Genomic DNA, 53,866 nt, shown 5'->3' with positions numbered 1-53,866 from the left:
GAGCACGAGCAGGTCCGCGCCGCGGGAGCGCAGGGTGTCCAGCAGCTCGATGCCGTCGGCGACGACGACGAGGTCCACGCCCTCCGCGGCGAGGTCCTGACGCAGCCCGCGGCCGAGCGCGGCCGTGCCCGCCGACGGCGGCAGCGCCAGCAGCACGCAGAGCGCGCGCATCTCGGAACGCGGTGCGGGGATCGGGAGGGACGGCGTGACGGGGGGAGCGTGATCGTTCACAGATCCTGCGGAGGTCGGGGAGCGGGGAGGTCTTGCGGGGAGCACCGGGGAGGCACGGCCACTGTTCCGCGACCGGTAGCCCGTCACAATCGGCTAACGGTGCGACGTACCGTGACCGTGTAGCCCGAATGGGTGCACCTGAGAGTGCGGTTGCTCTGTTCGGCCCAGCAATACTGCCGAAATGGCGGGATCTTGCTCTTCGGCGCTCTCCGACGACCTGTCGGCGCGGAGACGCAACCACCCTTCTCAGCGAGGGTGTTCACAGTCGGTCACCCTACCTAGAGTCCCCCCTCATGCGACGGAAGAGTTCCGCTGCGGCTGATCAGGTCGACCCCCGCGACCTGATCGCGCGACTCGCCGCCGAGCACAGCTCCCCCTCTGTGCCGTCTCCCCGGGGCAGGCATGCCGCGTCCTCCGCCCCGGCGGACGACACGGCCCGATCGGCCATACCCACGGCCACCCAGCTCATGGACCGGGTGAGCGCCTCCGGGCGGCACCGCGTCCTCGACGACGACGACCGCGACGCCCGCTCCGGCTCCGACCCCGACGACACCGGTGCCGCCGTCACGGCGGACTCCCCCACCGGTGCCGCGGCGACGGATGCCGGGCGGATCACCTGGGCCGACACGGCCGACCCCGGCCCGTGGGCACCACGCAGCCGCACGACCGGCACCGGGTCCCACGCGGTCACCGGAACCGGGGCGCACACCGTCACCGGGACCGGGGCGCACGGTGCCACCGGGGACACCGCGGTGGCCGGGGACGCGACGGTCACCGGGACGGGCGCGCACGCCGTGCCCGCCAGCCGGACGCCGGGCCGTCGCGCACGGCGGGTGGGGTCGTCGTCGGCGGCCGGGCTGTCCGGCGTGGAGCTGTTCGGCGGGGCTCCCTCCCCCTCGACCTCCCTCGTGCCCGACGGGCCCGAGACCCTGCAGACCCCGCAGGCCGATGTGCCCGCGCCGCGCACCGAGGTCGACGGCGGGGTCATCGCCGGGCTGCACGAGCCGGACGGCTCCGGTTCGCTGTCGGGGACGGGCTCGGTCGTCGCGATCGACCGCGGCCGTCCCGCCCGCTCCCGCATCCGCCGGTTCGCCCCGCTGGGCGTCGGGGCCGCCGCGGTGCTCGCCGCGACGATGGTGCTGACGCTGCTGCAGCCCGGTACCGAGGACCCGTCGCTGTCCGCGGCGATGGTCAACGACTCGTCGCGCCGGTCGGCATCGGACACCACGCTGTCGGCCGGGCCGGTGCTGGCCAACGGGGGCGGCTCCGCACTCGGCGACGCCGCGCAGGGCGCGTCCGGCCAGATCGGTCAGGCACTGGCCGCGCAGGAGGCTGCCGAGCGTCGTGCCGAACAGCGCCGTCGCGAGGCCGCCGAACGGGCACGGGCCGCCGCGAACTCCGGCGGGTCCGGTGGTGCCCCCGCCGGTCCGATCGGCGGCGCCGTCCAGGTCGCCGGCGACGGCATCCAGGCCGCGCTGAAGATGGGCTGGCAGGCCATCGGCGGCGACGAGTTCCTCGGGTCCACCCTCGGGAGCAACTGGTCGCCCTACAACGGCGAAGGCCACGACGGCCAGGGCAAGCGCACCTCCGACGCGATCTCGGTGGAGAACGGCAACCTGGTCATCCGCGGCGACTCGCAGGGCAACACCGGCGGCATGGCCTGGGGCACCCCGCAGAAGTACGGCAAGTGGGAGATGCGCGCCCAGTTCCCCAAGGGCGACAAGCAGTACCACCCCGTGCTGCTGCTGTGGCCGAGCGAGGTGTCCTGGCCGGAGGGCGGCGAGATCGACTTCGCCGAGACCACCAGCGCCAGCGACGACGTGTCCTTCTTCCTGCACTACGGCAGCTCGAACTCGCAGAAGGACGCCAAGAAGCAGATCGACATCACCCAGTGGCACAACTACGCCGTGGAGTGGACCCCGGACGCGATCGTCGGCTACATCGACGGCGTCGAGTGGTTCCGCTCCGAGGACCCGAGCACGTTCCCCCCGGGGCCGATGCACGCCACGATCCAGCTCGACTACTTCCCCGACGGCGGCTCGCCGGAGCCGTCGGAGATGCGCGTCGCCTGGATGCGTCAGTACAAGTAGCACTCCCCACACGACCGCCCGCCGCCCGGCGCTCCCCACCGGACGGCGGGCGGTCGTGTGTGCCGGGTCAGCCGGCCAGGCCACGGCGCGCCAGCAGCGGCGCGATCTCCGGGTCGCGGCCGCGGAACGCGCGGTAGGCCTCCATCGCGTCGACGGCGCCGCCACGCGACAGCACCTCACGACGGAACCGGTCGCCGTTCTCCCGGCGCAGGCCGCCGTGCTCGCCGAACCAGGCGACGGTGTCGGCGTCGAGCACCTCGGCCCAGATGTAGGAGTAGTACGCCGCCGCGTACCCGCTGCCGCCGAACACGTGGTTGAAGTACGTGCTGCGATAGCGCGGCGGGACCAGCGGGTGCGCGGCCCCGGCCGCCTCCAGCGCCTGCTGCTCGAACGCGAGCACGTCGGTGATCCCGGCGGCCTCGGCCGGGGACAGCCGGTGCCACGCCTGGTCCAGCAGCGACGCGGCCAGGTACTCCGTCGTCGCGAAGCCCTCGCCGTACCCGCGCGCGGCCTGCGACGCGGCCAGCAGCTCGTCGGGCAGCGGCTCGCCGGTCACGTGGTGACGGGCGAACGAGGTGAGGACCTGCGGGTCCTCCAGCCACATCTCGTTCACCTGGCTGGGGAACTCGACGAAGTCGCGCGGCACCGAGGTCCCGGAGAACGTCGGGTACTCCACCTCCGAGAACAGCCCGTGCAGGGCGTGCCCGAACTCGTGGAACAGGGTGCGCACCTCGTCGAGGGTGAGCAGCGCGGGCTCCCCGGCCGGGGGCTTGTTCAGGTTCAGCGTGTTCAGCACCACCGGCCGCGTCCCGAGCAGCGACGACTGGTCGACCAGCGAGTTCATCCACGCACCGCCCCGCTTCGACGGCCGCGCCCACAGATCGGCGCCGAACAGCCCGAGCGGCTCGCCGTCGCTGTCGGCGTCGAGGTTCGTTCCGCCTGCGCTGCTCTCACGGACCTCCCACCAGCGCACGTCCGGGTGGTAGGCGGGCAGGTCGGTGCGCTCGGTGAAGGAGATCCCGTACAGCTCGGACGCGGCGCGGAACACGCCGTCGGTGAGCACCCGGTCGAGCTCCAGGTACGGGCGCAGCGCCGCGTCATCGACGGCGTAGCGCTCGCGGCGCACCCGCTCCGCCTCGAACGCCCAGTCCCACGGCTCCAGGTCGCCCTCGACGCCGCCGGCCAGCTCCGCGGCCTCCCTGTCGGCGTTGGCGACCGCCGCGGGGACCAGCGACTCCAGCATCGCGACCGCGGCCTCCGCGGTCCCCGCGGTGGCGTCGTCGATCACGTACGACGCGTGGTCGGGGTACCCGAGCAACGCGGCCCGCTCGGCGCGCAGCCGCACGATCGCCAGCACGATGTCGCGGGTGTCGTGCTCCCCGGCCTGCCCGCGGGTCGTCGAGGCGCGGAACAGCTCCTCGCGCAGCGACCGGTCGGTCAGTACCGCGAGCGCGGGCTGCGCGGTCGGCAGGACCAGGGTGATCAGCCAGCCGTCGTCGTGGCCGCGTTCGGCCGCGGCGGACGCGGCGGCGGCGATCGCGTCCTCGGACAGGCCGTCGAGCCGGGACCGGTCGGTGACGTGCACGGCCGCGGCGTTCGCCCCCGCCAGCAGCGCAGCACCGAACCGGGTGGTCAGCCCGGACAGCTCCGCGTTCAGCTCCCGCAGCCGGGCCTGCTCGTCGGGGCCGAGCCGGGCCCCGGCGCGCACCATGTCACGGTGGTGGCGCTCCAGCAGCCGCAGCGACTCGGCGTCGAGACCGAGGTCGTGACGACGGGCGTGCAGCGCGTCGATCCGGGCGAACAGCCCCGGGTCCAGCGCGATCGCGTCGGCGTGCGCGGCCAGCATCGGCGCGACGTGGGCCTCGATCTCGCGCACCGCGGGCGAGGAGTCCGCCGAGACCCGCGTGTAGAACAGCCGCGCCACCCGGTCCAGGGTGGCGCCGGAGCGCTCCAGGGCGACGATCGTGTCGTCGAAGGTGGGCTCGCCCTCCCCCGCGACGATCGCCGCCACCTCCGCGCGCTGCTCGGCCGTCCCGGCCTCGAACGCGGGCAGGTAGTGCTCGTCGGTGATCCGGGAGGTGTCGGGCAGACCCCACGGCAGCGCGCTCGGGGCGAGGAACGGGTTGCTCATGGGCCCGACCCTACGGCCGGGGACCGTCAGGAACCGGCCAGTTCGCGACGCATCGCGAGCCGCGGCCACACGTCGAGACCGCGCGCGGCCTCGTGCTCCCGGATGGCCCGCAGCCCCGGGCCGGGCGCGATCAGCTCACGGAAGCCGAGCCGCGCCCAGTACGGGCCGTTCCACGGCACGTCCCGGTAGGTGGTCAGGGTCAGCGCGGGCAGCCCGCGGTCCCGGGCCCAGCCGGCGAGGTGCTCGACCAGCCCCTCCCCGATCCGCCGTCCGCGCTGCGACGGCAGCACCGACACCTGCTCGACGTGCGCGCAGCCGTCGACGAGATCGGCGATGAGGTAGCCGACCAGCGGCCCTGCGTCCCCGGTTCCGCCTGCGCTCCTCTGGGCCACCCAGGCCCGCCCCGCCACCACGTAGGCAGCCAGCACCGCGGCCGGTGGCGGGTCGTCGTCGGCGACGACGTCGAGCCCGATCGCCCGGAACGACTCCCCCGCCGCGCGCTCGATCTCACGCAGGGCGGGCACGTCGGCGACGCGGGCGGCACGGATCACGCCTGCGGATCCTCCACCACCGCGCGGATCCGTTCCAGGGTCGTCCGCATCCCCGCACGGTTGGTGCGCCCGCGGGCCCACCCCAGCAGCGCCCAGTAGACCCGGGTGGCGGCCGAGGGCTCCATCCGGAAGGACTCGGTGACCTCGGTTCCCTCGGCGCCGTCCGGAGCGGTGGCCGGGGTGAACCGGTAGTGCCAGTGGATGACCCGCCGGTCACCGGGCAGGAGCACGACGAAGCCGAACTCGCGGCCCGGCTCGCAGGCGGTGATCTCGCACGTCGACCAGTAGGTCGGTCCGCGGCCGTTGCGGACGACCTTGCCGCGGAACCGGACGCCGACGGCCGGGCCGGTCGCGCCGTCCAGCCACTGCGCGTCGACGGTCTCGGGTGAGAACCGGCCGGTGTTGCGGATGTCGGAGACCAGCTCCCAGATCCGCTCGGGCGGTGCCGTCATGTGGACGGTGACCTCGTCATGCACGGCGTTCCCCCTCGGTGCCGCACACCAGGTCGGCGGCGCGCTCCCCGATCATGATCGCGGTCGCGGCCGGCCCGCGCCGCGGCACGCGGGGCAGGACGGAGGTGTCCGCCACCCGGAGCCCGCCCAGGCCGTGCACCCGCAGGTCGGAGTCGACGACGGCGTCCGGTCCGGTACCCGCCGAAGCGCTGCCGGACAGGTGCACCGAGGTAGTCAGGTGGTCGTGGATCCAGCCGTCGAGCCGGGTGTCGTTGCCGAGCTCCCAGCCGGCGGGGCCGCCGTCGTCGGGGGCGGCTCGGTCCCAGCCCGCGGCGCGCAGGATGTCCGCGGCGATCCGCACCGCGGCCCGCATCCGGTGCCGGTCGGAGGTGGTGCGCAGGTAGCGGAAGTCCAGCCGGGGCGGGTCGTCGTGGTCCGGGGAGGTGATGGCGAGCATCCCGCGGCTGTCCGGGCGCTGCACCGCGCACATCAGGTGCGCGGGCCCGCCGGGTGCGAACGGGTGCGCGAACAGCAGGATCTCCAGGTCACCGGCCGGGTCGGTGCCGGAGTCGAGGTGGAGCGCGGCCTGCGCGGCGACGGCGTCGGCGGGCGGGTCGGGCAGGCCGCTGCGCAGTGGCAGGAACACCGCGGGGTGGTCCGACCAGCCGCGTCCGACCCCGGGCAGCTCGTGCGCCACGGCGACGCCCGCGGCCCGCAGTGTGTCCTCCGGGCCGATCCCGGAGCGCTGCAGCAGCGCCGGGGTGCCGACCGCGCCCGCGGTCACGACGGTCTCGGCCGCGTGCAGGGTGCGCCCGCCGACACGCACCCCGGTGACCCGGCCACCCTCGATCACCAGCGTCTCGGCGGGGGCTCCGCCGAACACGGTCAGCGCGTCGGTGCCGCCGCTCGCTGCGCCTGCGCTCCTCCCGGCCGACTCCGCGTTCCCCCACGGCGGGGGCAGGTAGGCGGTGGCGGCGCTGACCCGGCGCCCGTCGACGGCGTTGGTCGGGATCGGGCCCGCGCCGGGCGGGCCGCCGGCGTTCTTGTCCGGCTCCTCGGGGTGGCCGAGCGCGACGCAGGCGGCCAGGAACGGGTCGGTCGTCGCGGCCCGCAGCCGGCCCGAGGGGCGCGAGATGCGCAGCGGGCCCGCGTCGCCGTGCCGGTCGGAGGTGCAGAAGTCGAGGTCGCGCTCCAGCCGCCGGTAGTACGGCAGGACGTCGTCGTAGGACCAGCCGGGGACGCCCCAGTCCGCGAAGTCCGCCGGGACGGCGCGCACGAAGTAGCCGCCGTTGATCGCACCGGAGCCGCCCAGCACGCGTCCCCGCGGCACGGTGCACTCCCGCCCCTGGCACAGCGTCGCCCGGTAGGCCCAGTTGAGGACGTGGCCGGGTGCGGTCGCGGCGAGCGACGCGATCGGGATCGAGTCCGGCGGGACGACGACGGCACCCGCCTCGACCAGGGCCGTACGCACCCCGCGCTCGGCGAGCCGGCCCGCGAGGGTGCACCCCGCGGATCCCGCGCCCACCACCACCACGTCGAACCCGTTGGTCATTGCTGCCAGGATGCCCCACGTGACCGACGCTGCACGTGACCTCGCCTCGTTCCTCACCGCGAGCCCGTCGCCGTACCACGCGGTGGCCGAGGCCGTCCGCCGGCTGTCCACCGCGGGCTTCACCGAGCAGCGCGAGGACGAGCCGTGGGCCGACGGGCCGGGCGGGCGCTACCTCGTGCGCGACGGCACGATCCTGGCCTGGTGGCAGCCCGCGTCCGGGCCGGGCGCCCCGCTGCGGATCTTCGCCGCGCACACCGACTCGCCCGGGTTCAAGGTCAAGCCGAACCCCGACGTCGGCGTCGCCGGTTGGCGCCAGGTCGGGGTGGAGGTCTACGGCGGCGCGCTGTGGAACTCCTGGCTCGACCGCGACCTCGGCCTCGCCGGGCGCCTCGCGCTCTACGACGGCCGCGTCGTCCCGGTCCGGGTGGACCGGCCGCTGCTGCGCATCCCGCAGCTGGCGATCCACCTCGACCGCGGCGTGAACCAGGGCCTGACCCTGGACCCGCAGCGGCACCTGCTCCCGATCTGGGGTCTCGGCGACCCGGACGGCGGCGACCTGGTCGAGTTCCTCGCCGTGCGGGTCGGCGAGGACCCGGAGGACGTCGCGGCGCACGACCTGTTCACCTACGACCTCACCCCGCCCGCCACCCTGGGCCGCGACGACGAGCTGCTCGCCGCCCCGCGGCTGGACAACCTGGCCTCGGTGCACGCCGGGATCAGCGCGCTGCTCACCGCGGTCGAGCGGGACCCGGGCACCGTCCCGGTGTTCGTCGGGTTCGACCACGAGGAGATCGGCTCGGCCAGTGCGACCGGCGCCGCCGGACCGCTGCTGGAGACGGTGCTGACCCGGCTGGCCGGGGGTTTCGACGAGCGGCACGCGGTGTTCTCGCGGTCGCGCTGCCTGTCGGTGGACGTCACGCACGCCGCGCACCCCAACCACCTGGACAAGCACGACCCGGACCACCTGTCGGTGCCGAACCGGGGGCCGTCGCTGAAGGTGAACGCGGTGCAGCGCTACGCCACCGACGCGCCGGGCGCGGCCGCCTGGAAGCGGGCCTGCCGCACCGCGGACGTGCCGAGCCAGGTGTTCGTCTCCAAGAACACGGTGCCGTGCGGGTCGACCGTCGGGCCGATCATGGCAACCCGGCTGGGCATCCGGACGGTCGACGTCGGCATCCCGGTGCTGTCGATGCACTCCGCGCGCGAGCTGTGCGGGGTGCACGACCCCGGCCTGCTGGCCCGGGCCGGTGTGGAGTTCCTGACCGACGCCGGCTAGACCTGCGCGGCGACCCGGGAGCCGGACACGTAGACGTCGGTGTCGACGATCCGCGACCCGAGCGGCAGCAGCGACACCGGGATCAGCTTCAGGTTCGCCCAGGCCATCGGCAGGCCGATGATCGTGACGGCCAGCGCGATCGCGGTCACGACGTGGCCGACCACCAGCCACCAGCCGAACAGCAGGATCCACAGGACGTTCCCGATCGCCGACGCCGCACCGGCCCGCGGGTCGCGCACGACCTCACGGCCGAACGGCCACAGCGCGTAGAGCCCGATCCGGAACGAGGCGATGCCGAACGGGATCGTCACGATCAGCAGACAGGCGATGATCCCGGCGGCCGTGTAGGCGAGGAACAGCCAGAAGCCGGAGAGGACCAGCCAGACCACGTTCAGGATGAGGCGGAGCATGGGTCCAGCATGCCCGAGGTGTCCGGTTCCCCCTCCGGGATGTTCCGGAGGCCGACCCCGGTTTCCGGTGGGGCGGCATTCCTCACGTCCGACCCGTGACCTCCTCGACGACGCTCTCCCCCGTGCCCGGCCGGGACTCCCAGGCCCAGGTCTCGTGCGAGCGGAGCCGGCCGTCGTCGAGGACCTCGAGGCGGGCCTCGCACTGAGGTGTTCTCAGTAGCGGGGTGGCAGGTCGTGGCGACACGCCGAGGGTGGTGAGATGAGCGGGAACGGGGCAGGACCCCGGTAGATCGGTTCGGTCCAGCACAGATCGACACCGTCACCGAGGTCCTGCATGTCTGATCCTGTCACCTACACCGCTGTCCTCCCGATCGGGGAGCGCACCGTGGCCTATCTGGCGCGGCTCCTGGTCCTTCAACGCCGTCGACGTGGCACCCGGCGGCGGGCGTTGACCCCGTTCGCCCAGGCAGTGCTGGTGATCCGCTGGTTCTGTGATGCTACCCGGGTCCGATGTTTGGCCGGTGACAACGCGATCAGCACTGCAACGGCCTACCGTTACCTGCACGAAGGCATCGACGTCCTCGCCGCGGCCGCACCCGGCCTGCACGGAGCCCTGCTCGCCGCCCGCACAGCCGGGCACACCCACGTGAATCTCGACGGCACCCTGATCGCCACCGACCGGTGCCGCGCGCTCGGCCTCACCCCCCGGGGTCGACCTGTGGTGGTCGGGCAAGCACCGCCGCCACGGCGGGAACATCCAGGTCCTCACCGCACCTGATGGATGGCCGCTATGGACCAGCGACGTGCGGCCGGGCCGCGAGCACGACACCCGCTGCGCCCGTACCCACCCCGGGCTGCTCGAGGGCCTGGCCGCGTTCACCGACGACACCCACGCCGCGCTGGGCGACCTCGGCTACGAAGGCGAAGCCGACCGGCTCACCGTGCCCATCAAACCCGTCCCCGGCCGCGGGCAGACGGTCAACCAGCGCACCGTCAACACCCTGCACTCAGCCCTTCGTGCTCTGGCCGAACGCGGAAACGCCCTGCTCAAGACCACCTTCGCCGCGTTGCGGCGAGTCACGCTATGTCCCTGGCGCACCGGCGCGATCACCGCAGCTGCGCTCGTACTACTCCACACCGAGTACGACCGCACGACATGATCAACCCGCTACTGAGAACACCTCACTGCCCCGAGCTGGACGCGCCGTCGACGGACACGTGCACGTAGCGGAAGCTCAGCCGGTCGCCCTCGCGGGTGCCGGCCAGGCGGCCGAGCCGGACGTCGCCACCGGAGTACTCGGCCCACACCAGGCCGTCGGACTCGTGGTAGTCGAACACGGTGGCCCGGCCGACCTCGCCGTCGCCGGAGTTGCTGACGCCGGCGAACCGGCGGCCGTCGACGCTGGGTGCGGTGCTCATGTCCCGATCCGACCACGGGAGGATGGCGGGGTGGAGTTCCCCGTGACGTTCCTCCCGCCCCTGGTGCGGACCTGCACCGACTCGGGTGAGGGCCCCTGGAACGAGCTGCTCGGGATCATCGCGCCCCGGGATCCGGACGAGGAGACTTTCCTCGCCGCGTTCGACGTCGTCACCGAGGACCTCTTCGGCGGCTGGACCGCCGACCGCGTCGTCGTGTTCGCGCTCGACGACGGGCTCGCCGCCCACCATCCGCTGCTGTTCGTCGTCGACGAGCGGACCCTGCACGACGACGGCTTCCCGATCGTCGCGGCCGACCTGCGGCAGGATCCCGGCCGAACGCTCCGGATCGCCGCAGCCGATCTGTGGTCGGTGGAGAACAACGTGTCGACCGCGAACATGGAGTTCGCCGACTTCGCCGACCACGCGCAGCTGCAGCCCGACCGGGTGTTCCGCGGCTTCCGCTGACGATCGCCACCGTCGGACGGTGAACTCCACCGTCCGACGGCCCCGCCCTACGACGACCCGCGTTCCGCGGAACGCGGCCTCACACGCCGGTGCTGCCGTCGATCCGTTCCCGCAGCAGGTCGGCGTGCCCGACGTGGCGCGCGTACTCGGCGATCACGTGGGTCAGGATCCACACCACCGACACCGCGTTCCCACCGAGGGACCCGGTGCCGTCCGGCCCGGCCTCCTCGACGACCCGGCGGGCCCGGGCGACCTCGGCCTCCCAAGCCGCGCGGGCCTCGGTGAGGTCCGCGCTCCCGAGCTCGAAGCCGCCGTCATGGCCCGTTCCGGACTGCCGCGGGTACAACGACGGCACGTCCTCACCGCCCAGGAACTGGCGGAACCAGTTCCGCTCGACGGACGCCAGGTGCCGGACCAGCCCCAGCAGCGTGAGCGACGACGGCGGCACCGACGCCTCCCGCACCTGCTCGCCGGTCAGTCCCTCGACCTTGCCGATCAGGGTGGCGCGGTAGAAGTCGAGCCAGGCCGTGAGCGTGGTGAGGGCGTCGGCCTGCATCGGGGGACGGGCGCGGTCGGTCATGTCCGCGATCGTGACAGCGGGGTCCGACATCTTCCGATCCCGGCCGGGCGATGGTCCACTGCGGTCGTGACCGACACCCCGCCCACCGTGGTGCGCAGCAGCCGGACCGTCGCCGCCGACCCTGCGACGATCTTCGAGCTCATCGCCGACCCCGCCCGTCAGCCGTCCTGGGACGGCAACGACAACCTCGCCGAGGCAGCGGACGGGCAGCGGGTCCGCGCCGTCGGCGACGTCTTCTCCATGCTGCTCACCCAGGGCGCGGTGCGGGAGAACCGGATCGTGGAGTTCGTCGAGGGGCGGCTCGTCACGTGGCTGCCGTCGGAGCCGGGGAAGCCGCCGCCCGGACACCTGTGGCGCTGGGAGCTGGAGCCCGTCGGCGACGGCACGACCCGCGTGACCTGCACCTACGACTGGACCGAACTCGACCCGGACGACGCGTTCCGCCAGAAGCGCGCCCGCGCCACCACCGCGGACCGGCTGCGGGCGTCACTGGACCTGCTCGCCACCGTCGCCGAAAAAATGTGATCTGACACACTGTCGCCGGACGAACGATCATGGAAAGGTGCTGACCTGGCGGCATGGACGCCGAGCAGGTCATCGCCGTACTCGCCGGGTTCCCCGGCACCCGGATCGTGGAGGGGAACGGGGACGCGTTCGCGATCCACGACCCGGATCACGACTACGAGCAACGCCCCCGCCAGGGCTGGGCGACCGTCGTGCGGTCCGACGTGAACGACACCGCCTCCGACCTCGACCGGCCCGGCGCGTTCCGGCTCAACATCGGGCTGCCGACCGCCCGCTACCGGGAGCTGTTCCCGACCGACCCGGGCACCGACCCGACGTCCCGCGACGTGCTGTTCCCGCACCCGGTCTACGCCGCCCACCACTGGGTGGCGGTGGTGGAGCCGGAGACGACCTGGCCGCTGGTGCGGGAGCTGCTCGACGTGGCGCACGACTTCGCCGTCCGGAAACACGCCAATGCGGCCCGTCGACATTCCTAGGCTGCCCCGGTGAAACGTCGGCTGATCACGATGCGCGTCGCCCAGGACGATCTGGCGTTGTCCCCCGGGAAGGCCACCGAGGTGGAACTGGGGAGCCCGCTGGACTCGTTCGGGCAGGAGTGGCTGATCGCCTCGCACACCGTGACCCTGCTCGACGACGGGACGGCGCTGCTGACCTTCGTACTGGAGCGGCGGGGCTGGTATCGGAGACGGGATCCGAGAGCGTGGCCGGCGATCTCTCGTCCGTTCTCGGCGACGACGTTCTCGGCGGGATATTCGAATGGGATCCCCGCGTCCGCCACCGCAAGCCTGGGTTGACCACGTGCCGAGTTCCGTGCTCATCATCGGGAATGAAGGATCCGGCCGGGAAGCCGTCCACGTCCGACCTGCTCCTACGGCCTGCGAAACCCGACGACATCGAGACGTTGCATCGATTCGTGGTCAAGCTGGCCGACGAGGAGTCGTTTCCGGGGGACGTGATCGCGAAACCCGCCGACCTGGCGGCTGCGCTGTTCGGCCCATCTCCTCTTGCGGAGTCGGTCGTGGCAGCAATGGGCGACCAACTCGTCGGGTTCGCGTTATTCTATCCGACGTACAGCACGATTCTCGGACGGCCCGGTATCCATCTCGAGGACCTGTATGTCGATGGGGCTTTCCGCGGCCGGGGGATCGGCGAGGCCCTCCTCGGACACCTCGCCGATCTCGCGACCGAGCGTGGTTGCGGACGCCTGGAGTGGTGGGTACTCCGCACGAACGTCAGCGCGATCCGCTTCTACGAACGTCTGAATGCCCGGGGACTCGACGAAATCGAGGTCATGCGGCTCGACGACGGCAGTCTCTTCGAGTTCGGATCCCGGCGCACGGCATAGAGGACCGTGCCGCGAGTGCGCGGGAGCTGCTGCTCGACGTGCCGCCCCACAGGACCGGCCGCCGTCGCGCAGGGTCGTCATCGGCGGCGCCGTAGTGTGGGAGCGATCGGGGGGCGCCACACCCCGCGGACACCAGGAGGCGAGGCATGGTCGCGGACGTCGAGGGCACCTCGACATCTCTCGCCCAGTCCGCCTACGTCGCCATCCGCGAGGGGATCATCCACGGCGTCCATCCCCCGGGCAGCCGCCTGCGGGAGCGCAGCCTCTCCGAGGACCTGAACGTGTCCCGGGTACCGATCCGTGAGGCACTGCGACAGCTCGAGCTCGAGGGATACGTGACGACCTCGCCCCACCGCGGGGCACTGGTCCGGCAGCTGACGCTCCGGGACGTCGCCGAGCTGTTCGACGTCCGCCTGTCGCTGGAGGTCCTCGCCGCCCGCCAGGCCGCCAGGGCGGTCGCCGAGGGGCGCGCCGACGACGCCCTGCGCGACGTGCTCGCCGAGGCTGCCCGGGCCACCCGGGCCGGCGACGAGGACGCGATCCGGCAGGCCAACACGAACCTCCACGCCCAGATCATCGCCATGACCGGCAACTCGCTGCTCATCGCGACCATGACGCCCCTCCTGGGGCGGATCCGCTGGCTGTTCGCCCTCACCGCCGACCGCGACCCGCACGTCGAGTACGGCGAGCACGTCGCGCTCTGTGACGCCATCTACAGCGGCAACGCCGAATTGGCGGGCGCGCTCGCCTTCGCCCACATCGAGCACGGACGGGCGCCGTCACTGCGCGGCCTCGCCGCGATCCTGCCCGCGGACTGACACTCGGCGCGTTTCGTATACCAAGCTCCCTCAGCAGGGCCCAAAGTCACGCCATTGACACGGCAGGACACGTCCTGGAAACTCTTTTCGTATACCAATGAGGTCGTTCGTCGCTCGGCCCCCGCCCTCCTCGATCAGTCGGGAGGACCTGTCCATGCGGAGCTCAGACCCATGAACCCTCTCCAGACCCCTGCACCGTCCTTGTCCGGCACCGTGGCCGCGACGCTCGACCGGGCGGGCTTCACCCGCGCCCAGTTCTGGGTGCTCATGATCATTCTCGCCGGCATGTTCTTCGACACGCTCGAGCAGAACTCCGTCGGCGCGATGGGGACCAACCTCAAGCTCGCACTCGGGATCTCCGACGCCCAGCTGACACTCGTCAACACCGCGACGGTGCTGGGGGGCTTGGTCGGCCGGTTGCTCGGCGGCTGGCTCGCAGACCGCTACGGCCGTCGGCTGTCGCTGTCGTTCAACCTGCTGGTCTACAGCCTCGGCGGCCTCGTGAGTGCCGTCGCACTGAACTACGAGATGCTGCTGGCCAGCCGCTTCGTCGTCGGCATCGGACTCGGCGGCGAGTTCACCATCGGGATCGCGATGCTCTCGGAGATGGTCGCGACCCGGCGACGGGGCGCCCTCGTCGCGGTGCTGAACGTCGGCTCCGGCGGTGTCGGCAACTTCCTGTCCTACGGCCTGTTCTTCCTGCTCCTCGGCCCGCTGGCGCCCGCCCTCGGTGGCGACGGACTCGCCTGGCGCTGGACGTTCGTCCTGCTCGCCGCCCCCGCGCTGCTGGTCGTGGTCTACCGCCGCCGGCTGCCGGAGACCCCGCGGTTCCTGCTCTCCAAGGGCCGCGTCGACGACGCGAACAGGTCGCTGGCGATCCTGACCTCGTCGTCGTTGCGGCCGCCGGCGAGCACTCCGAGCGGTCCCCTCACCACCGATGACATCCCCGTGCGCCAGCTGCGTTCGTCCCCGGCCGCCGTGTTCGCCCGCAGCGTCCGGGCCCGCACCGCGGCGATCGGCACGGCGTCCTGGATGGCCTTCGGCGCACAGGTCACCCTCAACTTCCTGATGCCGACCCTGCTCGTGCAGCGCGGCTACTCCATCTCCGAGAGCCTGCTGTTCACCATGATCATGAACAGCGGCTCGCTGCTCGGGGCGTGTGCCGCCGCACTGCTCGCCGGCCGGGTCGGTCGTCGCGTCGCCGTGGGGGGCGCCGGGGTCCTCGGATGCCTCACCGCCGTCGCGTTCGCCGTGTTCGCCGACAGCACTCCGCTCATCCTCGTCCTGGGGGCGCTGTTCCAGTTCTTCACGATGATCACCAACACCACGCTCGCCGTGTGGTCGCCCGAGCTCTATCCGACGGCGATCCGCGGCAGCGGGACCTCCATCGTCAACGGCATCGGCAACATCGCGGGCGCGGTCATGCCGTTCCTCGCCGTCGCGCTGTTCGCCCGGTACGACATGGCGGGGGTCTTCGGCATGGTCGCGGTGATGTACGCCCTGCTCGTCGCGGCCTCCCGGTTCGCACCCGAGACCCGGGGCAGCTCGCTGGAGGAGATCAACGAGAACGTCGCGCCCGCCGCCGACACCGGCACCCCGTCCCGTCGCTGACGACGACGCACGACCAGAAGGAGCCCCGATGGACACCCTGACCATCTCCGCGACGGCCAACGGCCTCAACTACCTGCCGGAGTACCTCGCCGACACCACCGGCGTGTTCGCCGATGCGTGGCTGGAGGTCACCGCGGTCGCCTGCGACCCCTGGACCGGGGTGCTGGACGACCTCGAGTCGGGCGCCGCCGACATCGCGCTGGGCGGCTTGTGGGTGCCGGGCATGTACGCGGGCACCCCCCGCGACCTGACCGTCGTCTGCCAGCTCAACCACCAGGCCCCGAAAGCCGTCGTACATCGCGGCACGCCGCGCTCGTTCACCTTCGACGACCTGCGCGGCGAGGTCGTGCTCGCGCCGGGTATCGGCGGGAGCGCACCGTACGCCGTCACCGCCGGGCTGGCCCGCGAGTCCGGTGTGGACCCGACCGGGATCACCTTCCTGCGCGACCTGTCCACGGCGATGTTCGTCGAGCTCTTCCACGCGGGGCTCGGGGACGCCATCGTCCTCGACCTCGTCACGGCGCTGGAGGTCGAGGCGGCAGGCACCGGAACCATCGTGTTCCGCAACCTCGAGGGCGGCGGGATCATGCCCAACAGCGTCTACTACGCCCGCACCGACCGCGTCGACGAGCTCCGCGACCGGCTCACCCGGTTCACGGCCTGCATCGACGCCGCGATGACCGCCCTGCCCAGTACCCCCTCCGACGTCGTCGAGTCGATCCTCACCACCCGCTGGCCCACCCACGACCTCGCGATCCTGCGCGACGCCGTCGCCGCCATGACCGCGAGCGAGCTGTGGTCCACGGTCGCGATCGACCCCGCGGGCAGCGACCGGTGGATGCGGATGATCGCCGAGGCGTCGATGGTGTCCCGGGCACCGCGCTACGACGAGCTGACCGACGACTCGTTCATGAAGGCCTTCCGGTGACCCTGATCCCCGTGGAAGCGCCCCCGGAGGGCACGGTCGACCTGGGCGAGCTGATCGACGCCGTCCGGGCCCTGCACGTGGACCTGACACTCGGCGACGCCGAGCAGCCCGTCCCCGCGGTCGTGGAGACGGGCCCGTCGACGGTGCTCCTGCCGATGGTGGCGACGTCGCGTCGTCTCGGCCTCACCGTCGTCAAGGTCCTCACCGACGCGCAGGCCGACGGGCCGCTCCAGCAGTCCACGGTGCTGCTCCTCGACGCCACGACGGGAACCCGGCTGGCCGTGCTCGCAGGCGGACCGGGCACCAGGATGCGGACGGCGGCGGCCAGCGCTGTCGCCACCGATGCGCTGGCCCGTGGTGACAGCAGCGTCCTCGGACTGGTCGGCGCCGGGCCCCTGGCGGTCGAGCACGTCGCGGCGATCCGCCGGGTCCGGCCGATCGACCACGTCGTCGTGTGGTCGAGGACCGCACGACGTATCGAGGAGTTCCGGCACACCCTGCGGGCCCGGGAGCGGGCCGACGGCAGCCCCCCCCCGCTCGGGGTCACGGTGTCCCCGGACGTCCACGGCGTCGTCTCCGAGGTCGACGTGTTGTGCACGCTGTCCCCCGCACGGGAGCCACACGTGCACGGCGCCTGGTTCCGTCCCGGTCTGCACGTCAACGCCGTGGGAGCGCCGCCGCGCCCCGACCACCGCGAGATCGACGGCGCGGCCTTGGCGCGAGCGCGGGTGGTGGTCGACTCCCGGGAGGTGCAGCTGCGCAAGTCCGGCGAGGTGCTCCTGGCCCTCGACGAGGGCGCCGTCACCCTCGACGACGTGGGTCTGGAGCTGGGCGAGGTGCTCACCGGCGCGCACGGGCGACGTCGCCCCGACGACGTCACCCTGTTCGAGTCGGTCGGTCTCGCCATCCAGGATCTCGCCTACGCCGCGCTGGCCACGGGACGTCCGGTCGTTCCCCGCTGACCCGCGGGACGACACGACTGGCAGCGCTCTCCGTGGGACCTGTCCTCGCTCATGCGTCCATTGCGTAGGAGCTGTCCATCAGGTCGACCATGGCCTGCTGGAACTCGCGGCGCTTCGTGTCGCTCCATCCGGGTGTCAGCCGAACGAAGATCTCCTCCTGCCAACGATGCGCGTCGTCCACCATCGAGCGCCCCGCCGAGGTGACCGATGCTTCGCGTCGTCGAGCGTCGCCCGGCGCGACGACCATGGTCAGGTACCCGGCCTTCGCCGCGCTCCCGATCAACCGTGATGCACCACTTTGGTCGAGCCCGATCTCACGTGCGACGTCGTTCACGGTTGCGGGAAGACCTCGCTGACGGAGTGCATGGACTGCTTCGCAGACCAGCACCAACCGTCCCTGCTCCCCACCTGCGTCGGCCGGGGAGGACCGACGGGCCCAGTGCCGGACGAAGTGGAACAGGACCTGCCCCGGCCCCTGGCTCGTCACTCGGTCGCTGCCATCTCGCGGTCGTTGCAGGCCAGCGCCAGCGCACCCTCGAGATCCGGCAGTCTGAGCGCAGCGGTGACCTTTCCGTCGGACACGCGGAAGACCGTCGCCACCCGCGTGACCTCCTCGCTGCCGGGCCAGGTGGCGTCCTCCTCGACCACCATCAGCCGCTCGCTGACCGGGTGCCAGGACCGAGGGACCAGCGTGATCCCTGACCGCCCCACCCACTCGGCGAACTGCTCAGGCGTGATCGGACCCGCACCCTTCGGGCCCATGACGACGACCGGATCTCCTACGGCTCGCGCGGATCGCTGCAGGTCGCCGGCGTTGACGCTGGCATGCCACTCGTTCACGGCTGCTTCGAGGCTTGGCTCCACGCACCGCACTCTATGCGTTTCGCATATATTCGGCCAGGCGGCTATGACGAGCTCACGTGTGGGTTGCGGTCATGGTGGTGGTCAGGACCGCCTGTCGTCTCGCCGCGTCACGCGTCGACGAGAGGCCCGAGGAAGCCGCGCAGCGCCTCGGCGAGCTGCCCCGGTGCTTCTTCCGCCATGTGGTGTCCAGAATCGATCACGCCACCGGACAGATCGTTCGCCCACGTTCGCCACACCGTGAGGGGATCCCCGTAGAGCTTCTCCATGTCGTCGCGGCTGGACCACAACACGAGCGTGGGACAGGTGAGTCGGCGTCCCGCTGCCTGATCGGCGTCGTCGTGTGCGCGGTCGACACCGAGCCCGGCCCGGTAGTCCTCCACCATGGCGCCGACCGTCGCGGGGTCGTGGATGGCCCGGTGGAACTCGGCGTAGGCCTCCGGGCCCATCTGGTCGATGCTGCCGCGGTACCAGGCGTCGGGGTCAGCGAGGATCACACGCTCGGGGACCTCGGGCTGAGCGAAGAAGAACCAGTGCCACCACTCCGCCGCGAATCGCGCGTTGCAGCGGGCCAATGCCTCGCCAATCGGAACGCTGTCGAGAACGGCGAGCCGGGACACGAGGTGTGGGGTGTCCATCGCCATGCGGAACGCCACGTACGAGCCTCGGTCGTGGCCGACGACGGCGGCGTCCTCGTGGCCGAGCCGGCCGAGCAGCCGGCTCATGTCGGCTGCCATTGCTCGCTTGGAGTACGGGGCATGGTCATGGGTCGTGGGTGGCTTGGACGACGCGCCGTAGCCGCGCAGGTCAGGGCAGATCACGGTGTATCCGGCATCGACCAGCAGCGGGGCGACGCGGTGCCAGGTCGCCGCGGTACGGGGATGGCCGTGCAGCAGCAACACGGGAGGACCGTCTCCGCCGTAGCGCACTCTCAGGGTGACATCGCCGACCGCAATCCGCTCGTCGGTGAAGCCCCGAAAGAAGCTCCCCGACGTCTCGTACCTCATCCGCTCATCGTTGTCGATACTTCACCGCGCGGCTCGGTACCGCGGCAGGTCGCGCGGCGGTCCGCAGGCGGGAGGCAGGAGGCGGACGGCAGCGACGCCGCCCGGGCGAACCGGTCTTGGTCGTCGATCATGCCTCTGACCTGTGGCGGAAGCGGGGGGATTCGAACCCCCGGTCCTTTCGGACGCCCGCTTTCAAGGACGGCTCATGCAGGTTCAGGATACGTCGCGCACGTAGCAACGCACTGGCAGGACCAGGATTGCGCCGCCCCCTGACCGCCACAGGACGTTGCCGACTGCAACCACGACTGCAACCACGTGAGATCTCGACCCGCTCGATCTGGGGGCTAGCGCCTCCATAAGGGAAGAACTCGCACAGCGTCATACTCAATCCCCAGGGGATTTATCCCCTCTTCACTCTCATGAGGCCCAATCACGCATAAAGTATTCGGCGACCAACGCTTGTGGAACTCTTCCCAGCCGTCGGGCGGAGCAGCAGGGTCGAGAAGATTGTCATCGCGGTCGGAATTAGTTGGAGGGTCGACATCGAAGGGCATTCCAATCGGAGAGGCGTTATTCGAGTCTAAGACGTACTTTTGATAATATCCCGGATTTCCAAGATAGTACTTCTCGTAGTATCCGACATTCCTTGCTCCTACGAAGCTAGAGGTTTCTCCTGCTTCTCGGTAGAGGTCGAAATATCGGGAGCGTCCAAGCTTCACCTTCAACACCCCCTTACGCTTCAGTCCGTGCTGCCCCCAGGGAATCGGAAGGCGCGGAACAAAACGCCGTCCATGTACGGTTATTGCAAACGCCACCACCTCACTACTGCGAACGTACACAGTAATGAAGCAGTCCGCCATCAGGTAGACACGTCTTATCACGCCACTGTCGCCTACTGCCTCCATGGCCGGCTCACCGAGAATCTGGTCGACGTACGCCGGACGAACGCCGCACGCCAGTTTCCTAATCTTCTTCGCTTGCTCTCTGCGCAAGCCTACTGTCATTCGAAAAGCTGCCAAAATCCGTCGCCACACCCCTATCGCAATGCCGCCAATAGTCAACAGCGCTGCAACAAAGCCGGCAACCAGGAAAAGGAGCGGCGAGCCACTTGAGACCGGATCGAGGAGGCCCCACATGTTCGCTGCGGGAGGAGGTGGGGGCGGATCAGCCAACACAACTACACCGATTCCCCATCTAAACATTAGACACCTCTATCTGATGTGCAGGTATCCCAACAGATCCACACTGTAGTCGGACGCACATGACCCGTTAATCGCGGATCAAACGCGGGATTCTACGCCGTTCTCACGAAGATTGTGAGCTGTAGAGACTACACCCTAGCGCTGGTCTACCTGACTGGGATAGAGTCGGCGTTCGCTCACCTCAGGCAAGGAGACTCTCAATTCTATGAACTCTGGAACTGGCGGCGAGAATGCTCCACTACCTGACGAATCGCAGCACACTAAAGACGTACCATGCCCCACGCCAACCGCCCACAAACGACTCCACGAAGGACATAAGTGGTGGCATGGCTGCCTCGATTCCTACGACAGTCCGCGAGATTTCCAGGCGAACTTGAACGCTTGTATTCAGGCGCTCCGAAACGTTACTTTCGTGCTCCAGAAAGAGAAGCGGCTCATCTCGGGGTTCGATGAATGGTACCCAGCGTGGCAGGAGCTGATGCGCGCCGATCCACTAATGAAGTGGCTTGTAAACTCGCGAAACAGAATAGTCAAGATTGGCGATCTCGAAGTGCATTCGACTGCACATATCCGGATTGTTCATTCGTACTTCGATGTAGCTGACTCTCTCGAAGACAATCCGCAGCCGCCTACCACCCCAAAGGCTGAATCAGGGCCGGAGAAGGCGAAATCCGTTCCGCCGTGGACCCCACCGACCGAGTACCTCCAGTACCTACGATCCATCCCCCAAATCTACCTGGAGCAGTCAGCATTAGCTGTAGAACGCCGTTGGATCGACAAAGCACTACCCGGTAGCGAGCTGCTAAGCGCATTAGGTCATTGCTACGGAGTACTGACGCAGCTAGTCGCCGATGCACACGAACGAGAAGATGGTCGACTCATGACCGTCCGCTCGACTAGGACAGGCGGTGAGGTGATATCGAAAGCAGGTTCGCAGTATGGAGGGCGTCTCCCGTGCATGGTTGTTACTGCCGACGTTCGGACCACTCATTATCGGGTCCATGACGGCTCGCTCGTTAACGAGGACACCACGCGACATTTCTCCGGAAAGTTCGACCTCAAACGGTCGCTTAGGCGATACAAGGTTGATCTAGGAGAGTTGCTAAGCCGAACCCGCCCGAGAACAGCTCTTGACTACGTTGACCCCATGTTTACACAGGCAAAGTCAGTCCTAAGCAAAGACAAGCACCACTCGCACATCGTCATCCTGACCCGAGGTGAAAAAATCCTCGACGTATCGCAAGCGATATTGGCTGATCGGCAAGCGAAGTTCCTCTTTGCGCAGCAACTAGCCAAAGCCGTGCTGCTTGCAGGGGCAGACGGCGTGGTGACAATTAATGAAATGTGGCAGTCGGAACCAGTACTTGATGAGGAAGGGGCAATGATCCCTCCGGCACAAGCCCCTGACCGGAGGGAAGTTCTTCGAGTATACGCCGAGACATCTGACGGCCAGACTCGTCATAAGAGCGTCGAGTTTACTCGTCGATTTGGAAGGATCGTTTTCGGACGCGAGATTTTCTCTGAGAACGCTGGCTTAGAGAATAACATCATGAGCCCGACAAGAGTCGTCTGGAAGACGCGATCGAAAGAGCGAGAAAGAGAGGCGAACCGCAGCATAGCGCAGATTCTTGAAGCGGGCAGCGAAGAGTAGCGCGTCTGTAATGACCGACTTCGGTCACGCGACCGGAAATCAGTCCAGCAGCCTGGACGTCTACCGATCCGTATTAACCTAAGCCCGAGCCTCGTCTAAGCCCCGAAGCTGGGATGGAGTTCGGGCTGCCGTCGCACTAGCCATCCGCGTAATCGTCAGTTCTACTCGACCAGTTATCGGAGTAACAATTCTCGCCACTCGAACGCCCGCCAAAGGATGCAGGCGCCCGGCGACGCCACCGGCTCATTTTGAAGTAGCCGAGTCACGTTCTTCTCATCGAACCGCAGCCCGTCGGTCACATTGACGACCTTTGAGGAGCTGACGAGCGATCCCTCGGAATTGACCGAGACGGCGTCGCCGAACAGCTCATCGAACGCGTCGTCATCGAACACGACAACGGTCAGGATAGTTGCAGTTAATGTGAGAGTGTCTAGGCCGATCCCGAGAGAATACGGCGTGACTCGCCCGTCGGCTCGTGCGCGCTTCAGATCATTATATAGCTGCCACTCCTCGTATACTAATTGCTCGCCTGAGCTACCGTCTCGCTCAGGATCACCCAAGACCTCTTCGCTGTATTCGCGCACCATACTGCGCCACAGACTGAAGTCATTCTCGCGGTCGTGCGTGGCTACAGTCGACGGCTGAAACTCCCCCGCCGGTATGAGTCCATAGATGCCGGCCGAGGTGGCGACCTTGGCCGGGTCGCGCCAGTGCAGCAAGAACGTCGCGTCGCCGGTCTCTCGGTTCCGGCGCAGCGTGAGCGTCTCGATAGCCGGGATGATGTAGCGCCGTTCCATATCGAACGGGGCTCCGATGAGCGCCCGCAACGGCAGCTCGCTCCAGTCGAGCTTCTTCCCTGAACGCTCGGCAGCAAGAGCCATCTCGTGCGCGATCGCTTCCGCAAGGTCGAGCTTGTCGAAGTAGGCCGCGAGCCCGAACGTCATCCGCGGGTCGTCGCGTAGGTCGACGTCGAGCAGCCGGTAGCTGGTGCGGTTCTCGAAGAGCTTTGGCGGGTCGAGGTAGCGCACGGCCGAGGTGTAGCGCGGGAACGACTTCCCCGGTGCCCTCAGCGGCAGCGTGGCCGCTGCCTCCGGTTCGCTGCCGGTGATGCTGACCGGGGGCGGGTTGTCGCTCCACTCCAGGCGGATGTCGTCGAGCGGGATCGGCCGCTCCGGTGTCCACTGCGGCAGCGCCAGGAACGTGAGGTCCCCGACCCGGACGTCGGGTTGGTATAGGTCGGCTGCCCGCTGGGCCAGCTCCCGGCGGGACCGGTTGAGCGCTCGGCGCGTGCGGCGCCACTTCTCCTGGCTCACCGCGACCGGGTCGACGCCGCCGACCAACCGCGAGTCCGACGGCTCGGCCACGGGCCGCAGGAGCTCGTCCGACAGTCCGAGGCGGGCAGGCGAGATGTTGAGCTGCTGGGCGATGCGGAGCAGCATCTCGATGTCAGTCACCCGACGCTTGCCCGTCTCGATCTTGGAGACGTAGGACTGGTCCAGGTGCAGCAATTGGGCCAGATCAGCTTGGTTGATCTTGTTGGTGCGGCGGTACTCGCGCAGGACTTCGCCGAGCAGGTCGGTGTTCAGTTCCAGCTCCGATGACGCGGGGGACGACAGCCACGGCTCGTCTGGCACGAGAAATCTCCGCCTTCCTCTCGGGCGCCGGCCCCGCGGACGCGGGCTCCGACCAGTGCTTATGCCTGGTAGTCCTAGCAGGTCACGGGGTAGGTCAGAGGGTCCTTGGACTCATTTGTCCGAAAGCTCGATTCTCGGTTCATGGCACCGAGACGAGCACTACGAACCCGAGTCCGAACCCGACGCCGGCGCCCGGTCGAGCATCTCGCCGATGGCCCGTTCGACGTCGTTGAGCGTGGCCTTGGCCCGGCGGACCTGGTCGCGCAGCGCGGCGAGTTCCAGCCGGTCCGCCGCGGTGGTCCGGGTCGCGCCGGCCGGCTCGTCGGCGACGAACGCCCCGCGGCTGGGGCGCACGACGGCCCGGCCGGACGCGACGAGGAGCCGGACCGCCGCCTGTGCGGTGTTCACGGCGATGTCGTGGTCGGTCGCGATCTGGCGGTAGGAGGGCAACCGCTCCCCCGGCCCGTAGGTGCCGGCGTCGATGTCACGGGCGAGCAGCTCGGCGACGCGGTGGCTCGCGTGGCGCGGCTCGGCGTCGTCGGGCTCGGAGTCGGGCGCAGCCATGTCGGCGAGGCTACTCGCCGTCTCAAGACGGCGGTTGACGTTGCGACGGTCGAGCCTTACCGTCGCAACCACAGCAACCGTATTAAGACGGATCGGAGCATCATGCACACGGATCGACACGACACCGCCGGACTGGACGACTGCACCGCGCCCCTGGCCGACGAGCAGCGCGAGGCGCTGCACGAGTTCTGGGACAGCGTCATCGCCGAGGAGTGGGGTCCGGCCCCGATCCCGCGGCCGGCGCCGGTGGACGGGGCGTTGGTGGAGCTGGCCGAGCGTCGGCGCCGGCGCAGCACCCGCCGGGCCATGACCCGGATGACCCGGGCAGCGCAGGTCACCGCGCCCGCGCCGAGCTACGGGGGTGAGGCGGCGTGATCGCGCTGCGGATCACCGTCGGCTGCGACGACTGCGCGATGGCCCTGGCCGGTACCGATCAGGTGCGGACGACGACCGACGGACTGGCGGCGGCCCGCGCCGCCGGCTGGGTGGTCCGGCTGTCAGGCCGGCTGCTGTGCCCGGCGTGTGCCGACCCGGCGCTGTGCCGGCTGCTCGGTCACGACTTCGGCCCCGCCCCGGTGTGGAGGGCGTGCGCTTGCGACGGGTCGTTGTGGGAGCACTCGACCTGCGAGCCGTGGCAGGACCCGTCCTCGTGGGAGGGCTGCGGGTGGGAGTGGCGGACGTGCCGGCGCTGCGACCACGTCGACGACCGGCACGTGACCCAGGCGGACGCGGCATCGAGACGAGCCGACGAGCGCGCGGCCGATGCCTACATCGCCGCGCTCGAACGTGGCCAGCTGCGCCCGCAGCCGGCACGCCGCAACGGAGACCGCAGTGAGCACCAGCCCGGCGACGGGATCTTGGCGGATGTAGCCGCCGGGCTGGCTCTCCCCCACCAGCAGAACGCACGTGAGGAGACCGCGATGGTAGAGCCGAACGGGCCCCGGCCCGCCACCCCGGCCGGGGGTGAGCAGCGGTGAGCGGGCAGACGATCGCCGTCGCGCTCGGTGTCCTGGCCGGGCTGGTCCTGATGTGGGCGTGGGCGGCCGGTGCCCGCGCCGGACGCAAGGTGCAGAAGTCGATCCACCACGCCGGCCGTACCGGCAACAACGCCGCCCGGATCGTGATGACCGCGGCTGTGGTGGTCGGGGTGCAGTGGGCGGTCGTGAAGCTCTCGGCCGACCCGGTCGCGTGGGTCATCGTGCTCGGCGTCCCGGCGCTGATCGCCGGGGTGACCGTGGCGCGGATGCTCGCCGGCCCTGACGACGTCGTCCGCGTCTCGTCGCGGGGTGTCCGGTGAGCGCCGCGGTGGAGCGCCTCGCCGAGCAGGCCGCGGACGCGGCCCGGGTACGGGCGCTGACCACCGATCCGGACGTGATCGCGCTGCGGGTCGAACGGGTGCGTGCGCAGGTGGACGGGCTGCTGTGGGCCGGGATCGTACTCGGTCTGGCGTTCACGATGGTCAACGTCCAGAGCTTCGCCGCTGCCGGCGCTCCGACGTGGTCGGCCGCGTGGTGGGTGGCGTGGCTGCTGGATCCGATGGTGTCGCTGGTGCTGCTCGCGGTGCTGCGCGCCGAGCAGGTCACTGCCCGCTACCAGGTCGCGTTGCCGACCTGGGCGCGGCGGACGAAGTGGCTGACCTTCGCCGCCACCTACGTGATGAACACCTGGACCTCGTGGGGCCTGGGCGACGCGCCGTTCTCTGCGGCCGGGGTGGTGCTGCACTCGGTGCCGCCGCTGGTGGTGTTCGCGACCGCCGAGACCGGCCCGGTCCTGCGTGACCGCCTGACCGAGGCCGTGCACCGCGCGGTGACGGCCGGACCGGTCCCGACCGCCGAGCCGACTCCGGTGGTTCACGACTCGGCCGAGCCGGACGTTCACGAGCCGGGCGCCGAGCCCGCCCCGCGAATCGCGGCGGCACCGGTACGCGCGTCGCGCGGCGGTGGCAGGCGGAAGGCGGCGGCCCGGCCGCGTCGGCTGCTGGCCGACTACGTCCGTGCCGCGTCCGAAGCGCTCGACAGCGCCCGGGACGCCGGCGAGCAGGTCGACGTCACGCCGGTGTGGTGCCGGCAGGTGACGGGCTGTTCGGCCGGGACCAGCGTCAAGGTCGCCGCCGCTCTGCGCGCTGCGCCCGCCTCGATCGACTCCGCTCGTTCCCACGACCGCCGGCCGGTGGCCGGCGAGGAGGTGGCTGCGTGATGGCCGACCACCCGCACACACCGAACACCGATGAGCAGACACCGGCGACCGCGGCCGTTCACGAGCCCGCGCTCGACACCGTTCACGACGACGGCGGGACCGGCGCCCGGGTGCTGAACTTCCGCCCGCGTTCGGCCGACCCTGTCGAGCGCTCTGCCCGCCCGACGGTGGTCGACGGCGAGATCGTCGACGACACCGACGTCCAGCACGTCGCGGTGGACCCGCCCGCAGGAACGGACCTGGCGCTGCCGTGGCGACGTGAGGTGTCCCGCCGCCCGGTCGTGGAACCGTGGCTGCGCAGCCGGGAGGACATCGCGGCCGCCGCCCGCTGGGCCGCCGGGTGGGCGTGGCACTCCACCGGGTTCCACACCGTCCGCGCGCCCCTCTACGCCGCCCGCCTCACCGCTCGCGCCCCGCGCGGCGCGGTGACCGCGGTCGCCGGCGCCGCTCGGTGGGCCGGCGACGCCGAGTCCCGCCCGCTGCGGGAGCAGGCCATCCGGTCCGGTGAGCCGGACCAGTACCTGCGTCTGACCGCCGCGCGGTCCGAGCGGATCACGGTCCGGCGCCGGCTGCTCGCCGCCGCGGTGCTCGGCGGCGCCGGTGCCCTGGTGGCGCTGTGGACCTTCGCCCCGCCGTGGCTGCTCGCAGTCCTGCTGGTCGCCGGGGTGCTGGTGCTCGGCTGGGTCGGGTCGCCGGCCGACAAGCCGGTCACCGGGCGGTCGGTGGTCACCCACCGGCCGACGCGGCTCACCTCGGAGATGGTCGTTCGGGCCCTGGGCGCGCTCGGTCTGGGCGAGATGAACAAGGCGCTCGCGAAGGGGCCGAACGGGATCACGTTCCCCGCGCCGATCACCCGTGACGGGCCGGGCTGGCGCGCGGACGTCGACCTGCCGTTCGGGGTGACGGTGACCGACATCGTCGAGCGCCGCGACCGGCTCGCGTCCGGCCTGCGCCGCCCGCTGGGCTGCGTGTGGCCCGAGCCCGCGCACGACGCCCACGCCGGCCGTCTCGTGCTGTGGGTGGGAGACCAGGACATGAGCCAGGCCCGCCCGCGCCCGTGGCCGCTCGCCGCGCACGGCGAGGTCGACCTGTTCAAGCCGGTGCCGTTCGGGGCCGACCAGCGCGGCCGGTCGGTGTCGCTGCTGCTGATGTTTTCCAACGTCCTGATCGGGGCGATGCCGCGGGTGGGGAAGACGTTCGCGCTGCGGGTGCTGCTGCTGGCCTGTGCCCTGGACCCGACCGCACAGCTTCGGATCTTCGAGTTGAAGGGCACCGGGGACCTGTCGCCGATGGAGGGGTGCGCGCACCGCTACGCCTCCGGCGCCGACGACGCCACGCTGGAACTGGCGATGGAGTCGCTGCGCGAGCTGTACGCCGAGCTCAACACCCGGGCCAAGCGCATCCGAGAGCTGCCGCGGGAGCTGTGCCCGGAGAACAAGGTCACCCCGCAGATCTCCGGGCGCCGCGACCTGGGCCTGTTCCCGATCGTCCTGGCCGTCGACGAGTGCCAGGAGCTGTTCTCCCACCCCGATTTCAAGGACGAGGCCGACCGGCTCGCGACCGGCATCATCAAGCGCGGACCGGCGATGGGGATCATCCTCATCCTCGCCACGCAGCGCCCGGACGCGAAGTCGCTGCCCACCGGGGTCAGCGCGAACGTCGGGACCCGGTTCTGCCTGCGGGTGATGGGCCAGACCGAGAACGACATGGTGCTCGGCACGAGCGCCTACAAGAACGGCATCCGGGCGACCACGTTCACCGCGAAAGACAAGGGCATCGGCTACCTCGTCGGCGCTGCCGACGAGCCGCAGATCGTGCGCTCGGCCTACATCGACGCACCCGCTGCGGAGACCATCGCCGCGCGCGCCCGCGCGTTGCGGGAGGCCGCCGGCACCCTGTCCGGCCACGCCGTCGGCGAGACGACGGAGCAGACCGGCGGACCGTCGCGGTCGGTGCTCGGTGACGTCGCGGCGGTGTTCGCCCCGGGCGAGGACCGGCTGTGGTCCGACGTCATCGCTGCCCGGCTGGTCGAGCAGTGGCCGACCACCTACACCGGCACCACCCCGGCGACGCTCGCCGCCGCCCTGCGCCCGTACGGGGTCGAGCCCAAGCAGGTGTGGGGCACCGACCCGCAGACCGGCGACGGGCGCAACCGGCGCGGCTACCACCGCGACGCCATCACGACCGCGTGGGAGACCGCGGAACGGCGGCGCCGCACCGGCACCGATGGTGACACCGAGTAGCCAGACGGAACGGTGCGGCGGCGGGTGCGACTAGCAGTGAGCCCCGCTAGACCTAGCACCCGCCGCTAGCGCGCCACACCACATCTGATCAGCCCGCTAGCAACCTAGCGCCACCAGGGCGAACGCACCCGGAAACCCCTCAACACAGCATCCACGCGGGTGCTGCGGCGCTAGACCCATGCCGAAACCAGGAGTCCGAATGTCGACACAGAGTGACCGTTCCGGCAGTCCCGCAGCCCGTGCTCGTCTCGCCGGCTGGCTCGACCTCGCCGCCCGCGGCTGGCACCTCTTCCCGGTCCTGCCCGGCCGCAAGCAGCCCGCCATCCCGGCGTGGGAGTCCCGCGCCACCACTCACCCGGAGACCATCGTGGATTACTTCACCGCCAACCCCGACCACAACGCCGGCATCGCCTGCGGCCCCTCCCGGCTCCTGGTCATCGACTGCGACACCCCCAAGCCGACCGACCCCGACCAGACCCGCGACGGCACCGCCGTGCTCGCCGGCCTCGCCGCCGGCCGGGGCGGACTGCCCGACACCTGGACCGTCGCCACACCGTCCGGCGGCCGGCACCTGTACTTCCGGGCCCCCACGGTCCGGCTCGGCAACACCGCCCGCACGCTCGGACCGATGCTCGACAGTCGCGGGCACGGCGGGCAGGTCCTCGCCCCCGGCAGCCGACTGCCGAACGGCTCCTACGAGCTGCTCGACGACACCGACCCGCCTCCGCTGCCGGGGTGGTTGGTCTGGCACCTGTCCGTTCGCCCCGCCACGGCCATCTCAGCGCCGTCTGAGCGGCCCGCCACCACGCCGCGCGACGCCGGGGCCTACGTGTCGGCAGTCGTTCGGGCGGAGCTGCAGCGGGTCGCTACAGCCGGGCGCGGGGGCCACAACGCCGCGGTGTTCACCGCCGCCCGCGCCCTCGGACAGCTCGTCGGGGCCGGGGTGCTCAACCACGACCAGGCCGCCGCGGACCTGACCGCTGCGGCCGAGCACATCGTCGACGGTCCGTGCGACTGCACCGCCGCCGACATCGCCGCCACGATCGCGTCCGGACTCAGCTACGGCGCCCGCCGGCCCCGCCAATTGCCCACCCTGTTGAACACTCGCTCCCAAAGCGAGGGGCGGCGGTCGGCATGAGCACCACACCCGCCGGCCTGCGCGCCGTCCCGGACCTGCCCGCCATCGCGCCGGCCGAGCTGCTCGACCAGGTCGCCGCGTTCGTCTCCCGGTTCTCGGTGTTCCCCGACCGGCACACCGCCCCGATGCTGGCGCTCTGGTACGCCCACACCCACGCCGTCCAGCACTTCTACACAACGCCGCGTCTCATCCTCGACAGCGCCGAGCCCGGCTCCGGCAAGACCCGCGTCCTGGAAGTGGCGCAGTACCTCGTCCGCAAGCCCGAGATGACCATCTCGATCACCACCGCAGCCATCTTCCGGATGCTCTGCGACGGCCCGGTCACGCTGCTGTTCGACGAGATCGACGCCGTCTTCTCGCCCAAGGGCGGCGGGAACAACGAGGACCTGCGCGGGCTGCTCAACTCCGGCTACAAGCGCTCGGCCACCGTGTCCCGCTGCGTCGGCGACGCCTCGCGGATGAAGGTCGAGCGGTTCCCGGTGTTCGCCCCGGTCGCGCTGGCCGGGATCGCCGGCGCGATGCCCGCCACGATCACCACCCGAGCGATCACCGTGCACATGCGCCGCCGTGCACCGCACGAACGCGCCGAGGCGTTCCGCGAGCGCCGGGTCGAGAACGAGGCGACGCCGCTGCGCGAGCAGCTCGCCGCCTGGCTCGACAGGGTCGGCGAAGACCACCTCGTCGGAGCCGAGCCGCTCATGCCCGAACAGGTCACCGACCGCGCCGCCGAGGTCTGGGAACCCCTGCTCGCCATCGCCGACCTCGCCGGCGGGCACTGGCCCGACACCGCCCGGGCCGCCGCCGTGCACTTCGTCGGGCAGGCCACCGAGACCGGCACGTCGGTCGGGACGCGGCTGCTCGCCGACCTGCGGGCCCTGTTCACCGCCCACGAGGCCGAGCGGATGGCGACCAGCGACATCATCGGCCGGCTCTGCGCCGACGAGGAAGCCGGTTGGGCCGATCTCGACGGCCGCCCCCTCGACGCTCGACGCCTCGCCCGCGAGCTGGCCCGCTACGGCGTCCGGCCCGGCCCACTGCGCATCGGCGGGCACGTCACCAAGGGCTACCACGTCGACGGCGCACTCTCCGACGCGTTCGCCCGCTACCTGCCACCCGCCACCGAGCCCGACCCATCAGGTGCGGTTACCACGGTTACACCAGTTACATCGCAGGTCAGAGGCGTAACCGATCCCGACCGCGTAACTGCAGCGTCGGTTACGCCCCCTGTCGAGCCCCCACCCGACACCCCACCGGAGCGGGCCACCGTAACCGAGGCTGCGGTTACACCCCGCTCGTCGGTTACGCCCCTGGCCAGGCACGTAACCGCTGTAACCGACGTAACCGCTACCAGCGGGGGTGCCCGATGACCGACGACCGCGCCGCGAAGATCGGCCAGCTCCTCGCGCAGCTCGCCACCCTCATGGCCGACCAGCCGACGCCGCGCGAGCCCGAGCCCGCGCACCGACCGGCACGGGTCCTCTTCACCGTCGAGGAAGCCGCGGAACAGCTCGGCATCGGGAAGACGACCGCGTACGCCTACGTCCGCACCGGCGAGCTGGAATCCGTCCTCATCGGACGACTCCGACGCATCCACGCCGACGCCATCGCCGGTTTCGCCGCCCGGCTCGTCGCCAAGCACCGAGCTGCCTGAGAGGACCGGACATGACCCGCGAGAAGCGCACCCGCAACGCCAACGGCCGGTCCAGCATCTACCTCGGCAGCGACGGATCGTGGCACGGATACGTCACCGTCGGGACGAAGGACAACGGCCGCCCCGACCGCCGCCACGTGCGCGGGAAGACACAGGCTGCCGTCACGAAGAAGGTCCGTGCGCTGGAGAAGAACCGCGACGCCGGCACCGTCGCGCAGCCCGGGGCGAACTGGACCGTCGAGAAGTGGTTGAGGCACTGGCTGGACACCGTCGCAGCCCCGCCCGCAATCAGCCCGAACGCGCACGACGCGTACTCGACGGCGATCCGCGTTCACCTCATTCCCGGCGTCGGCGCACACAAGCTGGACAAGCTGCAGCCGGAGCACCTCGAACGGCTCTATCAGAAGATGATGCGGAACGGGGCCGCGCCCGGCACCGCTCACCAGGTGCACCGAACGATTCGTACGGCGCTGAACGAGGCCGTCCGGCGGCGGCACGCCACGACGAATCCCGCCCTTCTCGCGAAGGCCCCGCGAGTGCGCTCCACCGAGGTCGAGCCCTACACGGTCGACGAGGTCTCACGGATTCTCAAGGCCGCGGGGACCGAGAGGAACGGTGCCCGATGGGCCGTCGCTCTCGCGCTCGGTCTGCGCCAGGGTGAAGCCCTCGGTCTGCGCTGGCAGGACGTCGATCTCATGGGCGGATTCCTCGTCGTCCGCCGCAATCGCCTACGGCCGAAATGGGCTCACGGCTGCGACGGGACGTGCGGACGAATGCAGGCCGGCCGCTGTCCTCACCGACTCGCGCTCCGGCCCGAGACCGCAGAGACGAAGTCGGAGGCCGGCCGCCGGGGAATCGGCCTGCCCGATCCGCTCGTCAAGCTGCTCCGGGAACACGCCAACGAGCAGTACGACGACCGTGTGCGGGCCGCCGACCTGTGGGTGGACACTGACTACGTCTTCACGACCGAGTTCGGCACCGTCCTGCATCCTCGAACCGATAACAAGAGCTGGAAGCAGCTCCTCATCTCGGCGGAAGTCCCGGAACGGCGACTGCACGATGCTCGGCACACCGCCGCGACGGTCCTGCTGCTGCTCGGCGTGACCGAGCGGGCGGTCATGGGCGTGATGGGCTGGTCGAACACGGCGATGGCTGCGCGGTACCAACACCTCACGTCAGCGGTGCGACAGGACGTCGCCTCACGGGTCGGCGGGCTGCTCTGGCAGACGCCCGACGGGCCGCCGACGACCGTCTGAGAAGGCGGAATGCCGCCACAACTGCAACCGCCGCGGGTTCCCGGAGAGCCGGGAGCGCGCGGCGGTTGCGTCCTTGCAGGTCAGAGATGGCGGAAGCGGGGGGATTCGAACCCCCGGTCCTTTCGGACGCCCGCTTTCAAGGCGGGTGCATTCGGCCGCTCTGCCACGCTTCCGCTCGGGAGGGTAACGGGACCACTCAGCGCTCCGCGCGGTAGTAGGTGACCGGCCCCATCCTGGTCGCCCCGTGCCCGACCACCACCGCATCGGTGAACCCGGCGGCCGCGAGCAGCTCCGGCACCGGCTGCGCCCCGTGACCGTGCCCGCCGTGACCGTGGCCGTGCCCGCCGTGGGGGGACCGGCGGTGGGCCGGATCGAAGCGTGCCAGCAGCGACAGCACCCTGTTCACGACGCGCATCCGTCCGGCGGTGCGCGGGTCGTGATCGAGGTCGACCAGGTGCAGGCTCCCGCCCGGCGCCAGGACGCGGTGCGCCTCCCGCAGCGCCGCGACCCGGGCGTCGGCGGCGATGTGGTGCAGCATCAGCGAGGAGAGGACCCGGTCGACGCTGCCGTCGTCGAGAGGAAGGTCCTCGGCCACACCGATCTGCAGCTGCAGCTCGACACCGGCGTCTGCCGCCTTGCGGCGGGCCATCGCGATCGCCTCCGGGTCGGGGTCGACGCCGTGCACCGTGGCCGTCGGAACGGCCTCCGTGGCGCGCAGCAGGACGTTCCCGGTCCCGCAGCCGATCTCCAGCACGCGGTCCCGCGGGCCGATGCCCGCCTGCGCCAGCAGCCGCCAGTACATCGGGACGGCGCCGCTGAGCCGGGCCGCGGTGTCGTAGCCGGGGAGCAGCCACGAGCTGACGAGCGCGGGTGTGTGGGCGTGCGTGGTCATCGGTTCCCCTCGGACGAACTTCGTGTACGTCACCGACCCTTACTGGCCTGCGAGCTGCCTACAAGGCACTATCTGTGGCCGTGGTGGGACGAAGTTCGGGCGTTCCGCTGGTCGGCTTCGCACACTCCCCGGTGCCGATCGCGGTCCAGCACGTCGACGGGCCGGGAGCGTCGCTGCCCCGGGTACGGGGGCCGCACGCGCACGACTTCCTGCTGCTCGTCCACGTCGTCCGCGGCACCTGCACGTACCGGGTCGACGGGCGCGCCTGGGAGCTCGGCGAGGGCGACGCGTTCGTGATCGCCCCCGGCGCGGTGGTCGACCACGCCCGGGAGAGCGCGGAACCGCCCGGCGAGCTGTGGTCGGTGATCTTCCCGGCCGAGGCGGTCGCGCCCGCGTCCTGGCAGGACCATCCGCTGCTCGCGCCGTTCGTCGGACGCCACCGCGGTGGCGGGCAGCGGATCCGGGTCCCGCCCGAGGATCGGGCGACCTGGCGGGCCCGCTTCGCCGACCTCGACGACGAGCTGACCCGCCGCCGCGACGGTCACGCCGAGGCTGCTCGCGCGCACCTCACCCTGCTGCTGGTGGCCCTGGGTCGGCTCGTCGACGACGTGCCCGCCGAGTCCGGCGACCCGCTGCTCGCGGCGGTGTTCGCCGTCGTCGAGGAGCGGTTCGCCCAGCAGCTGTCGCTGCGCGAGGTCGCCGCCGCCGTCGGACTGACCCCCGGGCACCTGACCACCGTCGTCGGGCGCAGGACCGGGCGGACCGTGCAGCAGTGGATCACCGAGCGCCGTATGCGGGAGGCACGGCGGCTCCTCGCCTCCACCGACCTCCCGGTCGCCGATGTGGGTGCCCGGGTCGGCTACCCCGACCCCGGCTACTTCGCCCGCCGCTTCCGTGCCGCGCACGGCGTCGCGGCCGCGACGTGGCGGGCCGGACCCGGGATACCCTGACGGGTGGCGGGGGACGTCCGCGCCGGTGCGGTCCGACGCGGTGTGGTGGGATTCCCCCGGTCTCATCTCGGGAGGACGACGTGCGGTTCGACGAGAACGCCCAGCTCGACACGTCCGGCGTGGACGACCTGCGAGGCTCCGGCGGTGGCCGGGGCGGCGGGGTCGGCGGCCGGGTGGCAGGCGCGGGCGGCGGCCTGGGCCTCGTCGGCGTCATCCTGTACCTGCTGCTGTCGAACTTCGCGGGCGTCGACATGTCCGGGATGGGCGCGGGCGGCGGCTACCCAGGGCTCGACCAGGTCGGCGCCGGCCAGACGGCGGACAACTCGTCGCTGCAGCAGAACTGCGCCACCGGCGAGTCGGCGAACACCTCGACGGACTGCCGTGTCGTCGCCGTCGTCAACTCCCTCGACGACTACTGGGCCACCCAGTTCTCCTCCGGTTTCACCCCGCCGCGCACGAACTTCTTCTCCGGCGGGGTCAGCACCAACGGCTGCGGGTCGGCGACGTCGGACAGCGGGCCGTTCTACTGCCCCGCCGACTCCGAGATCTACATCGACCTCACCTTCTTCCAGGAGCTGCAGACCCGCTTCGGCGCGAAGGGCGGACCGTTCTCGCAGGCGTACGTCATCGCCCACGAGTACGGCCACCACATCCAGAACCTCACCGGCACCAACCGCCGCGCGGGCAACGACACCGGCCCGACCTCCGGCTCGGTGCGCCTGGAGCTGCAGGCCGACTGCTACGCGGGCATCTGGGCCAACCACGCGACGACGACGCCCGGCCCGTCCGGGAAGCCCCTGATCACCCAGCTGGACCAGTCCGACATCGACGCCGCCCTCGACACCGCGTCCCGGATCGGCGACGACTACATCCAGTCCAACCTCGGTGGCGGCCGGGTCGACGAGTCGCAGTTCTCGCACGGCAGCTCCGCGCAGCGCGAGAAGTGGTTCACCACCGGCCTGCAGAGCGGCAACCCCGACTCCTGCGACACCTTCGCCGCACGCAGCCTCGACTAGGGCCGTAGCCGCCCGAGCTGGTGGTCCAGCACGGCGAGCGCGCCGGCCTCGTCGGCGTCGCCGAGCAGGACGGACTCCGCGAGGCCACCGGCCAGCGCGAGGAGCACGGTCGCCTCCCGGTCCGGGTCGAGCGCGGCGAGCTCGCCGGCGTCGCGGGCCGCGGCGAGCCGGTCGGCGACGGCCGCACGGATCAGGCGGTCGCCCGTCCGGTAGGTCTCGCGCAGCCGGTCGTCGCCGAGTGCACGGATGAGGAAGGCGGAGCCGACGCGGGCGTCGGTGCGGGCGTCGTCGTCGAGCGGAAGCAGTGCGACCAGCAGGGCGCGGACCTCCCCCAACGGCGACGACGGCGCGGCCGCCGCCATCCGCGCGCGCACCCGCTCGTCGACCCGCAGCCGCAGGTGCTGGGCGGCGAAGTCCAGCAGCTCGTCACGCGAGGCGAAGTAGTGCTGGACCCGCCCCTTCGAGACCCCTGCCTCCTGCGCCACCCGGGCCAGGCTGACCGCCTCCAGCCCCTCGGCCGCAGCGATCCGCCAGAGCGCCTCCGCGATCTCCCCGCGGCGCTGCCCGTGGTCGACCACCTTCGGCATCTCCACCTCGTTCCGATCCGATCGGCTTGCGAAAAGCTCCGCCCGATTTTACAGTCCGATCGTATCGTGAAACGGGGGGGGACGATGCGCACCGGACACTTCACCAGCACCGCGGCCCGGGACCGGTTCCGCGCGCTGTACGACGACGTGGCCGCCGGACTGGGGCCGACGAGCAGCCGCGACATCCCCACCACGCACGGCGTCGTCCGCGTTCTGACCTGCGACGGACCTCCCGGGGACCCGTTCGTCCTGCTGCCCGGGGCGGGGTCGCCGGGGGTGAGCTGGGCGCCGAACGTGCCCACGCTGCGGCGCCGGGCGACCGTGCACCTCGTCGACCCGCTCGGCGGTCCCGGCGCGAGCACCCAGGACGTGCCGCTCCGGTCGGTCGCCGACCAGGTCCGCTGGCTCCGCGACGTCCTCGACACGCTCGGGCCGTGCCACCTCGTCGGGACCTCGATGGGCGGGCGCCTGGCGTTCGAGGTCGCCCGCCGCGCCCCGGCCGGGATCCGGACGCTCGGCCTGCTCGACCCGGCCCGCACCTTCACGGGCGTCCCGGCCGGCACGGTGGCCGCCTCGATCGGCGCGCAGCCCGGCGCCCCGTCGTGGCTGCGCCGGCGGTTCGTCACCCGCCTGGGAGGCGGCGCCGACGTCGCCGACGACCCGGTCGCCCGGCTCATCGAGGCGGGCCTGTCCGGCTACGCCTCCGCGATCCCGCTGCCACCGCTGCCCACGGCCCGCGACGTGGCCGCGGTCGGCGTCCGCACCCTGGTGCTGCTCGGCGGGCGCAGCACAATGCTCGACGCCGGCCGGGCGCGGGACCGGGCCGCGCTGCTGCCACGCGGCACCGTCGAGGTGTGGCCGGACGCCACGCACGCGCTGCCCGGGGAGTTCCCGGAGCGGGTCGCCGAGCGGCTGTCGTCGCTGGTGACGGCGTCGTGAAGCGCCGGGAGCTCGCGGCCACCGTGCTCGGCGACATCGCCGCGCCACTGGTGCTGTTCTACGTCCTGCGGGCGGTCGGCGTCGCAGCCGGGCCGGCGCTGCTCGCCGGGGCCGCGGTCCCGGCGGCGCGGGCGCTGTGGGTGCTCCTGCGGCACCGGCGCGTCGAGTGGTTCGCGGTGCTCGTGCTCGTCCTGTGCGTGGCGAGCGCGGCGACCGCGCTGCTCGGCGGCGACGACCGCGTCCTGCTCGCCCGCGAGGCCGTGGTCACCGCGGCGCTGGGCGTCGTACTGCTCGCGAGCGTCTTCTCGTCGCGCCCGGTGATGTTCGTGATCGGCAGGCTCACCCTCGCCGAGTCCGGCCACAGCCCCGACGAGTGGGACCGTCGCTGGGCCTCCTCCGCCCGGTTCCGCTCGATCTGGCGGTGGCTGACGGCGGGCTGGGCGGCGGGCCTGTTCCTCGACGCCGCCCTGCGGGTGACGTTCGCCTACACGCTGCCGGTCGACGTGGTGCCCGCGGTGCAGGGCGTGCAGTGGTTCGCCGTGCTGGCGGTGCTGCTCGTCGCCGGGCAGGTGTGGCTGCGACTGCCCCGGCACCGCGCGCTGATCTTCAGCTGACCGCGGCTCGTCAGCCGACCGGCGGCGCCGCGGCGAGGAACTCCGCCAGGTCCGCGGTGTAGCCCTCGACGACGAGCTCCCACCCGGGCCGCGCGAACGCCTCCCGGTCGAGGCGCACCCGGTACTCGGTGACGCGCTCGTCGTCGTGGACGATCGTGGCGGTGCCGTCGTCGCGATAGCCGAGCCGGGCCGACACCGCCGCGGACCGCGCGTTCCCCGCCAGGTACTCCGAGCGCGCCACCAGCGCGCCGAGGTGGTCGAAGGCGAACGCCAGTACCGCGGCCCGCATCTCGGTGCCGTGGCCGCGGCCCTGGGCGTGGCGCACCAGGTACGAGCCGGTCGAGACCTCGCGCCGCACGCCGAACCGGTCCCCCACCACGTCCTGCATGCCGACGACCCGGCCCTGCGCCCGCACGACGAACGTCAGCGTCCACCACTCCGGTGACGCCCTCGCCCGGTTCCCCCAGTAGTACTGCGCCATGCCACGCCCGAGGTACCGCGGGTCCGCCCGGGTCCACGGCGTGCGGAACGGCAGCTCCGACGACGGGTGGATCCCGCTGCCGTGCACGGCCTCCACCAGCTCGCGGAGCGACGCGTCGTCCTCGATGCGCAGCTCCAGGCGCGGGGTCCGCAGGGTCAGCCCGGCCAGCGGCCACGGGTCGGGCACCGGGTCGATCGGCGCGGGGAGCACGTCCATCGGTCGACCGTGCCGGATCGCCGGGATGCGCGCCACGGAATACGGTCGGCTCCCATGTGGGCGATCACCTTGACCGAGTACGGCGGACCCGAGCAGATGACGTGGGCCGAGGTGCCCGACCCCGAGCCCGGGCCGGGCGAGGTCGTGCTCGACGTCGTCTCCTCGGCCGTCAACCGGGCCGACCTCCTGCAGGTCCAGGGGAACTACCCGGTCCCGCCCGGCGCGTCGGAGATCCTCGGGCTGGAGTGCGCGGGCCGGATCGCCGCGCTCGGCGAGGGCGTGACCGGCTGGTCGGTCGGCGACGAGGTCTGCGCCCTGCTCGCCGGCGGCGGCTACGCGACGAAGGTCGCCGTCCCGGCCCCGCAGCTGCTGCCCGTCCCCGGGGGCGTGTCGCTGGAGGAGGCGGGCGGCCTGCCCGAGGTCGCCTGCACCGTCTGGTCGAACGTGTTCCTGGAGGGCCGGCTCGCCGAGGGCGAGACGTTCCTGGTCCAGGGCGGCTCGTCGGGCATCGGCACGCACGCGATCCAGGTCGCGAAGGCGTTCGGCGCACGCGTCGCGGCCACCGCGGGCCACGCCGACCGGATGCAGTTCTGCCGTGACCTGGGCGCCGACATCGTCATCGACTACCACGACGACATCGCCGAGGAGCTGAAGAAGGCCACCGACGGCCACGGCGCCGACGTCATCCTCGACAACATGGGTGCCAAGGGCCTGGCGAACAACCTCTCGGCGCTGGCCCGCGACGGGCGCCTGATGATCATCGGGATGCAGGGCGGGGTGAAGGCCGAGCTCAACATCGGCGCCCTGCTGGCCAAGCGCGGCCACGTCTCGGCGATGGGCCTGCGCGGCCGCCCGGTCGAGGGGCCGCACTCGAAGGCCGAGATCGTCGACGGGGTCCGGGAGAACGTGTGGCCGCTGTTCGCCGACGGCCGGGTGAAGCCGGTCGTCTTCGAGCGCTTCGCGATGTCCGACGCCGCCGACGCCCACCGCAGGCTCGCCGCCGGCGGGGTCACCGGCAAGCTCCTCCTCGTGAACTCCTGAGCGGGCGGGTCCAGAATGGGGCACATGAGCGACGAGCAGGAGACGTCCGGAGACCGGGTCGTGGTGGTCGGCGCCGACGGGCGGCCGGTGGGCATGGCGTCGGTCCCGCAGGACGACGACGGGTCCACGCAGAGTCCGGCCGGCCTGGTCGAGCAGCCCGCGAAGGTCATGCGGATCGGCACGATGATCAAGCAGCTGCTGGAGGAGGTGAAGGCGGCACCGCTGGACGAGGCGTCCCGCGAGCGGCTCAAGGAGATCCACGAGAACTCCGTCAAGGAGCTCGAGGAGGGTCTCGCGCCGGAGCTGCGCGAGGAGCTGCACCGGCTCAGCCTGCCGTTCACGGCGGACACGACCCCGTCGGAGGGCGAGCTGCGGATCGCCCAGGCCCAGCTGGTCGGCTGGCTGGAGGGCCTGTTCCACGGCATCCAGACCGCGCTGTTCGCCCAGCAGATGGCCGCCCGCGCCCAGTTGGAGCAGATGCGCCGCGGGCTGCCGCCGGGGATGGGCGGCGGGGCCCCCGAGCAGGGCGGCGTACCGGAGGGCATGGGTCGCGGGACCGGGCAGTACCTCTGACCCACGCCGACGACCTGCGGTTTCGCGGTGTCCCGGCGGGGGGCTCCCCTGCCGGGCCCGCGGACGGCGTCTGAGTACCCTCACCGGGTGGCCGTGACCGTGACCGACAACGAGCCGGGCGACGTCGTCGACCCGTCCGAGGTGTCGAGCCCGCGCAGCTGGCGCCGGGCGTTCGCGGACCTCGCCCAGGGCTGGCGGCAACGGCCGTTGTGGGGCTACCTCGGCTGGCAGGACATCAAGCAGCGCTACCGCCGCTCCGTCCTGGGGCCGCTGTGGATCTCGATCAGCATGGGCGTCATCGCCCTCGGCCTGGGCATCCTCTACTCGGCGCTGTTCGGGATGTCGCTGGCGACGTTCCTGCCGCACGTCGCCGTCGGGCTGCTGATCTGGAACTTCGTGTCCGGCTGCATCCTCGAGGGCAGCGAGGTCTTCATCGCCAACGAGGGCCTGATCAAGTTCCTGCCCGCCCCGCTGAGCCTGCACATCTACCGGCTCGTGTGGCGGCAGACGCTGTTCTTCCTGCACAACCTGGTCGTCTGGGTCGTGCTGATGATCGTGTTCCCGCATCCGCTGGGGCTGTCGACGCTGCTGGCCGTCCCGGCCTTCGCGCTGCTGGCGGTCAACGGCGCGTGGGTCGCGATCCTGTCCGGGATCCTCGCGACCCGCTTCCGGGACATCCCGCCGATCATCGCCAGCGTGACCCAGCTGATCTTCTACCTGACCCCGATCGTCTGGTCGGTCGACACGCTCAGCAAGAACGACGTGGCCCGCGAGCGCGCGCAGCTGGTCGAGCTGAACCCGGTCTTCCACTTCGTCGAGATCGTGCGTCAGCCGCTGCTCGGCCAGGAGATCGTCGGCCGGTACTGGCTGGTCACCGGCGTGATCACGCTGGTCGGCTGGGCCGCGGCGCTGATCTGCCTGCGCAACTACCGCTCCCGCGTCGCGTACTGGGTGTGAGCCGCTGTGACTGAACCCCGCATCCGGATCGACCGCGCCGCCGTCGACTTCCCGATCTTCGACGCCAAGACGCGCTCGCTGAAGAAGGCCGTCCTCGGCAGGGCGGGCGGCCGGATCGGCACCGACGCCAAGGTGCCGATCATCGAGGCGCTGCGCGACATCACCGTCAGCCTGGACAAGGGCGCGCGCGTCGCACTCGTCGGGCACAACGGCGCCGGCAAGTCCACGCTGCTGCGACTGATGGCCGGCATCTACGAGCCCACCCGTGGCCGCTCGATGGTCCGCGGCAAGGTCGCGCCCGTGTTCGACCTCGCCGTCGGGATGGACCCGGAGATCTCCGGCTACGAGAACATCCTGATCCGCGGCCTGTTCCTGGGCATGACGCGCAAGCAGATGGAGGCGCGGATCGACGACATCGCCGCCTTCACCGAGCTCGGCGACTACCTGGAGATGCCACTGCGGGCGTACTCGACGGGCATGCGGGTGCGGCTCGCGCTCGGTGTCGTCACCTCGATCGACCCCGAGATCCTGCTGCTCGACGAGGGCATCGGCGCCGTCGACGCGGAGTTCCTGAACAAGGCCCGCGACCGGCTGCACGAGCTCGTCGACCGCTCCGGGATCCTGGTCTTCGCCTCGCACTCCGACGAGTTCCTCGCCGACCTGTGCGACACCGCGCTGTGGATGGAGCACGGGACGATCAAGGAGTACGGCCCGCTGCACGAGGTCCTCGACCACTACAAGGGGCGGACCCCGTCGTGACCGGACCACTCCCGCCCGGCTCGGTCGTCGGCGTCATCGTGACGCGGCACCGCGCCGAGCTGCTCGTCGACTCGCTCGCGGCGATGGCGAAGCAGACCCACCCGCTGGCCCACCTGATCGTCGTCGACAACGGGCCGGACCGGCCCGCCCGCGACGCCGTCGAGGCGTGCCCGCTGCCGACGACCTGGCTGCCGTCGTGGTCCAACCTCGGCGGTGCCGGCGGCTTCGCCCTGGGAATGCTGCACGCCCTCGCGATGGGCGCCGAGTGGATCTTCCTGGCCGACGACGACGGCCACGCCGCCGACGAGTCCACGCTCGCCACGCTGCTCGAGGTCGCGCAGCGGCACCAGCTCGCCGCGGTGTCCCCGGTGGTCGCCGACAAGGCCGACCCGGACCGCCTCGCCTTCCCGCTGCGCCGCGGCGTCACCTGGCACCGGTCCCGCTCGGCGCTGGGCCCCGACGACCTGCTGCCCGGCATCGCCAGCTTCTTCAACGGCGCCCTGTTCCGGGCCTCCACCCTCGAGGTCGTCGGGGTCCCGGACCTGCGCCTGTTCGTCCGCGGCGACGAGGTGGAGATGCACCGGCGGATGGTCCGGTCCGGGCTGCCGTTCGGCACCGCGTTGCAGGCCACCTACCTGCACCCCTACGGCTCCGACGAGTTCAAGCCGATGCTCGGCGGGCGGCTGCACGCCCAGGACCCGGGCGACGAGGTCAAGCGCTACTACACCTACCGCAACCGCGGCTACCTGATGTCCCAGCCGGGGATGCGCAGGATCGGCCTCCTGGAGCTCCCGAGGTTCGCCTGGTACTTCCTGGTGACCAAGCGCGACCCGGGCGCCTTCCGCGACTGGCTCACCCTGCTCCGCCAGGGTCGCCGGGAACAGTTCCACCGCGCCCCCTGATCGGACACCCCTCCGGATCACCTCCCGCACCCCTCGTGAGGTCCTCGCACCCTCTACGGCAGGTGCGACGACCCCCGCAGGGGTGCGAGAGCTCAGCAGATGTGAGTTGTCCACAACAACGAGAGTTGTCCACAGGGTGGTGGGTTGGAGCGTCGTCCCGCGCCGGGTCGACTTGGGTGGGGGCATGGACCCCCTCGACTCGGTGCCGCTCGGTCCCGGTGGCCTGCTGCGGCGCAACACCCTCCTGACAGCCGGGTTCGAGCGGGACGAGATCGACCGGCTCGTGCGCGGCGGTCGGCTGCTCGGTATCCGGCCCGGTGTCTACAGGCTTCCCGGTGAGACGGAGCCGACCAGTGCCGAGCTCCACCGGGCCAGGGCGCAGGCCGCCGCCCCGGAGCTGGCCGACGATGCGGTCTACGGCGGTGTGACGGCAGCCGTGTTGCTCGGCCTGCCGCTGTGGCGGGTACCGCTGGGTCGACTGCACGTCTTCCGCGACCGCCCCGGCGGTGGCCGTATCCGACCGGGTACGCACGTGCACTCCGTACCCCTGCCCGACCAGGACGTCGTGGAGCTGGACGGGTTGCGGGTCACCTCCGCCGCCCGGACCACCGTCGACCTCGCCCGCACGCTGGGCACCGAGCAGGCGCTGATCACGCTCGACGCCGCGCTCCACCGGCACGTCCGCCGCGACCCGGCCCTGCCACCACCGCCCGGTGCCGTCGATGGCGCGCAGCTCGACGACGTCCTCAACCGGTTCGCCGGGCGACGGGGAATGCCGCGTGCGCGACGCACCCTGGCCCTCGCCGACGCGCTGACGGAGAGTCCGGGCGAGTCCCGCAGCCGCTTCCACCTGCACGCCGCCGGCATACCCGCACCGGTGACACAGTGGGAGGTCCCGGGGCTCGGCTACCGGACCGACTTCGCATGGCCCGAGCACGGGGTCGTCGGGGAGTTCGACGGACGGATGAAGTACGGGCGCACGCTGCACCCCGACGAGGATCTCGAGGACGTCCTGTGGCGGGAGAAGCAACGGGAGGACCGGATCCGGGCCATCGGGCTCACCGTGGTGCGCTGGACCTGGTACGACATCGACGGCCGGGGCCCGAACGGCATGGTGCCCCGCCTGCGGCGACTCCTCACCGTGTTGCCGCACCCCGCGTGACGTCGTCGCACCCTCCGCGGAGGGTGCGGTGACCGCAGCCGGGGTGCGAGAGCGGGTCAGTCCTTGAAGATGACCCAGCGCAGCATGACGAAGTTGATCGCGGTGGCGGTGCCCTGGGCGATCACCCACGCCAACGTCACGTCCCACTCCATCGGCGGCAGGACGTGGAGGACCAACGAGTTCACCGCGACGTTGACGGCCAGCGTGGTGCCGTAGAGCGCCACGAAGCCGGCGAACCTCGCGCGGCCGCCGGTGTTCGCGCCGGTGAAGGTGAAGCGCTTGTTGAGCAGGTACGCCGTCGTCGTACCGAGGATGAAGCTGATGCCCTTGGCGAACGGCACCCACAGGCCCGCGTTCAGGAGCAGGTGGTAGACGCCGAAGTCGACGATCGCGGAGAGCACGCCGATCGCGACGAAGCTGCCCAGCTGGCGGACGAGGCCGAGGCGCGGGGCCGGGGCGTCGGCCGGACCGGTGGCCGGGGGCTCGGCCCGGGTGGGCTCGGTGGCGGTCACCCATCGAGGGTAGCGGCGCGCGCCGCAACGACCGCGTCGACCCACCGAAGCGCAGGTCGCGCACCTCCGACCTGCCGATCCGTACGCGACCGTGGACAAGGCAATGCACTTTGCCGTACAAAGTTGGTGACAAGGCAAACCAGTTGGTAGTGGGGGAAGCATGCAGGATCGGACGGACACCGACGTCGACGACCAGCCGCCGCGCTCACCGGCCGACGCGCTCGCGATCATCGAGCGCGAGCAGGCCCGGCAGGTCCCGCCGTACTGGATCTTCTATCTGATCTGGGGCGCGGCCTGGGCGGTCATCGGGCTCGCCTGGTTCGCGAACGGGGCCGGGGCGGTCACCGCGCTCACCGCGGGCGTTCTCACGGGGCTGGCGATCGCCGGAGGGTCGATCAGCAGCGGCGTGGTCGGCGCCCGGATGGGACGCGGCGTCGCCGGGCCGAGCCAGCTCCACGGCGCCCTCTACGGCTGGGTCTGGCCGGTGGCGATGATCGGCGTCGTCGCGCTGACGGTCGGTCTGGGCCGGCTCGGGGCGCCGGTCGGGTTTGCCATGCCCGCACTGTTCGTGTTCGTCACCGGCGGCCTGTTCGCGGTCGGGGCCGCGGTCCGGCGGGACGTCCCCGACTACGCGCTCGGGCTCGGCCTGCTGGTGCTCGGCGCGGCGCTGCCGTTCGTCCCGGCGCCGTGGCACGCGCTGACGCTCGCCGTCGTCGGCGGTGGCGCGCTGGTCGCCACCGGGCTGTGGACGCGGGCGCGGGCGGTCCGGTGACCGAGCTCGACCCCGTCATCCACGCCCAGGCCCGGCTGCGGGTCACCGCCACCCTCGCCGCCCTCGACGACGGCGACCGCATGACCTTCCCGCGGCTGCAGGAGCTGCTCGGCATGACCGCGGGCAACCTGTCCACCCACCTGCGCAAGCTGGAGGACGCGGGCTACGTCGCGATCACCAAGGCGCACCAACGACGCACCCCGGTGACCTTCGTCGAACTGACGAGAACGGGCCGGCGGGCCTTCGAGGACTACACGACGGCCCTGCGAGCGCTGCTCGACCCGTCCTCGGACCCCTCGGAGGTGCCGTCGTGACCGCCCCGCTGGAGCTGCGCGGGGTGTCCCGCCGCTACGGCGACACCGTCGCCCTCGACGACGTCGACCTCGTCCTGGAGCCCGGCAGCCTGACCGGCCTGCTCGGACCGAACGGGGCGGGCAAGTCGACGCTGGTCAACCTCGTGTCCGGGCTGCGCCGACCGGACACCGGCACGGTGCGGCTGTTCGGCGGGGACCCACGCGACGCGGTGAACCGGGTCGCGCTGGGCACCACTCCGCAGCAGACCGGGCTGCCGGACACGCTGCGCGTCGGGGAGATCGTCCGGTTCGTCGGCGCCCACTTCCCCGACCCGGTCGGTGCCGGTGAGCTGCTGGGGCGCTTCGGCCTCGACGGGCTGGAACGACGCCAGGCGGGCGGGCTGTCCGGCGGCCAGAAGCGCCGCCTCGCGCTCGCGCTCGCGTTCATCGGCCGCCCTCGGCTGGTGCTGCTCGACGAGCCGACGACCGGCCTGGACGTCGAGGGGCGCCACGCGCTCTGGGACACCGTCCGCGAGTTCCACGCCGGCGGCGGGACCGTCCTGCTGACCACCCACTACCTGGACGAGATCGAGTCGCTGGCGGAGCGCGTCGTCGTCCTGGCCGGCGGTCGGATCCGCGCCGACGGCGACGTCGACGCCGTCCGTGGCGCCGTCCGGGGCGGCCGGGTCGCGTTCCGGATCACGACGGTGCCCGGGGGACCGGCGGTGCCCGAGGACCTGCCCGGTGTGGACCGGGCCGAGGTCGACGGCGACCGCGTCGTGCTGCACACCCCTGACGCCGACGAGCTCGTCCGCGCCCTGGTCCGACACGACGTCCCGTTCGCCGACCTCGCCGTCTCCCGCGCCTCGCTGGAGGACGCGTTCCTCACCCTGACCGGAGGACAGGCATGAGCATCGCCACGGCGCACGCCCGCTACCTGATCCTGGAGCAGCTGCGGATCCCGGTCGCGGTGCTGTCCACCGCGCTGTTCCCCGCCCTGACCCTGTGCTTCTTCGTGCTGCCGTTCGACTGGGGCGACGACCCGGTCGCGGCGACCCGCACGGTCGCCCAGCTCGCGCTGTTCGGCGTGCTCAGCGGGTTCCTGTTCACCTTCGGCGTGGGCGTCGCCGACGACCGCGAGAAGCCGTGGGACCCCTACCTGCGCACGCTGCCCGCGCCCGCGTCGGCCCGGGTGGTCGGCCGGCTCGCGGTCGGTGTGCTGTTCGCGCTGCTCGGGATGCTGCCGGTGGTCGTGCTCGGCGCGCTGCTCACACCCGCGTCCGTCGAGGCCGCCCGACTGCCGGGCGCGGTGCTGGCGCTGCTGGTGGCCGGGCTGCCGTTCCTGTTCGGCGGGCTCGCGATCGGCTACTCGCTGCCGACCAAGGTGGCGCTGCCGGTGACCCAGCTGGCGTTCTTCCCGATGGCCTTCGGCGGCGGGCTGCTGTTGCCGCCGGAGCTGTTCCCCGGCTGGCTGGCCCGCGCGACCGAGCTGCTGCCCACCCGCGGGGCCCGCGACCTGCTGCTCTGGTCGCTCGGCGGACCGGCCCCGAGCGGTCTGGCACTGGGCGCGTTCGCGGCGTGGACGGTCGGGCTGGCCCTGCTGGTGGGCTGGGCCTACCGGCGCGACGAGGGGCGCCGCTTCCGGTGAGCCGGGTCAGAAGTGACGGCCGGCGAAGGTGTAGCGGGGCCGCACCGTGACCGAGCCGGCGGCCGTCCGGCCGTAGACGCGGAAGTGCGGGCGGCCGTGGACGGCGCGGCTGGGCATCTTCGAGCGGACCGAGCCGTACTGGGAGACGAGGCCGTCGACGTCGGCGGTGGCGTTCTCCGGGACCAGCAGCCGGGCCGAACCGGCGCCGAGCTCCAGCTCCACCTCGACGACGGGCAGGGGCAGCTGCGCGTCGCAGAAGTCCAGCAGCACCGCGCCGAGCGAGGCCTGCACCCGCAGCCGGGCCGGGACCGCCCAGTCGCCGCGGCGCTTGACCCCGCTCATGCCGCCGCGCAGCACCGTGGGCGGGCCGACCGGCGTGGCGAGGACGTCCGCGGACAGGTTCAGCGGGTCCCCGGGCAGGTCGGACAGCACGGGGAGCAGCTCGGAGCCGAACCGGGCGCCGTAGACGACCGACAGCCGCTCCTGCAGCTCCTCGACCGAGATGCGGCCCTCGCCCAACGCGTGGTTGAGCCGCGCCGCGACGCGCTCGCGGTCGGCGTCGGAGATCCTGATCTCCCGACCCTCTCCGGGTAGCCGCGCGCCGGTCACCCCACCAGGGTAAACACCTAGCCGACGGGTGCGCCGTCCGGCAGCCGGAAGAGCCACACCCCGCCGTCGAACCGGCCGGGGTCGCCGGTCACCCGGCGGGTCCAGGCCAGCGCCCTGGCCTCGTCTCCCCCGGCGTACCCGGGAACGAACGCGACGGCGGTGATCCCCAGGTCGCGCAGCTCGCGGTGAGCGGCGGCGGCGTAGTCGTCGCTGGGCTCGTCCTTGCCGTCGGCGACCCACTGCGCCCCGATCTGGTAGCGGTTCCAGCGGGACTGGATCGCGACGTCGTCGTCGGGATCGGAGGCGATGAAGTAGCCGCCGCGGATGCGGAACGCCGGGCCGGAGGCCGCCTGCCACCGCAGGCCCTGTGCACCGTCGTCCCAGGCCGCGGTGATGCGTGGGTAGATCTCGACGACGTCGGCCGGGCCCAGCGGCGCCGCCCCGGCCGCGAAGAAGGCGGGCACCGGAGCGGGCCGGACCTCCTGGGCGTCGGCGGGCAGCCACGACACCACGGCCAGCCCGGTCAGGGCGACGGCGCCGACCGCCGTCGCCGGGGTGTCGAGCGGCATCCGGTCCACCCACAGCGCGACGACGACGGCCACGCACATCGCCGTCACCACCTCGATCCGGACCGGCTCGACCTCCGACAGCAGCGGCACCTCGGCGAACACCAGCCAGGGCAGCGGGATCCCGGTGTAGTCGCCCAGCAGCACCACGCTCGTGCCGAGCGAGGCGACCCAGGACAGGAACCCGACCGCCGCGACCACCCGCAGCGTCGTCGACCGGACGACCAGCACCGCGACGACGACCAGCGCCAGCGCGGCGAGGCCGACGTAGCCGCCCTGCTCACCGATGTGGCCGCCGAGCTCGGCGTCCGTGCCGTCAGGGACCGCACGAACGGCGGTCAGCCGGGTCGGGACCAGCAGGTTCGCCAGGTCCGCCCCCGTGGCGTGCACGTTGCGGATCGGGCCGCGCGGCCGGTTCGGCCCGGCCAGCACCAGGTACAGCGGGTACGCGCCTAGCACCACGAACACCCCGACGCAGGCCAGTCCGGCCCGGACCAGCCCCGGCAGGTGGGCCGGGACCCGGCGCGGGAACCGCAGCGCGAGCACGATCGCGGTGACGACCAGGAAGATCACGCCGATCGCGAGGGTCTGGGTGTAGAGGACGAGCTGCCCGACCAGGACGAGCCCGGCCACCGCCCCGACCGTCCACGGCCGGCGCAGCGGCCCCCGTGCGAACAGGTGGTGGGCCAGCAGCAGGAGCAGCGGCGGCAGCAGCGACCACGTGAGGTTGAGGTGCCCGGCGATCGCGTGCGCGAGGTGGAACGGGGAGAACGCGTACAGCGCTCCGGCGATCCCGCGGGCGGCCCAGCCGCGACCGGCCCGGCCCACGTACGGGCCGAGCGCGACGACCAGCACCAGCCCGGAGACGACCGGGCCGAGGATCAGGCCGACGTTGAACGCGGTCACCGAGCCCGCGACCAGGGTGACCGGGGCGAGCGCCAGCGCCAGCAGCGGCACCGCGGTGTTCCACAGTGCGTTGAGCCCGTACGGCCAGTGCATCCAGTCGGTGACCAGCGGGTTCTCCCCGTGCGTCACGGCGAACGGGAACCAGTGGATCCACCAGGAGAACATGTCGGCGTCGGCGGTGACGTGGCCGATCAGCAGACCGCCCGGGTCGGCGAGCACCCGGCGCTGCAGCCACAGCGAGACCAGCAGGTAGCCGACCCCGAGCAGCACGTACAGCCCCGCGGTCGTGCCCCGGCCCCGCGCCGGTGGCAGCGGGAGGCGGACCTGCCGCTCGTCGAGCACCCGCCCAGGGTCGCACCCGTCGCCGTCGGGGCCCCTCGCTACCCTGGCGACGATGACGGACACGACCGTTCCCCGCAGCACCAGGACCGACGCCCCGGCGCGACGGACCGCCTCCCTGCACGGCTGGGGGCGGACCGCGCCGACGATCGCCCAGCTCGTCACCCCACGCGACGCCGAGGACGTGGCCGAGGCCGTCCGCACGGCGGGCGAGCGCGGCGTGATCGCGCGCGGGCTCGGCCGGTCCTACGGCGACCCGGCACAGAACGCGGGCGGCGTCGTCCTCGACATGCCGGGGCTGAACCGGATCCACGCCATCGACCCGGACACCGGCGTCGCGGACGTCGACGCGGGCGTCAGCCTCGACCAGCTCATGCGCGCCGCGCTCCCGCTCGGGCTGTGGGTCCCGGTGCTGCCGGGCACCCGTCAGGTCACGATCGGCGGAGCGATCGGCGCCGACGTGCACGGCAAGAACCACCACACCAAGGGCAGCTTCGGCAACCACGTCGAGTGGCTGGCGCTGGTGACCGCGGACGGCTCGGTGCGCGAGCTGACCCCCTCCGGGCCGGACGCCGAGCTGTTCTGGGCGACCGTCGGCGGGATGGGCCTGACCGGGGTGATCGTGCGGGCCAGGGTGCGGCTGCACCGGACCGAGTCGGCGTACTTCGTGGTCGACACCGACCGCACCGACGACCTCGACGGCCTGCTCGAGCTGCTCACCGACGGCTCCGACGACACCTACGGCTACTCCGCGGCCTGGTTCGACACCACCGCGACCGGCGCCCGGATGGGCCGGTCGGTGCTGACCCGCGGCTCGCTCGCCACCGTCGACCAGCTCCCCGCGAAGCTGCGGTCCGAGCCGCTCAAGTTCGACGCGCCGCAGCTGCTGACCTTCCCGGACGTCTTCCCGAACGGGCTGGCCAACAAGCTGTCGCTGACCGCGTTCTCCGAGCTGTGGTTCCGCAAGGCACCGAAGCGCCAGCGTGGCTCGGTGCAGAACATCACGGCCTTCTACCAGGTGCTCGACGTGTTCGGGGACTGGAACCGGGTCTACGGCTCGAAGGGCTTCCTGCAGTACCAGTTCGTCGTCCCGATGGGAGCCGAGACCGAGCTGCGCCGCATCGTGTCGAAGATCGCGGCCTCGCCGCACAAGTCCGGGCTGAACGTGTTCAAGCGCTTCGGCGCGGGCAACGACGCACCGCTGTCGTTCCCGACGGAGGGCTGGACGATCACCGTCGACTTCCCGATCGCACGCGGCCTGTCCCGCTTCTGCACCGAGCTCGACGAGATGGTGCTGGCCGCCGGCGGGCGCCTGTACCTGGCGAAGGAGTCGCGCACGTCGCCGGAGGCCTTCGCCGCCGGCTACCCGCGGTTCGCCGAGTGGAAGGCGATCCGCGACGGCGTCGACCCCACCGGCGTCTTCGCCTCCGACATGTCCCGCCGCCTCGCACTGACCCTCTGACGTCCGGAGCCAGCACCATCATGATCGACGCAGTCGGCAACCCGCAGAGCATCCTGCTCCTCGGCGGCACCTCCGAGATCGGCCTGGCCACCGTGCGCGCGTTCGCCGCGGACCGCCCGTTGCGGGTCGTGCTCGCCGCCCGCCCCGGCCCCCGGCTCGACGCCGCCCGCACCGAGCTCGAGGCGCTCGGGTGCGGCGTGGAGACCGTCGAGTTCGACGCCCGGGACATCGAGACCCACCCCGAGGTCATCAAGAAGGCCTTCGCGGGCGGGGACATCGACGTCGCCGTCGTCGCGTTCGGGCTGCTCGGCGACAACGAGAAGGCCTGGACCGACGTCGACCACGCCGTCGAGCTGGCGCAGGTCAACTACACCGCGACCGTCTCCACCGGGGTCGCGCTGGCCGAGCGGTTCCGCGCGCAGGGCCACGGCTCGATCGTCGCGATCTCCTCGGTCGCCGGGGAGCGGGCCCGCCGCTCGAACTTCGTCTACGGCTCCACCAAGGCCGGGATGGACGCGTTCTACACCGGGCTGACCGAGGCGCTGCGCGAGTTCGGCGTGACCGTGACGATCGTCCGGCCCGGCTTCGTGCACTCGAAGATGACCGAGGGCCTCGACGCCGCACCGCTCGCGACCACCCCGCAGGCCGTCGCCGACGTCATCGTCGACGCGGTGCGGACGGGCAAGGAGCTGGTCTGGGCACCGGCGCCGATGCGCTTCGTGATGAGCGCCCTGCGCCACGTGCCGCGGCCGATCTTCCGGAAGCTCCCGATCTGAGCCCGGACGGGGCGGCCTACCAGCCGTCGACGTGCAGGACGGTGTCGAGCGGCTGGCGCTTCGCGGGCTTGAACGTGTCGCCGGTGTAGTACGCGACCGGCAGCAGGACTCCCTGCCGCACGTCGTCCGGGATGCCCAGCAGCTCGGCGATCTCCTTCTCGTACTGCAGGTGCAGCGTCGTCCAGGCGCTGCCCAGACCACGCGCGCGCAGGGCGAGCTGCAGGCTCCACGCGGCCGGCAGCAGCGAGCCCCACAGCCCGGCCTGGTTCGACGCCGGCAGCTCGGCCTTGGCGTTGATCGCGCCGATGACCAGCACCGGGACCTCGCCCATCCGGTCCGCGAGGTACTGCGCGCTGTCGGCGACGCGGAGCTGGGTGGCGTCGCGGTCGGCGTCGCCGTGGGAGCGGGTCGTCGGGTACTGCGCGGAGTTCCGGTAGGCGGTGAACGCCTTCCGGTAGTACTCGCCGACGGCCTTCCGCTTCTCGGCGTCGGTGAGCACCAGCCAGTGCCAGCCCTGCTGGTTCGAACCGCTCGGGGCCTGCAACGCGACCTCGAGACTGTCCCGGACCACCTCCAGCGGGACCGGACGCTCCAGGTCAAGGCGCTTGCGGACCGACCGGGTGGTGGTGAGCAGCTCGTCGGGGCCGATGGGCAGCACATCGCTCATGCCCTGCACGCTACGGCGCCGCCGGCCTCCTCGCGATGATCACCGCGCGCTCACCCGCGCCCGCCTCGCACGTGAGCCGCCCCGCGGACCGCTGCGCGCGGGTCGCGGCCAGACGCGGGTCGGCCCAGGTGGGGATGCCGCCGTAGGGGCCACGGGTCAGCCCGTCCGAGCCCTCCCGGACGATCTCGAACCCGGCCTCGACGAGGATCTCCCGGATCCGCAGGTGCCCGCGCGGGACGCGTGGCGGCACCCAGCGGGCACCGGCCAGCTCGCGGCCGCGGCCCTCGGCGTCGGCGGCGACGACGAGTGCGTGCCCGCCCGGTTCGAGCGCCCGGAACCAGCCTCCCGGGCCGAGGTCACCGGCGAGCGCGACGTCCGGCAGCCGGTCGAGCACTTCCACCGCGGTCACCGACGCGACCGGACCCGGCAGGGCGTCGAGGCTCAGGTGCACGGGGCAGCCCGGCGCACCGGCACGCATCCGCTCCGCCTCGGCCTCCGAGCCGGCCAGCCCCGAGGCCGGGCCGAGCCGCGCCAGCCCGGCGAGCAGCGCCCCGCCGGCACCCGCCACGTCGAGGTAGGGGCCACGGCCCAGGTGGTGACGGACCAGGCGCAGGTACCAGTGCAGTGCGGCCCGCTCCGGCGGTGCGGCACCGGTGGGCTCGGGCAGGTCGGCGAGGGGCGGGGTCGTGGGGATCATCGGTCCATCGCGTCGGTGGGCGGGACCCGTCCTGGGGCGCGACGGGCGGGCACGTCCATTGTCGCCGACGCGGCGCCGCGGTGTCCGGGCACCGGCGTCACGTCCCGGGCACCGGGATGCGGCGTCGCCGGACCGCTCGCGCGGTGCGCGGACCGCCGCCCGGCGGGCACCGCCCGGTCTCCCCGCCCCGCGGACCGGATCCGGCGCGGGTCGGCGGACGCGGCCGTGCCCCCGGACCACGGTGGTGGTCCGGGGGCACGGCCGTGTTACCCGCTCCCCAGCGGTGTCTCAGGCCCCGTGCGCCGGCTTCTTCCGGGGGCGACGGGATGCGGCCGCACCCGAGGCGGCGACGATCGGGGTCGCGGCGCTGGCGTGGGCGTCGTCGCGACGACGGCCGGCGCGGCCGCAGTTCTCGACGCCGGTCCGCGTGCCGGGCAGCGCCGAGGCGGAGCGGATCGCCCGCGGCGCCGGGACGACACCACGGTCGTCGGCGAGCTCACGGGCAGCGATGTGCAGCGACCGCAGCCGCTCCATCCGGTCGACGCCGGAGGTGGTGCCGGTGCCCTCGACTACCGGGGTGAACAGGTCCCCGCCGGTCCCGGCGCCGCCGCTGCGCATCCGGGCGACGGCCACCAGGTCCTCCGAGAGGTCGCTGTGCCCGGCGCCGGCGAAGTCGGCGGCCCGGGCCGCGGCCAGGCGCTCCAGCACCCAGCGGGCCGAACCGGCCGGGGCCGGGACGTCGATCTCGGCCGCGGCGGGCACGTCGGCGGGGTCGGCCTCG

Annotated in this window: 61 protein-coding genes, 1 tRNA gene and 1 pseudogene (2 of these 63 running past the window's edge); 38 read left to right on the top strand and 25 right to left on the bottom strand. The window is 71.9% G+C overall.

Annotated features, from left to right (window positions below):
* A protein-coding gene (locus tag Ae331Ps2_RS11185; RefSeq protein WP_020621680.1) for a response regulator transcription factor crosses the window boundary here: on the bottom strand, positions 1–171 show its beginning. The gene continues 504 nt to the left of window position 1, outside the view; the window shows 171 of its 675 coding nt (coding positions 1–171); its start codon is at positions 169–171; its stop codon lies off the left edge, out of view.
* 536 nt (positions 172–707) lie between these two features.
* Between Ae331Ps2_RS11185 and Ae331Ps2_RS30380 the strand changes: the two genes are divergently transcribed.
* Positions 708–2,321 (top strand): family 16 glycosylhydrolase, encoded by a 1,614-nt coding sequence (locus tag Ae331Ps2_RS30380; protein ID WP_170917019.1) that lies wholly within the window; start codon positions 708–710, stop codon positions 2,319–2,321.
* 67 nt (positions 2,322–2,388) lie between these two features.
* On the opposite strand, the gene Ae331Ps2_RS11175 is transcribed toward Ae331Ps2_RS30380, so the two are convergent.
* From Ae331Ps2_RS11175 to Ae331Ps2_RS11160, 4 genes are read right to left on the bottom strand one after another with little or no spacing between them, the layout of a single operon-like run.
* Positions 2,389–4,452: a M3 family metallopeptidase gene (locus tag Ae331Ps2_RS11175; RefSeq protein WP_075309062.1), complete on the bottom strand. Its 2,064-nt coding sequence runs from the start codon at positions 4,450–4,452 to the stop codon at positions 2,389–2,391.
* Positions 4,453–4,478: 26 nt separating this feature from the next.
* The gene (locus tag Ae331Ps2_RS11170) at positions 4,479–5,003 is read right to left on the bottom strand and encodes a GNAT family N-acetyltransferase (RefSeq protein WP_075309064.1); all 525 of its coding nucleotides are present in this window, start codon (positions 5,001–5,003) and stop codon (positions 4,479–4,481) included.
* A complete protein-coding gene (locus Ae331Ps2_RS11165; RefSeq protein ID WP_075309066.1) occupies positions 5,000–5,479 on the bottom strand; it encodes an SRPBCC family protein in 480 nt (159 codons plus the stop codon). The genes Ae331Ps2_RS11170 and Ae331Ps2_RS11165 overlap by 4 nt, the downstream gene beginning before the upstream one ends.
* Positions 5,472–7,007 carry a GMC family oxidoreductase gene (locus tag Ae331Ps2_RS11160; protein WP_075309068.1) on the bottom strand — a complete coding sequence of 512 codons (1,536 nt, stop codon included), beginning with the start codon at positions 7,005–7,007 and terminating at the stop codon, positions 5,472–5,474. Before Ae331Ps2_RS11160 ends, Ae331Ps2_RS11165 begins: the two co-directional genes overlap by 8 nt.
* 19 nt (positions 7,008–7,026) lie before the next feature.
* Between Ae331Ps2_RS11160 and Ae331Ps2_RS11155 the strand changes: the two genes are divergently transcribed.
* Complete coding sequence (locus tag Ae331Ps2_RS11155) at positions 7,027–8,283, top strand: M18 family aminopeptidase (RefSeq protein WP_198932243.1); 1,257 nt, start codon at positions 7,027–7,029, stop codon at positions 8,281–8,283.
* On the opposite strand, the gene Ae331Ps2_RS11150 is transcribed toward Ae331Ps2_RS11155, so the two are convergent.
* Together Ae331Ps2_RS11150 and Ae331Ps2_RS31935 are read right to left on the bottom strand one after the other, a co-directional pair.
* Complete coding sequence (locus Ae331Ps2_RS11150; RefSeq protein WP_075309072.1) at positions 8,280–8,693, bottom strand: YccF domain-containing protein; 414 nt, start codon at positions 8,691–8,693, stop codon at positions 8,280–8,282. The genes Ae331Ps2_RS11155 and Ae331Ps2_RS11150 overlap by 4 nt on opposite strands.
* A gap of 82 nt (positions 8,694–8,775) precedes the next feature.
* Positions 8,776–8,937: a hypothetical protein gene (locus tag Ae331Ps2_RS31935; protein WP_170918268.1), complete on the bottom strand. Its 162-nt coding sequence runs from the start codon at positions 8,935–8,937 to the stop codon at positions 8,776–8,778.
* Positions 8,938–9,027: 90 nt separating this feature from the next.
* Here Ae331Ps2_RS31935 and Ae331Ps2_RS30375 point away from each other — a divergent pair.
* Positions 9,028–9,853 (top strand): annotated as a pseudogene (locus Ae331Ps2_RS30375) (transposase family protein).
* A gap of 22 nt (positions 9,854–9,875) precedes the next feature.
* Here Ae331Ps2_RS30375 and Ae331Ps2_RS11140 read toward each other — a convergent pair.
* Complete coding sequence (locus tag Ae331Ps2_RS11140) at positions 9,876–10,112, bottom strand: hypothetical protein (protein WP_175581817.1); 237 nt, start codon at positions 10,110–10,112, stop codon at positions 9,876–9,878.
* 30 nt (positions 10,113–10,142) lie between these two features.
* On the opposite strand from Ae331Ps2_RS11140, the gene Ae331Ps2_RS11135 reads away from it, so the two are divergent.
* The gene (locus Ae331Ps2_RS11135) at positions 10,143–10,577 is read left to right on the top strand and encodes a hypothetical protein (protein WP_075309075.1); all 435 of its coding nucleotides are present in this window, start codon (positions 10,143–10,145) and stop codon (positions 10,575–10,577) included.
* Between the two features lie 79 nt (positions 10,578–10,656).
* On the opposite strand, the gene Ae331Ps2_RS11130 is transcribed toward Ae331Ps2_RS11135, so the two are convergent.
* Entirely contained in the window at positions 10,657–11,157 is a 501-nt protein-coding gene (locus Ae331Ps2_RS11130) for a DinB family protein (protein ID WP_075312545.1), read from the bottom strand.
* A gap of 66 nt (positions 11,158–11,223) precedes the next feature.
* Here Ae331Ps2_RS11130 and Ae331Ps2_RS11125 point away from each other — a divergent pair, with 66 nt between their 5' ends.
* The 8 genes from Ae331Ps2_RS11125 (at position 11,224) to Ae331Ps2_RS11090 (ending at position 17,346) form a co-directional block, all read left to right on the top strand.
* Complete coding sequence (locus Ae331Ps2_RS11125) at positions 11,224–11,682, top strand: SRPBCC family protein (RefSeq protein WP_075309076.1); 459 nt, start codon at positions 11,224–11,226, stop codon at positions 11,680–11,682.
* A 53-nt stretch (positions 11,683–11,735) separates the two neighbouring features.
* Positions 11,736–12,158 (top strand): DUF6194 family protein, encoded by a 423-nt coding sequence (locus tag Ae331Ps2_RS11120; RefSeq protein WP_020627944.1) that lies wholly within the window; start codon positions 11,736–11,738, stop codon positions 12,156–12,158.
* Positions 12,159–12,167: 9 nt separating this feature from the next.
* Positions 12,168–12,476, top strand: coding sequence for a hypothetical protein (locus Ae331Ps2_RS11115; protein WP_075309077.1), 309 nt, complete (start codon positions 12,168–12,170; stop codon positions 12,474–12,476).
* 32 nt (positions 12,477–12,508) lie between these two features.
* Positions 12,509–13,027, top strand: coding sequence for a GNAT family N-acetyltransferase (locus Ae331Ps2_RS11110; RefSeq protein ID WP_075309078.1), 519 nt, complete (start codon positions 12,509–12,511; stop codon positions 13,025–13,027).
* A 146-nt stretch (positions 13,028–13,173) separates the two neighbouring features.
* Complete coding sequence (locus tag Ae331Ps2_RS11105) at positions 13,174–13,845, top strand: GntR family transcriptional regulator (RefSeq protein WP_020627941.1); 672 nt, start codon at positions 13,174–13,176, stop codon at positions 13,843–13,845.
* 171 nt (positions 13,846–14,016) lie between these two features.
* The gene (locus tag Ae331Ps2_RS11100) at positions 14,017–15,456 is read left to right on the top strand and encodes an MFS transporter (RefSeq protein ID WP_212567616.1); all 1,440 of its coding nucleotides are present in this window, start codon (positions 14,017–14,019) and stop codon (positions 15,454–15,456) included.
* Positions 15,457–15,484: 28 nt separating this feature from the next.
* Positions 15,485–16,384 (top strand): ABC transporter substrate-binding protein, encoded by a 900-nt coding sequence (locus Ae331Ps2_RS11095; RefSeq protein ID WP_075309079.1) that lies wholly within the window; start codon positions 15,485–15,487, stop codon positions 16,382–16,384.
* A gap of 11 nt (positions 16,385–16,395) precedes the next feature.
* Entirely contained in the window at positions 16,396–17,346 is a 951-nt protein-coding gene (locus tag Ae331Ps2_RS11090; protein WP_217695642.1) for an ornithine cyclodeaminase family protein, read from the top strand.
* 49 nt (positions 17,347–17,395) lie between these two features.
* On the opposite strand, the gene Ae331Ps2_RS11085 is transcribed toward Ae331Ps2_RS11090, so the two are convergent.
* The 4 genes from Ae331Ps2_RS11085 to Ae331Ps2_RS31155 all read right to left on the bottom strand — a co-directional run bounded on the left by Ae331Ps2_RS11085 (position 17,396) and on the right by Ae331Ps2_RS31155 (position 20,350).
* Positions 17,396–17,734, bottom strand: coding sequence for a MarR family winged helix-turn-helix transcriptional regulator (locus Ae331Ps2_RS11085; protein ID WP_255407977.1), 339 nt, complete (start codon positions 17,732–17,734; stop codon positions 17,396–17,398).
* 95 nt (positions 17,735–17,829) lie between these two features.
* Positions 17,830–18,210 (bottom strand): hypothetical protein, encoded by a 381-nt coding sequence (locus Ae331Ps2_RS11080; protein ID WP_075309082.1) that lies wholly within the window; start codon positions 18,208–18,210, stop codon positions 17,830–17,832.
* A 107-nt stretch (positions 18,211–18,317) separates the two neighbouring features.
* On the bottom strand, positions 18,318–19,214 hold the full coding sequence (locus tag Ae331Ps2_RS11075; protein WP_075309084.1) for an alpha/beta fold hydrolase: 897 nt from the start codon (positions 19,212–19,214) through the stop codon (positions 18,318–18,320).
* A 344-nt stretch (positions 19,215–19,558) separates the two neighbouring features.
* Positions 19,559–20,350 (bottom strand): ETEC_3214 domain-containing protein, encoded by a 792-nt coding sequence (locus Ae331Ps2_RS31155; protein WP_139318870.1) that lies wholly within the window; start codon positions 20,348–20,350, stop codon positions 19,559–19,561.
* 478 nt (positions 20,351–20,828) lie between these two features.
* Here Ae331Ps2_RS31155 and Ae331Ps2_RS31150 point away from each other — a divergent pair, with 478 nt between their 5' ends.
* On the top strand, positions 20,829–22,067 hold the full coding sequence (locus Ae331Ps2_RS31150) for a hypothetical protein (protein ID WP_139318871.1): 1,239 nt from the start codon (positions 20,829–20,831) through the stop codon (positions 22,065–22,067).
* A gap of 173 nt (positions 22,068–22,240) precedes the next feature.
* On the opposite strand, the gene Ae331Ps2_RS11070 is transcribed toward Ae331Ps2_RS31150, so the two are convergent.
* Complete coding sequence (locus Ae331Ps2_RS11070) at positions 22,241–23,701, bottom strand: helix-turn-helix domain-containing protein (protein ID WP_075329719.1); 1,461 nt, start codon at positions 23,699–23,701, stop codon at positions 22,241–22,243.
* Positions 23,702–23,860: 159 nt separating this feature from the next.
* Complete coding sequence (locus tag Ae331Ps2_RS11065; protein ID WP_075309088.1) at positions 23,861–24,265, bottom strand: GntR family transcriptional regulator; 405 nt, start codon at positions 24,263–24,265, stop codon at positions 23,861–23,863.
* 102 nt (positions 24,266–24,367) lie between these two features.
* On the opposite strand from Ae331Ps2_RS11065, the gene Ae331Ps2_RS11060 reads away from it, so the two are divergent.
* The 9 genes from Ae331Ps2_RS11060 to Ae331Ps2_RS11020 all read left to right on the top strand — a co-directional run bounded on the left by Ae331Ps2_RS11060 (position 24,368) and on the right by Ae331Ps2_RS11020 (position 32,749).
* Positions 24,368–24,640: a hypothetical protein gene (locus tag Ae331Ps2_RS11060; RefSeq protein WP_075309090.1), complete on the top strand. Its 273-nt coding sequence runs from the start codon at positions 24,368–24,370 to the stop codon at positions 24,638–24,640.
* Positions 24,637–25,242, top strand: a complete 606-nt coding sequence (locus Ae331Ps2_RS11055; protein WP_075309092.1) for a hypothetical protein — start codon at positions 24,637–24,639, stop codon at positions 25,240–25,242. Before Ae331Ps2_RS11060 ends, Ae331Ps2_RS11055 begins: the two co-directional genes overlap by 4 nt.
* The gene (locus Ae331Ps2_RS11050; RefSeq protein ID WP_083695451.1) at positions 25,239–25,562 is read left to right on the top strand and encodes a hypothetical protein; all 324 of its coding nucleotides are present in this window, start codon (positions 25,239–25,241) and stop codon (positions 25,560–25,562) included. The genes Ae331Ps2_RS11055 and Ae331Ps2_RS11050 overlap by 4 nt, the downstream gene beginning before the upstream one ends.
* Complete coding sequence (locus Ae331Ps2_RS11045; RefSeq protein WP_075309094.1) at positions 25,559–26,461, top strand: hypothetical protein; 903 nt, start codon at positions 25,559–25,561, stop codon at positions 26,459–26,461. The genes Ae331Ps2_RS11050 and Ae331Ps2_RS11045 overlap by 4 nt, the downstream gene beginning before the upstream one ends.
* On the top strand, positions 26,461–28,704 hold the full coding sequence (locus Ae331Ps2_RS11040; RefSeq protein ID WP_075309096.1) for an FtsK/SpoIIIE domain-containing protein: 2,244 nt from the start codon (positions 26,461–26,463) through the stop codon (positions 28,702–28,704). The genes Ae331Ps2_RS11045 and Ae331Ps2_RS11040 overlap by 1 nt, the downstream gene beginning before the upstream one ends.
* Before the next feature lie 199 nt (positions 28,705–28,903).
* Positions 28,904–29,842 carry a bifunctional DNA primase/polymerase gene (locus Ae331Ps2_RS11035; protein WP_075309098.1) on the top strand — a complete coding sequence of 313 codons (939 nt, stop codon included), beginning with the start codon at positions 28,904–28,906 and terminating at the stop codon, positions 29,840–29,842.
* Positions 29,839–31,209 carry a DUF3631 domain-containing protein gene (locus Ae331Ps2_RS11030; protein WP_075309100.1) on the top strand — a complete coding sequence of 457 codons (1,371 nt, stop codon included), beginning with the start codon at positions 29,839–29,841 and terminating at the stop codon, positions 31,207–31,209. The genes Ae331Ps2_RS11035 and Ae331Ps2_RS11030 overlap by 4 nt, the downstream gene beginning before the upstream one ends.
* Complete coding sequence (locus Ae331Ps2_RS11025; RefSeq protein ID WP_075309102.1) at positions 31,206–31,493, top strand: helix-turn-helix domain-containing protein; 288 nt, start codon at positions 31,206–31,208, stop codon at positions 31,491–31,493. The genes Ae331Ps2_RS11030 and Ae331Ps2_RS11025 overlap by 4 nt, the downstream gene beginning before the upstream one ends.
* An 11-nt stretch (positions 31,494–31,504) precedes the next feature.
* Positions 31,505–32,749 (top strand): tyrosine-type recombinase/integrase, encoded by a 1,245-nt coding sequence (locus Ae331Ps2_RS11020; RefSeq protein WP_075309104.1) that lies wholly within the window; start codon positions 31,505–31,507, stop codon positions 32,747–32,749.
* Positions 32,750–32,836: 87 nt separating this feature from the next.
* Here Ae331Ps2_RS11020 and Ae331Ps2_RS11015 read toward each other — a convergent pair.
* Both Ae331Ps2_RS11015 and Ae331Ps2_RS11010 read right to left on the bottom strand, forming a co-directional pair.
* Positions 32,837–32,922: transfer RNA gene (locus Ae331Ps2_RS11015), tRNA-Ser, on the bottom strand.
* Between the two features lie 23 nt (positions 32,923–32,945).
* Positions 32,946–33,641, bottom strand: coding sequence for a class I SAM-dependent methyltransferase (locus Ae331Ps2_RS11010; RefSeq protein WP_075309106.1), 696 nt, complete (start codon positions 33,639–33,641; stop codon positions 32,946–32,948).
* Between the two features lie 131 nt (positions 33,642–33,772).
* On the opposite strand from Ae331Ps2_RS11010, the gene Ae331Ps2_RS11005 reads away from it, so the two are divergent.
* Together Ae331Ps2_RS11005 and Ae331Ps2_RS11000 are read left to right on the top strand one after the other, a co-directional pair.
* Complete coding sequence (locus Ae331Ps2_RS11005; RefSeq protein WP_249265617.1) at positions 33,773–34,591, top strand: AraC family transcriptional regulator; 819 nt, start codon at positions 33,773–33,775, stop codon at positions 34,589–34,591.
* Between the two features lie 80 nt (positions 34,592–34,671).
* Positions 34,672–35,607, top strand: coding sequence for a neutral zinc metallopeptidase (locus tag Ae331Ps2_RS11000; RefSeq protein WP_020627932.1), 936 nt, complete (start codon positions 34,672–34,674; stop codon positions 35,605–35,607).
* On the opposite strand, the gene Ae331Ps2_RS10995 is transcribed toward Ae331Ps2_RS11000, so the two are convergent.
* On the bottom strand, positions 35,604–36,194 hold the full coding sequence (locus tag Ae331Ps2_RS10995; RefSeq protein WP_075312551.1) for a TetR/AcrR family transcriptional regulator: 591 nt from the start codon (positions 36,192–36,194) through the stop codon (positions 35,604–35,606). The genes Ae331Ps2_RS11000 and Ae331Ps2_RS10995 overlap by 4 nt on opposite strands.
* A gap of 84 nt (positions 36,195–36,278) precedes the next feature.
* On the opposite strand from Ae331Ps2_RS10995, the gene Ae331Ps2_RS10990 reads away from it, so the two are divergent.
* Entirely contained in the window at positions 36,279–37,133 is an 855-nt protein-coding gene (locus Ae331Ps2_RS10990; RefSeq protein WP_075309110.1) for an alpha/beta fold hydrolase, read from the top strand.
* Complete coding sequence (locus Ae331Ps2_RS10985) at positions 37,130–37,747, top strand: VC0807 family protein (RefSeq protein WP_075309112.1); 618 nt, start codon at positions 37,130–37,132, stop codon at positions 37,745–37,747. Before Ae331Ps2_RS10990 ends, Ae331Ps2_RS10985 begins: the two co-directional genes overlap by 4 nt.
* A gap of 10 nt (positions 37,748–37,757) precedes the next feature.
* Here Ae331Ps2_RS10985 and Ae331Ps2_RS10980 read toward each other — a convergent pair whose 3' ends face one another.
* A complete protein-coding gene (locus Ae331Ps2_RS10980; protein ID WP_075312553.1) occupies positions 37,758–38,444 on the bottom strand; it encodes a GNAT family N-acetyltransferase in 687 nt (228 codons plus the stop codon).
* A gap of 54 nt (positions 38,445–38,498) precedes the next feature.
* On the opposite strand from Ae331Ps2_RS10980, the gene Ae331Ps2_RS10975 reads away from it, so the two are divergent.
* The 6 genes from Ae331Ps2_RS10975 (at position 38,499) to Ae331Ps2_RS10950 (ending at position 43,838) form a co-directional block, all read left to right on the top strand.
* On the top strand, positions 38,499–39,485 hold the full coding sequence (locus Ae331Ps2_RS10975) for an NAD(P)H-quinone oxidoreductase (protein ID WP_075309115.1): 987 nt from the start codon (positions 38,499–38,501) through the stop codon (positions 39,483–39,485).
* Between the two features lie 15 nt (positions 39,486–39,500).
* A complete protein-coding gene (locus Ae331Ps2_RS10970; RefSeq protein ID WP_051050488.1) occupies positions 39,501–40,058 on the top strand; it encodes a bacterial proteasome activator family protein in 558 nt (185 codons plus the stop codon).
* 87 nt (positions 40,059–40,145) lie between these two features.
* Positions 40,146–41,015, top strand: coding sequence for an ABC transporter permease (locus Ae331Ps2_RS10965; protein ID WP_020627925.1), 870 nt, complete (start codon positions 40,146–40,148; stop codon positions 41,013–41,015).
* A gap of 6 nt (positions 41,016–41,021) precedes the next feature.
* On the top strand, positions 41,022–41,774 hold the full coding sequence (locus Ae331Ps2_RS10960) for an ABC transporter ATP-binding protein (RefSeq protein ID WP_020627924.1): 753 nt from the start codon (positions 41,022–41,024) through the stop codon (positions 41,772–41,774).
* The gene (locus Ae331Ps2_RS10955; protein ID WP_075309116.1) at positions 41,771–42,676 is read left to right on the top strand and encodes a glycosyltransferase family 2 protein; all 906 of its coding nucleotides are present in this window, start codon (positions 41,771–41,773) and stop codon (positions 42,674–42,676) included. Before Ae331Ps2_RS10960 ends, Ae331Ps2_RS10955 begins: the two co-directional genes overlap by 4 nt.
* 184 nt (positions 42,677–42,860) lie before the next feature.
* On the top strand, positions 42,861–43,838 hold the full coding sequence (locus Ae331Ps2_RS10950; protein WP_020627922.1) for a type IV toxin-antitoxin system AbiEi family antitoxin domain-containing protein: 978 nt from the start codon (positions 42,861–42,863) through the stop codon (positions 43,836–43,838).
* 56 nt (positions 43,839–43,894) lie between these two features.
* Here the strand turns inward: Ae331Ps2_RS10950 and Ae331Ps2_RS10945 are convergent, their stop codons facing one another.
* Positions 43,895–44,350, bottom strand: a complete 456-nt coding sequence (locus tag Ae331Ps2_RS10945; RefSeq protein ID WP_075309117.1) for a GtrA family protein — start codon at positions 44,348–44,350, stop codon at positions 43,895–43,897.
* 160 nt (positions 44,351–44,510) lie between these two features.
* On the opposite strand from Ae331Ps2_RS10945, the gene Ae331Ps2_RS10940 reads away from it, so the two are divergent.
* From Ae331Ps2_RS10940 to Ae331Ps2_RS10925, 4 genes are read left to right on the top strand one after another with little or no spacing between them, the layout of a single operon-like run.
* Positions 44,511–45,122: a hypothetical protein gene (locus tag Ae331Ps2_RS10940; RefSeq protein WP_075309118.1), complete on the top strand. Its 612-nt coding sequence runs from the start codon at positions 44,511–44,513 to the stop codon at positions 45,120–45,122.
* Positions 45,119–45,436 (top strand): transcriptional regulator, encoded by a 318-nt coding sequence (locus Ae331Ps2_RS10935; RefSeq protein ID WP_075312557.1) that lies wholly within the window; start codon positions 45,119–45,121, stop codon positions 45,434–45,436. Before Ae331Ps2_RS10940 ends, Ae331Ps2_RS10935 begins: the two co-directional genes overlap by 4 nt.
* A complete protein-coding gene (locus tag Ae331Ps2_RS10930; RefSeq protein ID WP_075309119.1) occupies positions 45,433–46,326 on the top strand; it encodes an ABC transporter ATP-binding protein in 894 nt (297 codons plus the stop codon). Before Ae331Ps2_RS10935 ends, Ae331Ps2_RS10930 begins: the two co-directional genes overlap by 4 nt.
* Positions 46,323–47,063, top strand: a complete 741-nt coding sequence (locus Ae331Ps2_RS10925; RefSeq protein ID WP_075309120.1) for an ABC transporter permease — start codon at positions 46,323–46,325, stop codon at positions 47,061–47,063. The genes Ae331Ps2_RS10930 and Ae331Ps2_RS10925 overlap by 4 nt, the downstream gene beginning before the upstream one ends.
* Positions 47,064–47,069: 6 nt before the next feature.
* On the opposite strand, the gene Ae331Ps2_RS10920 is transcribed toward Ae331Ps2_RS10925, so the two are convergent.
* On the bottom strand, positions 47,070–47,672 hold the full coding sequence (locus Ae331Ps2_RS10920) for a DUF1707 domain-containing protein (RefSeq protein ID WP_083695448.1): 603 nt from the start codon (positions 47,670–47,672) through the stop codon (positions 47,070–47,072).
* 17 nt (positions 47,673–47,689) lie between these two features.
* Positions 47,690–49,486 (bottom strand): hypothetical protein, encoded by a 1,797-nt coding sequence (locus Ae331Ps2_RS10915; RefSeq protein WP_075309121.1) that lies wholly within the window; start codon positions 49,484–49,486, stop codon positions 47,690–47,692.
* Between the two features lie 52 nt (positions 49,487–49,538).
* Between Ae331Ps2_RS10915 and Ae331Ps2_RS10910 the strand changes: the two genes are divergently transcribed.
* Complete coding sequence (locus Ae331Ps2_RS10910; RefSeq protein WP_075309122.1) at positions 49,539–50,945, top strand: FAD-binding oxidoreductase; 1,407 nt, start codon at positions 49,539–49,541, stop codon at positions 50,943–50,945.
* Positions 50,946–50,965: 20 nt separating this feature from the next.
* Positions 50,966–51,721, top strand: a complete 756-nt coding sequence (locus Ae331Ps2_RS10905) for a decaprenylphospho-beta-D-erythro-pentofuranosid-2-ulose 2-reductase (RefSeq protein ID WP_075309123.1) — start codon at positions 50,966–50,968, stop codon at positions 51,719–51,721.
* A gap of 16 nt (positions 51,722–51,737) precedes the next feature.
* Here the strand turns inward: Ae331Ps2_RS10905 and Ae331Ps2_RS10900 are convergent, their stop codons facing one another.
* From Ae331Ps2_RS10900 to Ae331Ps2_RS10890, 3 genes are all read right to left on the bottom strand, one after another.
* Entirely contained in the window at positions 51,738–52,388 is a 651-nt protein-coding gene (locus Ae331Ps2_RS10900; protein ID WP_075312561.1) for a nitroreductase family protein, read from the bottom strand.
* Between the two features lie 10 nt (positions 52,389–52,398).
* Positions 52,399–53,085, bottom strand: coding sequence for a hypothetical protein (locus tag Ae331Ps2_RS10895; protein ID WP_075329717.1), 687 nt, complete (start codon positions 53,083–53,085; stop codon positions 52,399–52,401).
* 288 nt (positions 53,086–53,373) lie between these two features.
* Positions 53,374–53,866, bottom strand: the final stretch of a protein-coding gene (locus Ae331Ps2_RS10890) for an acyltransferase (RefSeq protein WP_075309126.1). Its footprint extends 2,099 nt past the window's final position; 493 of the gene's 2,592 nt are visible here — the last part of the coding sequence; the start codon falls outside the window, past its right edge; it ends in the stop codon at positions 53,374–53,376.

Source organism: Pseudonocardia sp. Ae331_Ps2, assembly GCF_001932405.1.
Taxonomy (GTDB): domain Bacteria; phylum Actinomycetota; class Actinomycetes; order Mycobacteriales; family Pseudonocardiaceae; genus Pseudonocardia.
The sequence above is the reverse complement of the archived record's forward strand: the minus strand, read 5'-3'. Positions and strand labels throughout refer to the sequence as shown.

Excerpts from the sequence above, each read along its gene's own strand:
- Ae331Ps2_RS11175 (WP_075309062.1), bottom strand. The coding sequence starts at position 4,452 with ATGAGCAACCCGTTCCTCGCCCCGAGCGCGCTGCCGTGGGGTCTGCCC.
- Ae331Ps2_RS11160 (WP_075309068.1), bottom strand. The coding sequence starts at position 7,007 with ATGACCAACGGGTTCGACGTGGTGGTGGTGGGCGCGGGATCCGCGGGG.
- Ae331Ps2_RS11150 (WP_075309072.1), bottom strand. The coding sequence starts at position 8,693 with ATGCTCCGCCTCATCCTGAACGTGGTCTGGCTGGTCCTCTCCGGCTTC.
- Ae331Ps2_RS11140 (WP_175581817.1), bottom strand. The coding sequence starts at position 10,112 with ATGAGCACCGCACCCAGCGTCGACGGCCGCCGGTTCGCCGGCGTCAGC.
- Ae331Ps2_RS11130 (WP_075312545.1), bottom strand. The coding sequence starts at position 11,157 with ATGACCGACCGCGCCCGTCCCCCGATGCAGGCCGACGCCCTCACCACG.
- Ae331Ps2_RS11120 (WP_020627944.1), top strand. The coding sequence starts at position 11,736 with ATGGACGCCGAGCAGGTCATCGCCGTACTCGCCGGGTTCCCCGGCACC.
- Ae331Ps2_RS11110 (WP_075309078.1), top strand. The coding sequence starts at position 12,509 with ATGAAGGATCCGGCCGGGAAGCCGTCCACGTCCGACCTGCTCCTACGG.
- Ae331Ps2_RS11105 (WP_020627941.1), top strand. The coding sequence starts at position 13,174 with ATGGTCGCGGACGTCGAGGGCACCTCGACATCTCTCGCCCAGTCCGCC.
- Ae331Ps2_RS11100 (WP_212567616.1), top strand. The coding sequence starts at position 14,017 with ATGAACCCTCTCCAGACCCCTGCACCGTCCTTGTCCGGCACCGTGGCC.
- Ae331Ps2_RS11095 (WP_075309079.1), top strand. The coding sequence starts at position 15,485 with ATGGACACCCTGACCATCTCCGCGACGGCCAACGGCCTCAACTACCTG.
- Ae331Ps2_RS11075 (WP_075309084.1), bottom strand. The coding sequence starts at position 19,214 with ATGAGGTACGAGACGTCGGGGAGCTTCTTTCGGGGCTTCACCGACGAG.
- Ae331Ps2_RS31155 (WP_139318870.1), bottom strand. The coding sequence starts at position 20,350 with ATGTGGGGCCTCCTCGATCCGGTCTCAAGTGGCTCGCCGCTCCTTTTC.
- Ae331Ps2_RS11065 (WP_075309088.1), bottom strand. The coding sequence starts at position 24,265 with ATGGCTGCGCCCGACTCCGAGCCCGACGACGCCGAGCCGCGCCACGCG.
- Ae331Ps2_RS11060 (WP_075309090.1), top strand. The coding sequence starts at position 24,368 with ATGCACACGGATCGACACGACACCGCCGGACTGGACGACTGCACCGCG.
- Ae331Ps2_RS11040 (WP_075309096.1), top strand. The coding sequence starts at position 26,461 with ATGGCCGACCACCCGCACACACCGAACACCGATGAGCAGACACCGGCG.
- Ae331Ps2_RS11035 (WP_075309098.1), top strand. The coding sequence starts at position 28,904 with ATGTCGACACAGAGTGACCGTTCCGGCAGTCCCGCAGCCCGTGCTCGT.
- Ae331Ps2_RS11030 (WP_075309100.1), top strand. The coding sequence starts at position 29,839 with ATGAGCACCACACCCGCCGGCCTGCGCGCCGTCCCGGACCTGCCCGCC.
- Ae331Ps2_RS11025 (WP_075309102.1), top strand. The coding sequence starts at position 31,206 with ATGACCGACGACCGCGCCGCGAAGATCGGCCAGCTCCTCGCGCAGCTC.
- Ae331Ps2_RS11020 (WP_075309104.1), top strand. The coding sequence starts at position 31,505 with ATGACCCGCGAGAAGCGCACCCGCAACGCCAACGGCCGGTCCAGCATC.
- Ae331Ps2_RS11010 (WP_075309106.1), bottom strand. The coding sequence starts at position 33,641 with ATGACCACGCACGCCCACACACCCGCGCTCGTCAGCTCGTGGCTGCTC.
- Ae331Ps2_RS10995 (WP_075312551.1), bottom strand. The coding sequence starts at position 36,194 with ATGCCGAAGGTGGTCGACCACGGGCAGCGCCGCGGGGAGATCGCGGAG.
- Ae331Ps2_RS10990 (WP_075309110.1), top strand. The coding sequence starts at position 36,279 with ATGCGCACCGGACACTTCACCAGCACCGCGGCCCGGGACCGGTTCCGC.
- Ae331Ps2_RS10980 (WP_075312553.1), bottom strand. The coding sequence starts at position 38,444 with ATGGACGTGCTCCCCGCGCCGATCGACCCGGTGCCCGACCCGTGGCCG.
- Ae331Ps2_RS10975 (WP_075309115.1), top strand. The coding sequence starts at position 38,499 with ATGTGGGCGATCACCTTGACCGAGTACGGCGGACCCGAGCAGATGACG.
- Ae331Ps2_RS10970 (WP_051050488.1), top strand. The coding sequence starts at position 39,501 with ATGGGGCACATGAGCGACGAGCAGGAGACGTCCGGAGACCGGGTCGTG.
- Ae331Ps2_RS10950 (WP_020627922.1), top strand. The coding sequence starts at position 42,861 with ATGGACCCCCTCGACTCGGTGCCGCTCGGTCCCGGTGGCCTGCTGCGG.
- Ae331Ps2_RS10940 (WP_075309118.1), top strand. The coding sequence starts at position 44,511 with ATGCAGGATCGGACGGACACCGACGTCGACGACCAGCCGCCGCGCTCA.
- Ae331Ps2_RS10925 (WP_075309120.1), top strand. The coding sequence starts at position 46,323 with ATGAGCATCGCCACGGCGCACGCCCGCTACCTGATCCTGGAGCAGCTG.
- Ae331Ps2_RS10910 (WP_075309122.1), top strand. The coding sequence starts at position 49,539 with ATGACGGACACGACCGTTCCCCGCAGCACCAGGACCGACGCCCCGGCG.
- Ae331Ps2_RS10905 (WP_075309123.1), top strand. The coding sequence starts at position 50,966 with ATGATCGACGCAGTCGGCAACCCGCAGAGCATCCTGCTCCTCGGCGGC.
- Ae331Ps2_RS10900 (WP_075312561.1), bottom strand. The coding sequence starts at position 52,388 with ATGAGCGATGTGCTGCCCATCGGCCCCGACGAGCTGCTCACCACCACC.
- Ae331Ps2_RS10895 (WP_075329717.1), bottom strand. The coding sequence starts at position 53,085 with ATGATCCCCACGACCCCGCCCCTCGCCGACCTGCCCGAGCCCACCGGT.